The organism is Parapedobacter sp. 2B3, from assembly GCF_041925275.1.
In the GTDB taxonomy this organism is placed as follows: Bacteria; Bacteroidota; Bacteroidia; order Sphingobacteriales; family Sphingobacteriaceae; genus Parapedobacter; species Parapedobacter pyrenivorans_A.
Window position 1 is genome coordinate 1 of record NZ_JBHEUZ010000020.1, and the last position, 57671, is coordinate 57671.

General features: G+C 50.6%; 48 protein-coding genes and 1 riboswitch (1 of these 49 running past the window's edge). Of the genes, 28 read left to right on the forward strand and 20 right to left on the reverse strand.

Annotated elements, in window-relative coordinates:
• Positions 1-296: 296 nt before the first annotated feature.
• Positions 297-2288, reverse strand: a complete 1992-nt coding sequence (locus ACEVG1_RS18050; RefSeq protein ID WP_374745127.1) for a putative porin — start codon at positions 2286-2288, stop codon at positions 297-299.
• 78 nt (positions 2289-2366) lie between these two features.
• The gene (gene rsgA, locus ACEVG1_RS18055; RefSeq protein ID WP_374745128.1) at positions 2367-3293 is read right to left on the reverse strand and encodes a ribosome small subunit-dependent GTPase A; all 927 of its coding nucleotides are present in this window, start codon (positions 3291-3293) and stop codon (positions 2367-2369) included.
• A 106-nt stretch (positions 3294-3399) separates the two neighbouring features.
• Here rsgA and polA point away from each other — a divergent pair, with 106 nt between their 5' ends.
• From polA to ACEVG1_RS18135, 16 genes are all read left to right on the forward strand, one after another.
• The gene (gene polA / locus ACEVG1_RS18060) at positions 3400-6201 is read left to right on the forward strand and encodes a DNA polymerase I (RefSeq protein ID WP_374745129.1); all 2802 of its coding nucleotides are present in this window, start codon (positions 3400-3402) and stop codon (positions 6199-6201) included.
• 12 nt (positions 6202-6213) lie between these two features.
• Entirely contained in the window at positions 6214-7341 is a 1128-nt protein-coding gene (locus tag ACEVG1_RS18065) for a hypothetical protein (RefSeq protein WP_374745130.1), read from the forward strand.
• Between the two features lie 87 nt (positions 7342-7428).
• Positions 7429-8088, forward strand: a complete 660-nt coding sequence (locus ACEVG1_RS18070) for a phosphatidylserine decarboxylase family protein (RefSeq protein WP_374745131.1) — start codon at positions 7429-7431, stop codon at positions 8086-8088.
• Between the two features lie 9 nt (positions 8089-8097).
• On the forward strand, positions 8098-9135 hold the full coding sequence (locus ACEVG1_RS18075; protein ID WP_374745132.1) for a sensor histidine kinase: 1038 nt from the start codon (positions 8098-8100) through the stop codon (positions 9133-9135).
• Between the two features lie 91 nt (positions 9136-9226).
• Positions 9227-9874, forward strand: a complete 648-nt coding sequence (locus ACEVG1_RS18080; protein ID WP_374745133.1) for a DUF47 domain-containing protein — start codon at positions 9227-9229, stop codon at positions 9872-9874.
• 20 nt (positions 9875-9894) lie between these two features.
• Positions 9895-10905 (forward strand): anion permease, encoded by a 1011-nt coding sequence (locus ACEVG1_RS18085; protein ID WP_374745134.1) that lies wholly within the window; start codon positions 9895-9897, stop codon positions 10903-10905.
• A 444-nt stretch (positions 10906-11349) separates the two neighbouring features.
• Positions 11350-12744 carry an OmpA family protein gene (locus ACEVG1_RS18090; RefSeq protein WP_374745135.1) on the forward strand — a complete coding sequence of 465 codons (1395 nt, stop codon included), beginning with the start codon at positions 11350-11352 and terminating at the stop codon, positions 12742-12744.
• Positions 12745-12889: 145 nt separating this feature from the next.
• Complete coding sequence (locus tag ACEVG1_RS18095; RefSeq protein ID WP_374745136.1) at positions 12890-13075, forward strand: CsbD family protein; 186 nt, start codon at positions 12890-12892, stop codon at positions 13073-13075.
• A 95-nt stretch (positions 13076-13170) separates the two neighbouring features.
• Positions 13171-13947, forward strand: a complete 777-nt coding sequence (surE, locus tag ACEVG1_RS18100) for a 5'/3'-nucleotidase SurE (protein ID WP_374745137.1) — start codon at positions 13171-13173, stop codon at positions 13945-13947.
• Positions 13948-14205, forward strand: a complete 258-nt coding sequence (locus ACEVG1_RS18105; RefSeq protein WP_374745138.1) for a hypothetical protein — start codon at positions 13948-13950, stop codon at positions 14203-14205. It abuts the gene before it with no gap.
• Positions 14202-15071 carry a 1,4-dihydroxy-6-naphthoate synthase gene (locus ACEVG1_RS18110; protein WP_374745139.1) on the forward strand — a complete coding sequence of 290 codons (870 nt, stop codon included), beginning with the start codon at positions 14202-14204 and terminating at the stop codon, positions 15069-15071. The genes ACEVG1_RS18105 and ACEVG1_RS18110 overlap by 4 nt, the downstream gene beginning before the upstream one ends.
• A gap of 113 nt (positions 15072-15184) precedes the next feature.
• Positions 15185-18475, forward strand: coding sequence for a preprotein translocase subunit SecA (gene secA / locus ACEVG1_RS18115; RefSeq protein ID WP_374745140.1), 3291 nt, complete (start codon positions 15185-15187; stop codon positions 18473-18475).
• A gap of 11 nt (positions 18476-18486) precedes the next feature.
• Positions 18487-18933, forward strand: a complete 447-nt coding sequence (locus ACEVG1_RS18120) for an SPOR domain-containing protein (protein WP_374745141.1) — start codon at positions 18487-18489, stop codon at positions 18931-18933.
• A 13-nt stretch (positions 18934-18946) separates the two neighbouring features.
• Entirely contained in the window at positions 18947-20131 is a 1185-nt protein-coding gene (locus ACEVG1_RS18125; protein WP_374745142.1) for a M20 family metallopeptidase, read from the forward strand.
• Positions 20132-20141: 10 nt separating this feature from the next.
• On the forward strand, positions 20142-20660 hold the full coding sequence (locus tag ACEVG1_RS18130; RefSeq protein WP_374745143.1) for a GNAT family N-acetyltransferase: 519 nt from the start codon (positions 20142-20144) through the stop codon (positions 20658-20660).
• 98 nt (positions 20661-20758) lie between these two features.
• Positions 20759-22546, forward strand: a complete 1788-nt coding sequence (locus ACEVG1_RS18135; RefSeq protein ID WP_374745144.1) for a glycoside hydrolase family 15 protein — start codon at positions 20759-20761, stop codon at positions 22544-22546.
• Here ACEVG1_RS18135 and ACEVG1_RS18140 read toward each other — a convergent pair.
• Positions 22536-24734 (reverse strand): bifunctional alpha,alpha-trehalose-phosphate synthase (UDP-forming)/trehalose-phosphatase, encoded by a 2199-nt coding sequence (locus ACEVG1_RS18140; RefSeq protein ID WP_374745145.1) that lies wholly within the window; start codon positions 24732-24734, stop codon positions 22536-22538. The two genes, ACEVG1_RS18135 and ACEVG1_RS18140, sit on opposite strands and share 11 nt — an antisense overlap.
• 128 nt (positions 24735-24862) lie before the next feature.
• Positions 24863-26173, reverse strand: coding sequence for a M28 family peptidase (locus ACEVG1_RS18145; protein WP_374745146.1), 1311 nt, complete (start codon positions 26171-26173; stop codon positions 24863-24865).
• Between the two features lie 104 nt (positions 26174-26277).
• Between ACEVG1_RS18145 and ACEVG1_RS18150 the strand changes: the two genes are divergently transcribed.
• Both ACEVG1_RS18150 and ACEVG1_RS18155 read left to right on the forward strand, forming a co-directional pair.
• Entirely contained in the window at positions 26278-26592 is a 315-nt protein-coding gene (locus tag ACEVG1_RS18150; RefSeq protein ID WP_374745147.1) for a rhodanese-like domain-containing protein, read from the forward strand.
• 24 nt (positions 26593-26616) lie between these two features.
• The gene (locus ACEVG1_RS18155) at positions 26617-26805 is read left to right on the forward strand and encodes a DUF6358 family protein (RefSeq protein ID WP_374745148.1); all 189 of its coding nucleotides are present in this window, start codon (positions 26617-26619) and stop codon (positions 26803-26805) included.
• A 2-nt stretch (positions 26806-26807) separates the two neighbouring features.
• Here the strand turns inward: ACEVG1_RS18155 and ACEVG1_RS18160 are convergent, their stop codons facing one another.
• The 10 genes from ACEVG1_RS18160 to ACEVG1_RS18205 form a co-directional block, all read right to left on the reverse strand.
• Entirely contained in the window at positions 26808-27542 is a 735-nt protein-coding gene (locus tag ACEVG1_RS18160; RefSeq protein ID WP_374745149.1) for a 2-phosphosulfolactate phosphatase, read from the reverse strand.
• A gap of 9 nt (positions 27543-27551) precedes the next feature.
• Positions 27552-28634 (reverse strand): glycine cleavage system aminomethyltransferase GcvT, encoded by a 1083-nt coding sequence (gcvT, locus tag ACEVG1_RS18165; RefSeq protein WP_374745150.1) that lies wholly within the window; start codon positions 28632-28634, stop codon positions 27552-27554.
• 123 nt (positions 28635-28757) lie between these two features.
• Complete coding sequence (locus ACEVG1_RS18170) at positions 28758-29099, reverse strand: single-stranded DNA-binding protein (protein ID WP_374745151.1); 342 nt, start codon at positions 29097-29099, stop codon at positions 28758-28760.
• Positions 29100-29252: 153 nt separating this feature from the next.
• Positions 29253-30035, reverse strand: a complete 783-nt coding sequence (gene trpC, locus ACEVG1_RS18175; protein WP_374745152.1) for an indole-3-glycerol phosphate synthase TrpC — start codon at positions 30033-30035, stop codon at positions 29253-29255.
• A complete protein-coding gene (locus ACEVG1_RS18180) occupies positions 30032-30676 on the reverse strand; it encodes an aminodeoxychorismate/anthranilate synthase component II (RefSeq protein ID WP_374745153.1) in 645 nt (214 codons plus the stop codon). Before ACEVG1_RS18180 ends, trpC begins: the two co-directional genes overlap by 4 nt.
• A 10-nt stretch (positions 30677-30686) precedes the next feature.
• A complete protein-coding gene (locus tag ACEVG1_RS18185) occupies positions 30687-32096 on the reverse strand; it encodes an anthranilate synthase component I family protein (protein WP_374745154.1) in 1410 nt (469 codons plus the stop codon).
• Between the two features lie 242 nt (positions 32097-32338).
• Complete coding sequence (gene trmD / locus ACEVG1_RS18190) at positions 32339-33016, reverse strand: tRNA (guanosine(37)-N1)-methyltransferase TrmD (RefSeq protein ID WP_374745155.1); 678 nt, start codon at positions 33014-33016, stop codon at positions 32339-32341.
• 331 nt (positions 33017-33347) lie between these two features.
• Complete coding sequence (gene metE, locus ACEVG1_RS18195) at positions 33348-35669, reverse strand: 5-methyltetrahydropteroyltriglutamate--homocysteine S-methyltransferase (protein WP_374745156.1); 2322 nt, start codon at positions 35667-35669, stop codon at positions 33348-33350.
• Positions 35670-35782: 113 nt separating this feature from the next.
• A riboswitch (SAM riboswitch) is annotated at positions 35783-35888 on the reverse strand.
• 125 nt (positions 35889-36013) lie between these two features.
• On the reverse strand, positions 36014-36703 hold the full coding sequence (locus tag ACEVG1_RS18200; protein ID WP_374745157.1) for a response regulator transcription factor: 690 nt from the start codon (positions 36701-36703) through the stop codon (positions 36014-36016).
• 14 nt (positions 36704-36717) lie between these two features.
• Complete coding sequence (locus ACEVG1_RS18205; protein WP_374745158.1) at positions 36718-38499, reverse strand: ATP-binding protein; 1782 nt, start codon at positions 38497-38499, stop codon at positions 36718-36720.
• 158 nt (positions 38500-38657) lie between these two features.
• Here ACEVG1_RS18205 and ACEVG1_RS18210 point away from each other — a divergent pair, with 158 nt between their 5' ends.
• Positions 38658-39062 carry a hypothetical protein gene (locus ACEVG1_RS18210; protein WP_374745159.1) on the forward strand — a complete coding sequence of 135 codons (405 nt, stop codon included), beginning with the start codon at positions 38658-38660 and terminating at the stop codon, positions 39060-39062.
• On the opposite strand, the gene ACEVG1_RS18215 is transcribed toward ACEVG1_RS18210, so the two are convergent.
• The 3 genes from ACEVG1_RS18215 to ACEVG1_RS18225 form a co-directional block, all read right to left on the reverse strand.
• Positions 39059-39790 (reverse strand): TylF/MycF/NovP-related O-methyltransferase, encoded by a 732-nt coding sequence (locus ACEVG1_RS18215; protein WP_374745160.1) that lies wholly within the window; start codon positions 39788-39790, stop codon positions 39059-39061. The genes ACEVG1_RS18210 and ACEVG1_RS18215 overlap by 4 nt on opposite strands.
• A 3-nt stretch (positions 39791-39793) precedes the next feature.
• Positions 39794-41224: a pyruvate kinase gene (gene pyk, locus ACEVG1_RS18220; protein ID WP_374745161.1), complete on the reverse strand. Its 1431-nt coding sequence runs from the start codon at positions 41222-41224 to the stop codon at positions 39794-39796.
• Between the two features lie 240 nt (positions 41225-41464).
• Positions 41465-41887, reverse strand: coding sequence for an IPExxxVDY family protein (locus ACEVG1_RS18225; protein WP_374745162.1), 423 nt, complete (start codon positions 41885-41887; stop codon positions 41465-41467).
• 388 nt (positions 41888-42275) lie between these two features.
• Here ACEVG1_RS18225 and ACEVG1_RS18230 point away from each other — a divergent pair, with 388 nt between their 5' ends.
• The 6 genes from ACEVG1_RS18230 to ACEVG1_RS18255 all read left to right on the forward strand — a co-directional run bounded on the left by ACEVG1_RS18230 (position 42276) and on the right by ACEVG1_RS18255 (position 48714).
• Entirely contained in the window at positions 42276-42512 is a 237-nt protein-coding gene (locus ACEVG1_RS18230; protein ID WP_079717265.1) for an acyl carrier protein, read from the forward strand.
• Positions 42513-42539: 27 nt separating this feature from the next.
• Entirely contained in the window at positions 42540-43793 is a 1254-nt protein-coding gene (gene fabF / locus ACEVG1_RS18235; protein ID WP_374745163.1) for a beta-ketoacyl-ACP synthase II, read from the forward strand.
• Between the two features lie 62 nt (positions 43794-43855).
• Positions 43856-44587, forward strand: a complete 732-nt coding sequence (rnc, locus tag ACEVG1_RS18240) for a ribonuclease III (RefSeq protein ID WP_374745164.1) — start codon at positions 43856-43858, stop codon at positions 44585-44587.
• A gap of 183 nt (positions 44588-44770) precedes the next feature.
• Complete coding sequence (gene hisS, locus ACEVG1_RS18245; protein WP_374745165.1) at positions 44771-46156, forward strand: histidine--tRNA ligase; 1386 nt, start codon at positions 44771-44773, stop codon at positions 46154-46156.
• Between the two features lie 3 nt (positions 46157-46159).
• Positions 46160-46528: a YccF domain-containing protein gene (locus tag ACEVG1_RS18250; protein WP_374745166.1), complete on the forward strand. Its 369-nt coding sequence runs from the start codon at positions 46160-46162 to the stop codon at positions 46526-46528.
• A gap of 74 nt (positions 46529-46602) precedes the next feature.
• Positions 46603-48714 (forward strand): M3 family metallopeptidase, encoded by a 2112-nt coding sequence (locus ACEVG1_RS18255; RefSeq protein WP_374745167.1) that lies wholly within the window; start codon positions 46603-46605, stop codon positions 48712-48714.
• Between the two features lie 83 nt (positions 48715-48797).
• On the opposite strand, the gene ACEVG1_RS18260 is transcribed toward ACEVG1_RS18255, so the two are convergent.
• Both ACEVG1_RS18260 and truA read right to left on the reverse strand, forming a co-directional pair.
• Entirely contained in the window at positions 48798-50561 is a 1764-nt protein-coding gene (locus ACEVG1_RS18260; RefSeq protein ID WP_374745168.1) for an ABC transporter ATP-binding protein, read from the reverse strand.
• Positions 50562-50612: 51 nt separating this feature from the next.
• On the reverse strand, positions 50613-51437 hold the full coding sequence (gene truA / locus ACEVG1_RS18265) for a tRNA pseudouridine(38-40) synthase TruA (RefSeq protein ID WP_374745169.1): 825 nt from the start codon (positions 51435-51437) through the stop codon (positions 50613-50615).
• Between the two features lie 116 nt (positions 51438-51553).
• Here truA and ACEVG1_RS18270 point away from each other — a divergent pair, with 116 nt between their 5' ends.
• On the forward strand, positions 51554-51970 hold the full coding sequence (locus ACEVG1_RS18270; protein ID WP_374745170.1) for a 6-pyruvoyl tetrahydropterin synthase family protein: 417 nt from the start codon (positions 51554-51556) through the stop codon (positions 51968-51970).
• Between the two features lie 23 nt (positions 51971-51993).
• Positions 51994-52626, forward strand: a complete 633-nt coding sequence (gene folE, locus ACEVG1_RS18275) for a GTP cyclohydrolase I FolE (protein WP_374745171.1) — start codon at positions 51994-51996, stop codon at positions 52624-52626.
• A 6-nt stretch (positions 52627-52632) separates the two neighbouring features.
• On the opposite strand, the gene ACEVG1_RS18280 is transcribed toward folE, so the two are convergent.
• Positions 52633-55098 (reverse strand): DUF5686 and carboxypeptidase regulatory-like domain-containing protein, encoded by a 2466-nt coding sequence (locus ACEVG1_RS18280; protein WP_374745172.1) that lies wholly within the window; start codon positions 55096-55098, stop codon positions 52633-52635.
• An 85-nt stretch (positions 55099-55183) separates the two neighbouring features.
• On the opposite strand from ACEVG1_RS18280, the gene ACEVG1_RS18285 reads away from it, so the two are divergent.
• Positions 55184-57671, forward strand: the 5' portion of a protein-coding gene (locus tag ACEVG1_RS18285; protein WP_374745173.1) for an LpqB family beta-propeller domain-containing protein. It continues 701 nt past the right edge of the window; only the first 2488 of its 3189 coding nucleotides appear in the window; its start codon is at positions 55184-55186; its stop codon lies beyond the right edge, outside the window.

Consider the following 57671-nt stretch of genomic DNA (forward strand, 5'->3'; position numbering starts at 1 on the left):
CCGAGCCGATGGTATTGCCGTAAAAGGCGTGAGAGTAGGTCGGCGCCAAAATCTACAACGCCCCGCTGCATAACGCAACGGGGCGTTTCTTGTTTAAGCGAGGGTCCCTCCTATTTACTCTCTTGTCTTGACCGAAAGGGTTAGGGTTTCTAGGTTGTTTTCCACTTCCAATAGCATTGCCAGAAGCGATTGGGGGCCTATTTCCCGTATCCGCCTGGCTGAGCGCGAGATTTGATGAGCCTACGCTCCTAATGAGCGGCGAATCAATCCTGCATCCGTCTCATGGAAAAGCAAGCCTAATCGTAGAATTTCCAAGCAATCCCTACCCGAAGGTTTGTACTGCTCATCGGGTAACGGCGCACCGTATAGTAGCCAGATGGCCATACAAGCTGGTTGGCGGAATTATAGCTCAAAAATAAATTTGCCCGCTTAAGGGTCGCCGTGGCCCATAGGTCAACAATTGGATAGGTAGAAAATTCGATGCCCGTGTTATCATTGTAAAATTGCCCAATATTAATGGCGTAAGAGGGTGTACGGAAGGGCGTATTGAAACGAACGTCGAATCCGAGATTGAAATCCACGATCTTATAAAGCAGACCGTGGTAATAGAAGCTGTGCCAGGTGTATAATTCGGGCACGGCCAGCACCGCGTTATAGTCTGACTTCTGGTACACCGCGTAGTTATCCAAATGGAACCGCCCTAAGCGGAAATTCTGACCGACCGACACTTTAAGGAGGTTGATGCTATTATCCAATTGGGCGGGCTCGATCGTTCGGAACAGCCGTGGGTTATTACCGGGATTATCCACTTCCCGATAATAAAGGTGATCGTTGATCAGAAAATACGCTACTTGCCCCGAAAATCCAACGTGGGCATTTTCATAGGAAAACGAGAAGTTGGTGGTTTTTGTCTTCGCAAATTCAGTGTCCCATTGATGGTAAGTATAGTTGACACGTTGAAACAGCTGTTCGGGGGACTTGTTTTGCGTATAAGCGCCCAATATGATGCGCCCGACAGTGTTGCTCAACAGGATGTCTGCTTTGGCCTCGTAAAGATAGTCCCCGAAATTTGCCCCTTGCACAATCTGGTTTAAGTCGCCCGTTACCGTGATGCGGTCACTGAACCGGTAGCCCACACCCGCTTTGAGCATGCTGTTTTGCAGAAACGCATTCATCCCGCGGTCGTTGTACCAATGCATATCGTGTTGGTAACCCAAGTCCAGCTTCACCTCGTTTTTGATGAAAGCCAGCGATTTTCCGCGGAGGTAGAAGCTATAGCCGAAGTCGTTGGTGATGGTTGTTAGACGCGTGGTATCGGCCGAAAGGATGCTTTCGCCGAAAGGGAAGGCGTCGTTGACATCTTCTTCATTCTTGTAGAATTGAAAACTCCGCGAGCGATATTGTATGCTGTGCGACACGCGATTGGTAGGGAGTATCTGTTGTTCCGGCAGCCCGGCGTTGATGGTATCCAAGCGTCCCATAAACATACTTTGCCGGAGGAAGAGGCTGTTGTCCCGCCAAGTGTGTCTCGGCCGCTCATCACGGGTACCCCGCAAGCGGGTAGATTCGGCGTCGCTCGGGCCACGGTCGGGGTCCCGGAAGAGGGTATCGTTGAGGATAGACCCATTCTCGGTCGACGTCAACTTGTTGAATACGGCGTTGGTAAGCAGGTTGTAACGGCGGCTTTCCGATTCATACCAAGCAAATACCGCTGACTTCAAGTCGTTATACCGCTGGTTGATGTAGTACCCGTCAGCCCGGGCTGCGTGAAATTCGCCGCCGACGTTTAGCCGGGGGGTGACATTTTGTGTCACCTTGGCCCGGATAATCTGGTCGTCGAAGAAAAACCCCACGTTGTATAGTTCCGAAAACGGCGCGCGAGCGCGGTAGTATTTTATGGAATCGGGCTGGTAGAGATAGCGCTCCAAGCTATGGAACCCGGTCTGGAAACCGATGGTCTTGTTGGGAACGAACAGCATGTCGCGCGTGGCCAACCCATAACTCCCTAAGTGGATAGCGGGGTTCCTTGGCTGATTTTGCGGGTTGTAATACTGGAAATTCTTGTGGAGGGTGTCAATCTGGTAGGTAAAAGTACCCTGTTTCATCATGGCCAAGGTGGTGTAGCGAACATACCTCGCCGTATAAATCACGGTATCTTCCTTATTGTCTTCGGCGGCCCTTGCAGAGTCCAACGCACTGCTGAAATCTTCGTCCACCTGGGCATAAAGCCCCTGCAGGAACGAAAAGCAACAGAGCGAGATCAGCAAAACGCGCAGCCGGACATTCATCGTTGCAAAGCTACCAATTCTTTCAATATTAATGTCATTTTCGGCTCGGCAGTAACGGGCTCCGCTACGAAATCCACTTTATAGACGGGTATCATTGCCATGGTACATGCTCAAATAGCTGTCATATCGGCTCGGTGCGATGGTGCCGTTTTCAACGGCAGCTAACACGGCGCACCCCGGCTCGTTGACATGTCGGCAGTCGTTGAAACGGCAGTCATTCATCCGTTCGCGCATCTCGGGGAAAAAATGCCCCAATTCCTGCGGCTCGATATCGATGATACCCAGCTCCCGTATGCCCGGCGTGTCAATCAGCCGTCCGTTATCGGGAAGTAGGATCATTTCAGCAAAGGTGGTGGTGTGCCGCCCCTTGTCTGACCAATCAGAGATGGCGGCGGTACGCATTTTCGCCGGCGGATGGATGGCGTTGATCAACGTGGATTTCCCTACGCCCGAGTGGCCCAGTACTAACGTGGTCCGCCCGCGGAGGAGCGCGCCGATCACCTCAATGTTTGTCCCCTGCAATGCCGATACCTCATAGCAGGGGTAGCCTAAACTGACATAAATCGCTTTATAGTCACTCAGAATTTCCACTCCTGCCTCTGAAAACAGGTCCAGTTTGTTGAAAACCAGCTTCGCAGGGATGTCATATGCCTCGGCTGTGACGAGGAAACGGTCGATGAACCCCAGCGACGTAAACGGAGATGCCAATGTTACGACCAATAACGCCTGGTCGAGATTGGCAGCTATGATTTGCGCTTGTTTGGATAAGTTTATCGATTTACGGATGATGTAGTTCTGCCGTTCGTGTAGGTGCACAATGATGGCGGTGTGTGGAATGGTATCCGTTTCTACGATGATGTCTACCCAATCACCAACCGCTACGGGATTCGTTGTTTTGATGTCTTTGGTGCGGAACTTGCCTTTGATACGGCAACTGTACGTCTCGCCGTCATCTGTAAGAACCTCGTACCAACTGCCGGTAGACTTGGTGACGAGGGCTTTCATTCGAATACCACATTATGTGCCGAAGCGGTTCTTGCCATATCGGCAAAAGTCGGAAAAAAACGCCACAATATCCCTATATTTGTGACGACACCAATATACTTGCTACGTGAAGAAGTTGTTTCTTTTAGATGGGATGGCCTTGATTTACAGGGCCTATTTTGCACTAAGTAAAACCCCGAGGATTACATCCACTGGATTTAATACTTCGGCGATATTTGGGTTTGCCAATACCTTGCTGGAGTTGCTGAGAACGCAGCAGCCCTCGCATATCGCTGTGGTGTTCGATACCATGGCGCCGACCAACCGCCATATCGAGTTCGAATCATACAAGGCCAACCGGCAAGCCATCCCCGAAGACCTGGCGGCGGCTATTCCCTACGTCTATAAACTGGTTGAGGGCTTCAATATCCCCCTCCTCACGTTGGATGGCTATGAGGCCGACGACATCATTGGCACCTTGGCCAAGCAGGCGGAAGCGAGGGGATACACGGTGTTTTGCATGACGCCCGATAAGGACTTCGGCCAGTTGGTGACAGAGAATATCTTCATTTATAAACCCGCGCGGTTGGGCAACGGGGCAGAGACGCTCGGCGTAAAGGAAATTCTGGAGAAATGGGAAATTTCGGATGTGAAGCAGGTCATCGACATCCTTGGCCTTTGGGGCGACTCGGTCGATAACATTCCGGGCATCCCGGGTATCGGCGAAAAGACGGCAAAGAGCTTGATCAAGCAGTTTGGTTCCATGGAAGGCATTTTGGCCAATACGGATCAGCTTAAGGGGAAACAGCGGGAAAACGTAGAGACTTTTGCCGAGCAGGGGTTGATTTCCAAGAAACTGGCCACCATCCAATTGGATGTGCCCATCCAATTGGACGAAGAGCGGCTCTTGCTCGGTGAGCCGAATAAGGAAGCACTGGAACCGCTGTTTGCCGAATTGGAATTCCGCACATTGGGCAAGCGCGTTTTCGGCGAGGAGTTTAATGTGTCTGGACCCCAAGGTGCATCCGGCATGCAGATGGATTTGTTTGGCAACATGGCCGCGCCCAATACCCATATTGCGAGTGTCGGCGAGGAATACGTGCCGCCGGCTGCGGGCAAGAACGTGCATAACACGCCGCATACCTACATTTTGGCCGATACACCGGCTTCGCAGCAGGAGCTGGCGGCGTTATTGTCTACACAGCATAGTTTCTGTTTTGATACCGAAACTACGGGCACCGATGCGAATACGGCTGATTTGGTCGGACTTTCTTTTGCTATCGAAGCCGGCAAAGCTTGGTATGTGCCCGCGCCGCCCAATCACGAAGGCAGAATCGGAGTGCTGGCTCCGTTCAAGTCTGTTCTTGAAAACGAATCGATCGAGAAGATAGGACAGAACATCAAATATGATATCTTGCTGCTAGCCCGCTATGGGGTGGCAGTGAAGGGGTCGCTGTTCGATACCATGCTGGCGCATTACCTTATCGATCCTGACACCCGGCACGGCATGGATATGCTGGCCGAAAGTTACCTTGGCTACACTCCTGTTCCGATTACCGAGCTGATTGGCCCGAAGGGTAAGAAGCAGGGAAACATGCAGGACGTGGATATGGCGGCCATTACGGAATATGCCGCTGAAGATGCGGATATCACGCTCCAATTAAAAACGGTCTTTGAGCCGTTGTTGGCAAAGGCGGAGGCGACCGAACTCGCGCGTGAAGTAGAATTTCCCTTGGTCCACGTATTAGCGAGCATGGAGCGTTGCGGGGTCAAGGTGGATGTCCCCGTGCTCCGGCAGTTATCCGAATCAATGGCGGCTGACACTGCGGTGCTGGAAAAGACAATCTACGAAAAGGCAGGTGTCCGGTTCAACATCGCCTCGCCGAAGCAACTGGGCGAGGTCCTTTTCGAAAAGCTTCAATTGGATCCGAAGGCTAAAAAGACAAAGACGGGGCAATACAAAACAGGCGAGGATGTTTTACTTGCACTGGCACCGAAAAGTGACATTGTCAAAGACATCCTTGAATTCCGGCAGCTGCAGAAACTTAAATCGACCTACGTGGATGCGCTGCCAACGATGATCAATCCGTTGACCGGCCGGGTGCACACCTCGTACAACCAGGCCGTAGCTGCAACGGGGCGGTTGAGCTCTACCAACCCCAACCTGCAGAATATCCCCATCCGTACAGAGCGCGGGCGCGAAGTGCGCAAAGCATTCATTCCTACCGACGAAGACCATGTGATTTTATCTGCCGACTACTCCCAGATTGAACTTCGGCTGGTTGCACATATGAGTGGCGACAGCGGGATGTTGGAGGCGTTTGAAAAGGGCTTGGATGTACACCGGGCTACCGCCGCGAAGGTGTATGGTCTGCCGCTTGAAGAGGTGACCTCGGCCCAGCGGAGAAACGCCAAGGCGGTAAACTTCGGCATCATCTACGGGCAATCCGCTTTCGGCCTTTCGCAAAACCTGGGGATTCCCCGTAGCGAGGCCGCACAGATCATTGAGCAATATTTTGCCCAGTACCCCGGTATCAAGCAATACATGAGCAACACCATAAATTTCGCGAAAGAGCACGGCTATGTAGAAACGCTGTTGAAACGCCGCCGCTATCTACGGGATATCAATTCGGCCAACCAGACCGTGCGCGGTTTTGCCGAGCGGAACGCAATCAACGCACCGATCCAGGGATCTGCGGCGGATATGATCAAGGTGGCGATGATTGCTATCCACGACGAGATAAAAAGGCGAGGTTTGCAGGGCAAGATGACCATGCAGGTGCATGACGAGCTGGTGTTTGACGTGCCAAAAGCAGAGGTACCCCTTTTCAGGGAGTTTGTCGAGCAACACATGAAAAATGCCCTCGCCATGTCTGTGCCCATTGTCGTGGAACTTGGCGAAGGCAGGAATTGGCTCCAAGCACACTAAACCAACGTGGTTATGAGACAGTGGCTGGTTATAGTGTTCGTTATTATGGTTGCGCCATGGAGCGCGCTTTATGGCAGCGTAGATACGACCACGAACGCCCCTGTTTTTTACGAGCGAGGGCCTGAAGACATCATTCGGTTTTTCTATGACGATCATTATTTTTTGGTGGACAAGCATTGCGAGTTCAAGGCGATCGAACGTGTGGGGCGGTATGATTTCCAGCTACAGGTATTTAACGGCGAGTTTACCGATTTTGATAATCAAGGCCGGGTAGCCCTGGAAGGGGCCTATTCAGATGGGAGAAAGCATGGGGATTTTACAGCGTATCACCCCAATGGCCAAGTGAAGTGGCAGGGATCGTTTGCGGAAGGCTCGCGGGTAGGCTCCTTTAATTTCTTTTATCCCGACGGGAAGCGGTTGCTGGAAGTAGCCTACACCAACGAGGGAATACGTATCGTCAATTTTTGGGACCGGCGCGGGCGCCAACGCGTTACCGACGGAAAAGGAAAGTACGACTTTTCTGTGGTAGCCGATGGCTATAACGAGTTTGGCTATATCCGGTATAACCGGAGAGGGAGGGTACTAGACGGATACCCGCATGGCAGTTGGTCTATCGAGTACTTGTTTGACGATGGGAAAGGAAGGAATGCTGGATATGAATATTATAACAAAGGACGTTTTGTGCAGGGGTATGAAGCTTATACCGAGGAGGAATTTTTCGGCGCACCCCGATACGGCCTGTTACCGCTCGATTTTTCCAACCGCGCCGAAGCGATGATCATAAAGAGCTGTACCATCGATGACTATACCGGATTTACCGGATTTCTCGCCGAGCACTTGTCAGCGTGGTTTGACGGTGCTTTGGATGACATGCCGGATCCTACGAAAATTGAATTTACCGTAACGGTGCAGCCAAGCGGCGTACCCAGCGGAATCGCTATGAAAGCGACATTCGATAACAAGCGGTATGCCGATTTGCTGCTCGAGGCCCTGAATGGACTGGGCTATTGGCTCCCTTCATACGCTGAGGGCCAATACATACAAGACACGCTTACCGTAACCATGGAGGCCTTTCCGGACCTTCGCGACCAGAAGATACGGTTTTACGATGTAACGATCCGACGGGAGAAGGGTATATAACCTATTACGTCGATTTTTTTATTTCACGCAAATTATAGGTTGTATTTCGAAGCAAGTTTATCTAAGTTTGCTCATTAATTTTTATAGATGACAATTCATAAAGAGGGATATACCAGCATTGCCATTGTTGTGTTGGTGATTTTTGTTGCCAATGCGCTGGTTCACTACTTTATAGCGGATAGCACATTCGTAGTATGGGTGACTTATGTGCTTTCGTTCCTGTTGTTTGTCACTGTCTTGCAGTTTTTCCGGAATCCGCGTAGACGTATCACCATGGATGACAATACAATCCTTTGTCCAGCCGACGGGAAAGTGGTCGTGATCGAGGAAGTTGAAGAAACGGAATACTTCCGTGATAAGCGGATACAGGTGTCTATTTTCATGTCACCCATCAATGTACACATCAATCGCAATCCGGTAAGCGGGAGGGTCAGCTTCTTCCGCTACCATGCTGGGAAATACCTAGTGGCATGGCATCCGAAGTCTTCCACGCTCAACGAGCGGACCAGCATTGCCGTACAAACAGCAACGGGGAAGGAAGTCCTGTTCCGCCAGATAGCCGGTGCAATGGCCCGGCGCATCGTTTGGTATGTAGGGGAAGGCGCTGAGGTGACCCAGGGCGAAGAGTTCGGATTTATCAAATTCGGCTCGCGTGTAGACGTTTTCCTCCCGTTGGGGACAAGAGTGGACGTCAGTATCGGGGATAAGGTTTCTGGTGGCCTTACGGTTTTGGGCCGTTTCGATTAGGGATTTCTTATGAGGTTTATCCTGCTTGTTTTCATCAATGCTTGTGCGGTGGGGCTATCTATCGCTTGTGTGAATTTTTATTTCCAACACAGCTGGCAGCACTTTCTCGTTACGTTTGCCATTTCATTCGCCATCAGCTTTCTAACGTTCTATTATTTATTCCAACGTTATATCTACAGTAAAATAAGACTTATCTATAAGTTGGTCCACAACCTGAAGCTCGGCAAAGACCTCAAGGACGCATTGGGCGAAAAGATGAGTGATGATCCGATTAACGACGTCGAGCAACAAGTGAGGGATTGGGCAAAGGAGAAAAAGAAGGAAATAGACCGGTTGAAAGAGCAGGAACGTTTTCGCCGGGAGTTTCTTTCCAATGTAGCCCATGAATTCAAGACACCGCTGTTCGCCCTGCAAGGGTATATCGATGCGTTGCAGGATGGCATGATGCAGGAAGACATCGAGCTGGCAACCCAATTTTTAAGAAAAGCATCATCAAACCTCGACCGCCTTTCGTTTTTGATAAAGGATTTGGATGAGATATCGAGGCTCGAAAGTGGACAGATACCCATCAATTTCCAGAAATTCGACCTAGTTGTTTTGGTTAAAGAAATACTGGAGTCGATGGAGGACAAGGCATCAACGCACGATGTCCGGCTGGTATTTAAAGAAAAATACCAATACCCTACCCTGGTAAGGGCGGATCGAGAAAAGGTACGCCAGGTTTTTGTCAACCTTATCAGCAATTCCATCAAATACGGTAAACGCGGGGGGCAAACCGATATACGGATTTACGAACTATTTGAGACCGTGTTGGTGGAGGTGACCGACGATGGTATCGGGATAGAAGAGCGGAACCTGCCGCGCATCTTCGAGCGGTTTTTCCGGACGGACAGGAGCCGGTCGCGGAAAATCGGCGGTTCCGGCCTTGGGTTGTCTATCGTGAAACATATCATTGAAGCACACGAGCAGACAATCAATGTGCGTAGCACGGAAGGGGTGGGAACTACTTTCGCATTTACCCTGGAGAAGGTAACGCCTTCGATGTAACCTTTTTGACGGAAGCCAAATAGGAAAAAGAATTGTTAATTAACATTAAGTTAACATTGGCGTTATATTTTTGCATGAAATATTATGCCCTATGTCGCTAAATAGCATATTCCAATATTTTGTTCCCAAAGACAAAAAGTTTTTCCCGTTGTTTGAACAGGCAAGCAGCAACCTCATTGATATGGCGAAACTGCTGAAGGAGTTGGTAAACCTTACCGATGCCGAGAAACGCAAGGAAATATGCCGGAAAATCGAAGACCTGGAGCACCGTGGTGACGACATTTCACACCAGATCCATTTGGAATTGGGAAAGAACTTCATCACACCGTTTGACCGTGAGGATATCCATACGTTGACGAGTTCGTTGGATGACGTGGCCGATTTCATACATGGGGCGTCAAACCGGATCGACCTGTATAAGGTGGAAAGGATTACCGAACCCATTATCGAAATGGCCGATTTGATCCTGGAGGCGACGGAAGACGTGGCGCGGGCCGTCCACGAATTGCGCAACTTGAAGAATATCCGAAATATAACGGACTCATGTGTGCGTATCAACAGCATCGAGAACAAGGCAGACTATATTTTTGATAAGGCGGTAGGTGAGTTGTTCGAGTTTGAAAAAGATGCCATCGTATTGATCAAGTATAAGGAAGTACTATCGGCCATGGAAACGGCAACCGACAAGTGCGAGGACGTTGCCAACGTATTGGAAAGTATTTTAGTGAAAAACGCCTAATCTCATATTCTTCAGCACCTATGGTCACCACGTTACTGGTCGTTGTTATTATTCTAGCTATTGCATTTGATTACATCAATGGCTTTCACGATGCGGCTAATTCGATTGCCACCATCGTATCAACGAAGGTCCTGTCGCCTTTTCAGGCGGTATTGTGGGCAGCAGCATTTAATTTTGCAGCTTATTTTTATTTTACGGACCACAAAGTTGCCAATACGATCGCGAAGACGGTGCTTGAAGAATACATCACCCTGGAAGTGATTTTTGCAGGATTGGTGGCTGCAATCGGCTGGAACCTGTTTACATGGTATTATGGAGTACCTTCAAGCTCGTCGCACACGTTGATAGGCGGGTTTGCAGGGGCCGGTATGACACACGCGTTTATTTTGGGCGACAGCGTCATCGGAGCAATCAATCTTAACGCTACATTGAAAATCATCTCATTTATTGTGCTGGCTCCGGCAGTGGGGATGGTTATCGCGGTTATCATTACGCTGGTCATCATCAATATATCCAAACGGGCCAAGCCGTCCGTCGCGGAGTGGTGGTTTAAGAAACTGCAATTGGTGTCTTCGGCCGCGCTCAGTTTTGCACATGGGGGTAATGACGCACAGAAGGTGATGGGCATCATCTTCGTGGCCATGGTTGCCGGTGGATACCTGCAATCGGGGGATCACATGCCCGAATGGATACCGTTGGTCTGTTATTCTGCGATTGCGTTGGGGACGATGAGCGGTGGATGGAAAATCGTGAAGACGATGGGGACGAAAATCACGAAAGTGAATGCACTGGAGGGCGTGGGTGCGGAAACGGCGGGCGCGATTACCCTGGGTATAACCGAGCATTTCGGCATCCCGGTATCTACCACACATACCATTACTGGCTCCATCATAGGGGTAGGTGTGGTTAAACGGGTATCGGCCGTGAGGTGGGGCGTTACGATCAGTCTGCTTTGGGCTTGGGTACTCACCATCCCGGTGTCAGCAATATTGGCGGGTATCACCTATACCGTTATCCATTACCTTTTTTAAAATAACAAACGCCGCCCCTCGCATTATACCGTGTGAGCGGCTGTTTCCAAAGATAAAATCGTGAAAGTGTTAGGAACAGAACCAATTAATCTGTAGATTTACAACGCTTTTGCTAGACTGACTTAAAAAATAGACATTTGGGGTTTGGTATCGTGGATGAACTGGTTGTGTTGTTTTAGGGTCCGTTGAGCAGTAAATGCAACTCGTCTGCCGGATGTTGAAGTTTAGTCAGAAAGCCCGATAGGACTTTATCTTGCTGACAATCAGCAAGATGTTTTCGGCTTAGATGGAAATAGCAGCTGATATTGGGTGTTTTTTTTTAGAAAATCACAAAAAGGAAAAAAACTGGAATAGTATTTGCAAATATTGCGGGAATCAAACTATTGGTTATTTTTGCGAGAAATTAGACAATTAAAAATTTTTAACCTTAAAAAAAACAAGAGTATGAATTATTCTACAATCAAAACGGCAGTTGCTTGCTCGCTGGTTGCGGCCTTAGGGCTCACAGATACAGTGCAGGCACAAGAGCCGACTGTATTTGGAGGAAGATCCCAATACAGGACGTGGTCTATCGGTGTGAACGGTGGTTTTACTACACCCTCTGTAATCATCGGCGGATCGAATGCGTTTAACCAAAAAGTAGGTTTCGGCGAGTACAAATTGCGCGAATACTACGGCATTACTGTTCGCAAGCAACTATCAAGCTGGTTTGGCTTGGAAGCTGCTGGTAACCGTGGTCGTATTTTTACGTACAATAACAATGGTGTAGGACACAACATGTTGTTCAACGCTGCAAACGGTGGTGCCGCTGGTGCTTCTTACCAATCTGCAGAAACTTCGGTGCAATACGCGGCTAGCTTGAACGGTGTGTTCCAATTGGCTACGATCGATTTCCTGCGTCGCGAAAATGTTGTTAATTTCTATGCAAGCATTGGTTATGGTCTGATTGCGTTCAATCCCGTAGCGTATACCGATGCTGACGGCTCTGCCGGTGCATGGGATAATTCAGGTGCTTGGGGTGAAGAATACCCTGGTGAGCGTAACCTGACGACTGACCGTGATTTCAAACGCGAGACTTACATCCCCGTAGGTGTTGGTGTGAAATTTAAATTGTCTGACCGTGTAGCGTTGAACTTGGGTTATACCATGAACTTCGTTGATGACAAGGCGTTGTTTGGCCCGGTTGCTAACCGTGCTGCCAATGACAAATTCTCTTATACTTATGCTGGCTTAGAGTTCTCTTTGGGTTCTTCTTCAAAACCAGATTTGACTTGGCACAACCCTGTGTCTACCTTGTATGATGAGCTGAAAGATCCTTCATTGCGTAATGAGCTTGAAGCATTGAAACAACGTGTATCTACCTTGGAAGGCATTGTTGACGAGTTGAACAACGACGAAGACGGTGACGGTGTTTCTGATCGCTTTGACAAATGCCCAGGTACGCCTGCCGGTACTCAGGTTGACGGTGCTGGTTGCCCGATTAAATTCCCTGAGCCTGAGGTTAAACAAGTTTCTGGCACTTATCCGAACATCCAGTTTGAGTTCGATAGCTCTGTATTGAAAACGGAATCTTACGCTACTCTTGATCGGTTGTCTTCTGAATTGCGCGAAAGCGGTGCAACCGTTACATTGGATGGCCACGCTTCTGCGGAAGGTTCTGAGGCCTACAACTTGACGTTGTCAAAAGACCGTGCTAACTCGGTAAAACAATACTTGGTTAACTCTGGTGTAGACGCTGCTAAAGTTAATGTTCAGGCTTTCGGCGAATCTGCTCCGGTAGCCTCAAACGCTACTGAAGAAGGCCGCGTTATTAACCGTCGTGTTGAAATCAAGAAATAAGCATATTCACAAGTAAGAAATTGCTTAAGGAGCGGCCAACCCAAAGAGGGTTGGCCGCTTTTTCATTCTCCATTTTTAGCCCTATGCAAACAAATAGACCAAAAGCTTGTTTTAATCTCAGTTGAATGATTAAGCATATATAACGATGAGTAATTTAAAATTGAAAGGGACTTGGAACGAGTTGAAAGGAAAGGTGAAGCAACATTATGCGGAGCTGACGGATGACGATTTACTGTACGAGGAGGGAAAAGAGGATGAACTGATAGGCCGTATCCAGAAGAAGACCGGCAAGGCAAGGGATGAGGTGGTCGATTGGCTCAATAAATTGTAGTCCTGTAGTTGTAAGTGTTGGGATTTAATGCAAAAGTAAGCGAAAGCGTTGCCGGTGATGTTACCGGTGACGCTTTTTCTTGTTAACTTAGCCCCGTGGCAAAGAAAAAACCGTCTATACTCGTGGTGAATGACGATGGCGTCACCGCCCCAGGCATCAAGGTGCTGATCGAAGAAATGCAGCAACTCGGGGATGTCACCGTGGTGGCGCCCGAAGGTCCCCAATCTGGTACCGGGCATGCGATCACGATCGGCAAGCCCCTGCGGATTGACCGCATTTATATTTACCCCGGCGTAGAAATGTATAAATGCTCGGGCACACCGGTCGATTGTGTTAAGCTGGCAGTAAATAAGGTTTTTAAAGGGAGAAAGCCCGATATCTGCGTTTCCGGCATCAACCACGGCCTCAATAATTCGATTAATGTGTTATACTCGGGCACTATGTCGGCTGCCGTGGAGGGTGCGATTGAAGATATCCCGTCTATCGGGTTTTCTTACGACGACCTGGAGTATGATGCCGACTTTTCGAATTGCCGACCGTATGTGCGGAGCATTACCCAGCAGGTCCTCTCCAATGGATTGGCCAAAGGCACACTGCTAAACGTGAACTTTCCAAAAGCCGACCAATTAAAGGGTATCAAGATTTGCCGGCAGGCCGACGCAAAATGGGCAGAAGAGTTTGACGAACGGAAGGATCCGAGTAATCGCAGCTACTATTGGCTTACCGGTGTGTTCCAATTGCGCGATCGCGGCGAGGACACCGATGTATGGGCGCTGCAAAATGGATATGTTTCTATTGTGCCGGTTCAATTCGACATGACGGCCCACCACGCGATACCTGAACTCAACTCATGGAGTTTCGATAGCAAATAGATGAAGAGCAATTCATTTTTCATGGGTTGCCTCGTGGGCGTCATAGCTCCGGCGATTGCGTATTTGCTTAGGACGTTTTCTTCGGTGGGTACCACCATGCATCCGCTGAGCCTATATGTTCTTGCTGCGGCTATCAACCTGCTGCTTCTCCGCTTTTTATACCGGGGAGGACTTGACCGAATTGCCCAAGGCGTTTTATTGGTTACTTTTTTGGCGGTATTGTTTTTAATATTCATCGACAAATTGTCGTTAGCATGAAGCTCTCGCTTGGTTTTTCTCCCTGCCCCAATGACACGTTTATTTTCGACGCGCTCATCCATCATAAGATTGATACGGAAGGGCTCGATTTTGATGTCCACTACGACGATGTGGAGACGCTGAATCAAAAGGCATTCCATGCTGAATTAGATATTACCAAATTGAGTTATCATGCCTATGCATATGCTGCAGATAAGTACGTTTTGCTCGATGCGGGCAGCGCGCTGGGATTTGGCGTGGGGCCGTTGCTGATTAGCAAGGATCCCGGCCTTGCCGAGCAGCTGCGGGTTGTGGGTGATGGGGCGGTGTCCGGTGGGCGCGTAACGGTGGGTATCCCGGGAAAACACACGACGGCAAACTTCTTGTTGGGGTTGGCATTCCCGGCACTGGCCAATAAGCAGGAAATGGTATTTTCCACGATCGAGCAAGCCTTGCTTGATGGTCACATCGATTTGGGGCTTATCATCCACGAAAACCGCTTTACCTACCGGCAGAAAGGGTTGCACAAGGTTATGGACCTAGGCGACTACTGGGAAAGGACAACGGGGTCGCCTATCCCGTTGGGGGGCATCTCGGTCCGCCGAAGATTGCCCGACGATATAAAGCATAAAATAAACAGGGTTATACGTAGAAGCGTCGAGTTTGCGTTTGCCAACCCGCGGTCCGGCATCGACTTTATCCGTTTGCATGCACAGGAAATGAGTGAGGAAGTGATGTATAAGCATATTGACCTGTATGTCAACCGGTTTTCCATTGCACTCGGCGACGAAGGGCGTGCAGCCATCCATACACTTTTTCGCAAAGCCTGGGAACTGAAATTGGTGCCTCAAACACCAAAGGAACTGTTCCTAGAATCTACAATCTAACGCCTGCAATCTAAAATCTAATGACTAACTTTGCCCAGTATGTCATATTGGCGGTGATTGGTTTTTGGTGTCATTATTGACGATGAGGTGTGTCAGATAATAAACAATAGCACATGTTAACATTCTTAAGTAAAATATTCGGTAGTAAATCAGACCGGGATATCAAGCATATTCAACCATTGGTGAGCAAAATCAAGGAAGAATACCCTAAACTCGAATCCCTTACCCACGATGAGCTGCGGGAAAAAACAGTTAATTTCAGACAGCGCATTCAAGATTTCCTGGCCGATATCGATAAAGAAATCGCGGACTTGAAGGTCCAGGCCGAGCAAGACGGCATTGAGATGAGCGAAAAAACGGCTATCTACGACAAGGTCGATAAACTGGGTAAGGATCGCGACCGTCAGTTGGAAGAAGTATTGATGCAATTGCTTCCGGAGGCCTTTGCCGTGGTTAAGGAGACCGCGCGCCGCTTTACCGAAAACAGTGAATTGACCGTTACAGCGACTGATTTTGATCGTGAGCTGGCGGCAGCGAAGGCACATATAAAAATTGTGGATGACAAGGCTGTATGGCAAAACAGCTGGGTAGCCGCCGGAACGGAAGTAACGTGGAACATGGTCCATTACGATGTCCAGTTAATCGGCGGTATCGTACTCCATGAAGGCAAGATTGCCGAAATGGCCACGGGAGAGGGCAAAACGCTGGTAGGGACATTGCCGGCATACCTGAATGCGTTGTCGGGGCAGGGTGTACACATCGTAACGGTGAACGACTACCTGGCACGGCGCGACTCCGAATGGAATGGGCCGTTGTTTGAATTTCATGGGTTGCGGGTGGATTGCATTGATAAGCACCAGCCCAATTCGCCGGCTAGGCGCAACGCTTACATGGCAGATATCGTATTCGGCACAAACAATGAGTTCGGGTTTGATTACCTACGCGACAACATGGCGCAATCGCCCGAAGCGTTGGTGCAACGGAAACTGCATTTCGCCATGGTCGATGAGGTTGACTCCGTATTGATCGATGACGCACGGACACCGCTGATCATATCCGGCCCGATACCGCGGGGTGACCAACACGAATTTTACGAACTTAAACCCCGTATCGAGCGGCTGGTCAACACCCAGAAGGCGTTTATCAACGGTGTACTTAATGAAGCAAAAAAATCCCTGGCGGCGGGCGACACGGATGTCGAGAGCGGGGGGCTTGCTTTATTGCGTGCCCATCGGGGGTTGCCAAAAAACAAGGCACTGATTAAGTTCCTTAGCGATGGTAGCAACAGGCAGGTGCTTCAGAAGACGGAAAACTATTACTTGCAAGAGCAAAGCAAGAACATGCCCAAAGTAGATGCCGAGCTGTATTTCGTCATCGATGAAAAAAACAATCAGGTAGAGCTCACGGAAAAGGGAATAGAGCTCATTACCGCATCGGGCGAAGATCCCAACTTCTTCATCATGCCTGATGTCGGTACGGATGTGGCCGAGATTGAGAAATCAAACCTTAGCGCGGAGGAGAAGCTTTCTAAGAAGGAGGAGCTGATGCGTGACTTCTCCATCAAGTCAGAGCGCATACACTCGGTAAACCAACTCCTCAAAGCCTATACCCTGTTTGAGCGGGACGATGAGTATATCATCGACGAAGGGAAGGTGAAGATCGTAGACGAGCAGACGGGCCGTATCATGGAAGGCCGCCGCTATTCCGACGGACTTCACCAAGCCATCGAGGCGAAGGAAAATGTGAAGGTCGAAGATGCCACGCAGACTTATGCCACCATTACGCTGCAGAACTATTTCCGGATGTACCACAAGCTTGCCGGTATGACCGGTACCGCTGTGACGGAAGCAGGGGAGCTTTGGCAGATATATAAGTTGGATGTCGTTGAAATACCGACCAACGTAGTTATCCAACGTGCAGACAGACACGATTTGATTTATCGGACAGCCCGCGAAAAATACAATGCGGTAGCGGAAGAAATCCATCAGCTTACGCAGCAGGGACGGCCTGTATTGGTGGGTACCACTTCCGTGGAAATCTCTGAGTTGCTAAGTCGGATGCTCAAACTGCGTGGTGTAAAACACAATGTGCTGAATGCCAAACTCCACCAGCGGGAAGCGGATATCGTTGCGGAGGCCGGCCAGCCGGGCATGGTAACAATCGCTACCAATATGGCGGGCCGTGGTACGGATATCAAACTCGGACCCGGCGTAAAGGATGCGGGAGGGTTGGCAATTATCGGTACAGAGCGCCATGAATCGAGGCGTGTGGACCGCCAGTTGCGCGGTCGCGCCGGGCGGCAAGGCGATCCGGGATCATCGCAGTTCTTTGTCTCACTTGAAGACCCGCTGATGCGGTTGTTTGCCTCTGAGCGTATTTCCAACATCATGGTACGGATGGGTGTGGAGGAAGGTGAAGTCATGCAACATAGCATGCTTACCAAGTCTATCGAGCGCGCGCAGAAGAAGGTGGAAGAAAACAATTTCGGTATACGCAAGCGCCTGCTGGAGTACGATGACGTGATGAACTCGCAGCGGAGCGTTATCTATGCAAAGCGTAAGAACGCATTGTTTGGCGAGCGTTTGGATGTGGATTTGAATAACACCATCTTCGACGTGGTGGAAGATACCGTGACAACATCCAAGGAAACGGGTACGTATGACGATTTCCAGTTGGAGGTAATCCGTATCTTCTCGCTGGATCCCGGTATCGATGCGGCCGAGTTTGCGGATAGTGGCATTGTGTCGCTCACAGAGAAACTTTTTGAACGGATTATTGCCTATTATCGGGAAAAGGCGGATAAAATAGCGAAGCAAACACTCCCTGTGCTTACGGACGTGTTCGCCACGCGTGGCGAGCAGATTGAGAACATTGTCGTTCCGTTTTCGGATGGCCTTCGCGGCATACAGGTGGCAACCAATTTAAAGAAGGCGGTTGAGTCAGGCGGCAGGGAGGTGTTCAAGTCGTTTGAAAAAGGAGTTGTCCTCGCGCTGATCGATGAAGCGTGGAAAGAGCACCTACGCGACATGGACGAATTGAAGCAGTCTGTCCAGAATGCCGTCTACGAGCAAAAAGACCCCATTATTATCTATAAGATGGAGGCCTTCAACCTGTTCCGGGATATGCTGATCGAGATGAACAAGGACATCGTTGGTTTTCTGTTCAAGGGAGAAATCCCCCAGCAACAGCCCCAGGACGTGCGGGAGGCAAGACCGGTACCCCGGCAGGAGACACGGGTAAAAACATCCAAACCCGAACTGGTGGGAGCAAGCGGCGGTGCTCCGGTGGAAGACACCCGCGACGTACAGCGCACCCAGCCCGTTCGGAACGAGCAGAAGGTAGGTCGGAATGATCCTTGCCCCTGCGGTAGCGGCAAGAAGTATAAAAACTGCCACGGAGCATAATACGTAAGGTTATGGCAAAAAGAGGTTGTGTTGCATTCATCATTCTATTCCTTGGCTTTTCCTGCATGGATAGCTTCTCCCAGCAACGGGGTACGGTGGAAGTTGTCGCTGATCCACTGATCAGCCTGATGCAACGGAGCCGCAAGGGTACCAATATTACGGCAACCTCTCCGACCAAGCCGCCCGTAGATAAAGAAACCGCTACGCGTACCACAGCCATGGGGTTCCGTGTCCAGATTTACTCGGGATCGGACCGCTCGGAGGCCTATGCCGAACAGGCCCGGTTCAAACGGATGTACAAAGGTATAGACACCTATTTGAGCTATGAGGAACCTAACTATCGGGTAAAGGTTGGTGATTTCAGGAGCAGAAACGAGGCACAAGACCTGATGCAGGGCCTCCGGAAGCAATTCAACAATGTGTTTGTGTTCACCGAAGAAGTTTACGTGTACCAATAAGGGAAGGTGAGCGATGAGAGAAAAAATCCATGCCCTTGCTTCCCAAATCCATGAAGAAACCGTTGGGTGGCGGCGGCATCTGCACCAAAATCCAGAGCTATCCTTCCAGGAATATGAGACGTCCGCTTTTGTGAAAGCTCAGTTGGACCGGTTCGGTATTCCATACACACCCATGGCAGATACGGGCTTGGTTGCGCACATTCAAGGCGAGCAGCTTTCCGATAAAGTCGTTGCACTACGCGCAGATATGGACGCACTCCCCATTACGGAGGTCGCAGGGCGTGAATATGGGTCTACGAAGGCAGGGGTAATGCATGCGTGCGGGCACGATGTGCATACCGCATCGCTATTGGGCACTGCCCATATCCTCCAATCGTTGAAAGCGGATTTCGGAGGGACGGTTAAACTCATATTCCAGCCGGGCGAGGAACGCTTACCCGGAGGTGCCAGTCTCATGATCAAAGCGGGGGCGCTACAGAATCCGGTACCGCAGGCGGTTATTGGCCAACACGTGATGCCACTGATCCCTGCAGGAAAGGTAGGTTTCCGGGCCGGCAAGTACATGGCTTCTACCGATGAGTTATACGTAACGGTGAAAGGCCGGGGAGGCCATGGCGCCCAGCCCCAACAAAACATCGACCCCGTGGTTATCACGGCACATATCATCACCGCTTTGCAACAGGTTGTCAGCCGCGTCGCGGATCCTAAAATGCCCAGTGTACTTTCGTTTGGCAAGGTCATCGCCGATGGTGCCACCAATGTAATCCCCGATTCGGTATATCTCGAAGGGACATTCCGTACTTTTGATGAGAAATGGCGGAAGGAAGCCCATGCACGGATGGTGAAAATGGCTACGGGTATTGCCGATAGTATGGGGGGATCATGTGATTTCGAGGTACGGAGCGGCTACCCATTTTTGGTAAACGACGAAAAGCTGACTGCCGAAATCAGGGGGTACGCGGAAGATTTCCTTGGCAGAGAGAATGTTGTCGATTTGGACCTTTGGCTTGCGGCCGAAGATTTCGCTTACTATTCGCAGGTGGCCGATGCCTGCTTTTACCGCCTAGGCACCGGCAATGAATCCAAGGGCATCACCTCGGCCGTGCATACGCCCACATTCGATATTGACGAGAGCGCATTGGCCTTGAGCACGGGTTTGATGGCATATGTGACCCTACGCCGTTTGGGTGTTTCGTGAGCTTGGTTCCATGGCGCTCAACAATAATGTAACCTTGCAGGCAGCTACGGCAGCGGATTTATCGTTAATCCGCCAATTGGCGCATGATATCTGGTGGCCTACCTATGGGAGCTACCTCGCCCATGGCCAGATCAGCTTGATGCTGGAATTGATTTATTCGGACGAAGCGTTGCTAAGACAGCTTCACGCAGGGCAGCGCTTCTCATTGGCCCTGCGGGACGACACGGCGGTAGGGTTTGTTGGGTTCCAACCCAAACCCGGCAATCCGGAGACCATGCGGATTGAAAAGCTTTACGTAAGTCCATCCGAACAGGGAAAAGGTACCGGAAAGGTGCTTGTTAACCACGTGGCCGAAAACGCGTTGACGGCGGGATGCGCATACCTGGAGTTAAACGTGAATCGTTATAATTCCGCAGGGGAGTTTTACCGCCGGCAGGGTTTTGTGGTCATCGACAAGGTGGATATACCATACCAAGGCTACGTCCTGAATGACTACGTCATGCGGAAAGAGTTACGGTCGGAGCGCTGAACCATCTTCCAACTCCCTTTGTTGTTGCGTGTTTTTTAAAGTTCGGGAAACATTGCACCCGTATTTCCGTTTTCTTGGAATACGAATAACATGACAATATGGGAAATCGACATGTTTATCATAGTGGAGTTATCGGGAATTGCAGTTACCTCGCCCACATCCAGCAAGACAGCAATGTATCTTGGTTGTGTTGGCCCTCTTTTGACAGCTCGTTTATTTTCGGGGGGTTATTGGACCCCAGGAAAGGGGGGCGGTTTTCCATACAACCGGTAGGCGACTTTACAAGCAAGCAGTATTACGTGGAGAATACCAACGTGCTCCGCACGGAGATAACAACCGCGGATGGCACGTACCGTATTACGGATTTTGCTCCCCGTTTCAGGCAGTACGAGCGTTATTTCAAGCCCTTGATGCTCATCCGGAAAGTGGAGCCGTTATCGGGCCGCCCACGGATCCGTATCGCCTGTGAGCCGGTAGGTTCTTATGGCGGCCAGACATTCGAAAAATTCAGGGGAAGCAACCACGTTGAGTTCAGCAATGGTATTGAGCAGATGCGGTTGACGACGAATGTGCCGATAAGCCACTTTTTCGGCGAGGAAGCCATCGTGTTGGGGGAGACCAAGTACCTGGCCCTCACCTATGGTCAGCCGCTTGAAGCGCCGTTGGAACGTACCGTTGAGCACTTTCTCCGGGAAACCACGAATTACTGGCGCACGTGGATAAAACACGCTACGATTTCTGTTTTTTATCAAGAGGCCGTTATCCGTTCGGCCTTGGCATTAAAAATCCACCAATACGAAGATACGGGTGCTATTGTTGCGGCGGGTACCACCGGTTTGCCGGAATATCCCGGGAGCGGCCGGAATTGGGACTACCGTTTCTGCTGGTTGCGAGATAGCTATTATGTAATCACGGCATTGAATCATATCGGCCAATTTGAAGAGATGGAGCTTTATGCAAATTACATTACAAATATCACCCATGCCGATACCGGTCGCCTCCAGCCGCTTTACGGAATAAACGGACAGGCCGAACTGACCGAGCGGATACTTGACGGTCTGGAAGGGTACCAGGGCAACAAGCCGGTGCGGATTGGCAACCAAGCATATGAACATATCCAGAACGATGTATACGGCCAAGCGATGATTGCGCTACTGCCGCTGTATACAGACTACCGTTTCGTTTTCAAGGAACGCTCCGATGCAGGACGCTGGGTTGACTATATCTTGAAAAAAATAGAGAAAACCATCGATGAAAAAGATGCCGGTATATGGGAATTCCGGAATTTTGCCAACCATCATTGTTATACCAACCTTTTCCAGTGGGCGGGGAGTTCCGCGGCACATAAAATCGGAAAGGTCATTGGCGACTCCCAATTGATGGGCCGGGCGGAGGCCCTGATGAAGCGCGCCGCACACTATATCGAGTCGTGTTACGATGCAGAGCGCCTGGTGTATACCAACGCGGTGGGGAGTCCGCATTTGGATGCAAGTACGCTGCAACTGATCATGATGCATTACCTCGACCCGGCATCTGAGCGGGCACGTAACCACCTTGCGGCGCTCGAAAAGGAGCTTAAAACCCCCGAGGGCCTTTTTTACCGCTACTTGCATTCGGACGACTTCGGCAAACCGAAGTCTACATTCCTTATCTGTGCATTTTGGCACGTTGAGGCGTTGGCATGCGTAGGCCGGGTAGATGAGGCGATTGCGACATTCGAGAAGCTACTTACCTATGCCAACCACCTCATGTTATTCAGTGAGGATGTGGATGAGTCTGACGGAAGCCAATGGGGCAATTTCCCCCAGGCATACAGCCATGTTGGACTTATGAACGCGGCCTATCGCATTTCTATGAAGCTGGACCGCCCGATTTTCATGGGGTAGTGGCCGAGGGTGTTTCAGCGGCAAGCTTTTGAAGCAATACCCGCGCATCGCGCTGGTGTTTCAGGTAAAACCTTGCGGCCGACACTTCCGTCCCCACTTTGATGGTGAATGCCTCCCGGGGTAATACATGGAACGTATCTTCGTCGGTGCGGTCATCTCCGATCGAGAGGATGAAATCATACCGGTTTTCGTGGAGGATATCCAGCGTCGCCCGGCCCTTGTTGACCTCGGCACTCCGTATTTCTACCACTTTGTCGCCATCGAGCAGTTGTAATCCGTAGGATGCCGAGTAGTCGCGTAAGCCTTCAATAAGTTCATGTGCCCGAAGAGCTCCCAAATCACGCTGTACCTTGCGGTAATGCCATGCGAGTGAGAAACTTTTTTCTTCCACGAATGCACCGGGTGTCCGGTCTGCATACGATTCCATGAAAGTACCCACTTCTTCCTTCCACGTGTTGGATAGGCCGCTTTTAAGACGCCATTCCGTGTTCGGCTCTTTGGTCCAAACACCATGCTCGGCTATAAGGCTGTAAGGCTTGTTTTGGAACCATTTTTCCAAGGTGCTGTGCTTTCGGCCGCTAATGATGACCAAATGGTTGTTGATGCCGGCTTCCAGCGTATCGAGTACCCGGTAAAGCTCATCGTCGGGCGATGCCTTGTCTATGTCGGCCTGAAAGCCTACCAGGGTGCCATCGTAGTCTAGCAATAGCAGCCTGCTTGCAGCTTCTTTATAGCGGGCAATGATTTGGTTTTCGATGGCTGTGCCGACTAGTCGGGCCCGGGTGTTGGATTGTACAGCTTTTATTTCTTCCAGTCTATTCATAAATAACGTTGCCCAATGTTGTACAGTAAATTTGAATACGATTTGGCGCATGGCTTTCATGCGTTTATTGACTTCGGTCGACGGCATGTTCAATGCCGCCAGAAGCGCATTTCGGATATCGTGTACGTTGTTTGGATTCACGATCAATGCATCGATAAGCTCATTGGCAGCTCCGGCCATTTCACTGAGAATAAGCACGCCGGTGTGGTCGTTGCGGCTGGCAATATACTCTTTACTTACCAGGTTCATTCCATCCCGCATGGGAGTTACCAGGCAGACGTCTGCCACGTTATACAATGCCGATATCTCTTCCACGGGATAACCGTGATAGAAATAGGCCACGGGATACCAGTCAAAAGAACCATATTGCGCGTTGATATGGCCCACCAGCCGGTCTATCTGGTCTTTAAGTTCGCGGTATTGGGGCACGGTATCCCGCGAGGGTACTACCACCATGTATAGGGTCACCTGCTTATGGAAGACCGGGTTTTCGGCTAGGAACAATTCAAAAGCTTCGAGTCGTTGCAAGATCCCTTTGCTGTAATCCAGTCGGTCGATGGACAAGATGATTTTCTGGGTTTCGAAGTTTGATTTTAGTTCGGCCACGCGCTTCAATACCTTTTCTTCCGATGACAGCGCCGAAAACCGGTGGCTGTCTATACCCATGGGAAAAGGTTCCACTACGATCGTACGCCCATCCTCCTCCAGCCTGTTGGCATTGTTGTTGGTGGCAGTAAGGCGGGTGGCTGAGCTGATAAAATGCCGTACATCATCAAATGTATGGAAGCCCAGTAAATCCGCACCCAGCATCCCTTCCAACAATTCCCGGCGCCACGGAATGAGCCGGAAAAGTTCCTGTGAAGGGAACGGGATATGTTGGAAGAAGCCAATGGAAGCATCGGGCAGTGCTTTCCGGAGCAAACCCGGAAGTAATAGCAACTGGTAGTCATGCACCCAGATGGTGTCGTCTGGTTCGGCGATTTCCAGTACCAAATCGCGGAACTTTTCGTTTACCCGAACGTATATCTGCCAGTTTTCCAAGTCGTACAGGGCGTAATTGGGCATGTAGTGGAAAATGGGCCAGAGCACTTCGTTAGAGAACCCTTCGTAAAACCCCCTGACCTCTTCATCGTCTAGGAAAATGGGGGTCAAGCGTTTCTCTTTCAGCAGGGCGCTGAAATAAGCTTTCTGTTCGGTATCATTGAGGATGATGCCCGGCCAGCCCACCCATGCATTCTCACCCTGTGCATGGATGGAGGTTAAACCCGTTGCCAGCCCACCTTCACTGGGCAGCAATGCATAGCCATCGCCATCCTCGACGATTTTTATAGGTAACCGATTGGAAACGATGATGGTTTTGCGCACGTTACTAGATTTTTATATGCATTGCTTTAGGCCTACCGACCGATGCAACACACAAGCGAGCACTTCAGCTTGGTTTCGACCACCTGCTTTTATTATGATAACGCAGCCAATCGCAAAAAGTTTGGTACCTATCGTTCCAATTTGGGAACCCTGGTCGGTGTGTCATCCCCCGAGACGATACTTGTTGCCCCCAATGCAATCGCTTGGATAGACGACACGATGTTGCCGATTGATAAGGTTTCCACTTCATCCTTCACGGTATGGTAGTAGTGGTCCTGGTCTATCTGCACGGTAGCAAAGGTATGGGCGGGAACGCCCACCGCCGCCAAAGAAGCGTTGTCGCTTCGATAGAATAGGTTTTGGGTTGGGTATGGGTCGGGGTGGAATGTGAAATCGCTGTTTTCTACGTTCTTTTGCATGATTTTTGCCAAATTGGATTGATCATAGCCCGTTACATATAGCGAGTTGGGACCAAAACGGGCATCTTTACCGATCATCTCGATGTTGATCATGGCAACCACGTCGTCGGCATTGACTTGCGTAGAAAAATACTTCGACCCCACGAGGCCGATTTCTTCGGCCGTGAAAGCGACGAACAGTAACGTACGCGCGTTGTCGTTGCGTTTCTGGTAATAGTTGGCCAAGCTGATGACGGCCGATACACCAGAGGCATCATCATCTGCTCCGTTGGCGATTGAATCGCGGTCTACCGGGTCCAGGATACCGATATGGTCGTAATGTGCGGAGAAAATCACATATTCGTTTGGTTTGGATTTTCCCGGAAGCATTCCCACGACGTTGAACAGGGGCTGCTCTTCGATGGTATTGGTAAAGGCCACGCGGAATGATGTAGGGGTATCGTTGGCCAGCACATACACGATTGAAGGCGTCGGGACAGCCGATGGGTTCTGGTTGACCCGCTCGCGCATCAAGAAGCCGCGGTATCGGTTAAATAGGTTGGCAAAACTGGTATCGATCACTACGATCGCGTCTTTGCCACCAGTCGAGGCATCCCGGAAACGTTGTGCAAAATCATCTCCCCGCCGGATCTGGATCAGCGAAACCCCGGGGTCGGTATTCCAATTCACTCCGGGACTATTGCTCGATACAATGATGTGGTCTTTTGGTATTTCCACGCCATCGAACGTTACCTCCCATGTGGCGGGGCGGATCTGGACAACCCCGAATGTCTGCCTGAAGTTGGGCTCATCGGTATAGGGCGCCAGTCCAATCTTGCTAAATTCCGAAGCGATGAAATCGGCGGCAAGCTCCACGCCGGGAGTAAACACGGCCCGCCCGTGCATATCGTCTGCCGCAAGCGTGTGTAGGATCCGTTTCACCTCGTTGGTGTCAACTACTTGTTGCTGTGATTGGCGGGTAGCACATCCCGCCATGAATAAGCAACCTGCCAAAACTCCGTATCCTAACCGTTTAAACATTGTGTCGTCGTTATATTTACAGTCAAATGTAGGCAATTTTCCATATTATCCTACCTCAAGTTGGCGGATAACCGCTATATTTGAGTACAAAAATGGACAAGTTTATGAAAGAGATCACAGTTGAAGAGCTCAAGTCGAAAATTGATAATAACGAAGATTTTCAGTTGATTGACGTACGGGAGGAATTTGAATACGAAACGTCAAATATTAATGGGGAGCATATTCCGTTGGCAGAAGTGGTCCTTGAACAAGATAAAATATCACGGGACAAGCCGGTAATCATCCACTGCCGTAGCGGCAAGCGGAGCGCCCAAGCCATCATGCTACTTGAAAGGGAAGGGTTCGATAACCTGTATAACCTGGAGGGCGGCATATTGGCATGGCGCGATGAGCTGGACCCCGACATGGAAGTATATTGATTTCCGACGCGTATTCACCAGCCGATGACGAAATATTTCCTGTATAACGTCTTTCTCAATATCGCATTGATTTTGATGGGATTAGCGGTTTGGGCAGCTTATAGTTCCGCAGATTACTCCATACTAGCCATCACCGTGGTGATTTTGGCTATACTATGCTGGCTGAAATACCGGCTGTTGAAGCAAGTGCGGCAGTTCACCAAGGATAAGTGACCTTACTGTACCGCAGGCGAGTATTCGTGTAGGCGAACCAGCTCGCCGTTTTTCAACACGGGTATTGTCGCAACAGCGTCTTCCTGCAAGCAGAACGCTATATCCTGTTCAATGTGGAGGTGTTTCATTCGTTTGCCATGGGAGGCTTCTGCCAGGAAGGCCGCGACGTTTTCCCGGGCGTCGAGGTAGAGGCGTTGGGCTGCAAGGGCGGCGTCATCCAACGCTATCCCAGGAGCTGCCAGCCGGTTTGCCACCGCACCTGCAAAAACCGTATCTTCCAAGCTCATGTGGTTTTTCCACCCCGCACAGACCAATAGTACGTGGCCGTCCTGGCCTTTTAGCCAATCTGCAAGTACACTGATATTCAGGAAAGAGCCCATAACCACCGTTTTTGCTTTTTTGCATTGCTGGATGGCTCGGGTTCCATTTGTGGTGGTCAGTACAATTGTTTTCCCAGCCACTTTCTCCGGCGTGTACGAAAAGGGGGAGTTGCCGAAATCAAACCCCTCCACTACCTGTCCATCACGCTCGGCTGCCAATAGGTGTCCATTGCCGCGATAGGCTAAGCATTCGTCGATTTCAGCGACAGGGATAATAGCTTGTGCGCCGTTGGCCAGTCCGTAACAGACGGAAGATGACGCTCTGAAGACATCAATTACGACGGCTGTGGTGTCATCCAGTTCATAGTACGGCAATAAAGCAGGGCTTAGGCAAACATTCACATTTTTGGGAGTCATCCGATGGAATTACTTTACAAATGGGGGTTTTACAACCACAGCTTTCACCAGGTTGTTGCGTATGGCGATGTATAGCTCGGTTCCTTCTTTGGCATGGTCAATGGAGACATATCCCAGGCCGATGGATTTCTTGAGCGTGGGGGACTGCGTGCCCGAAGTGACGCGGCCGATGATATTGTCGCTCCCGTCCACTATGTCGTATCCCTGCCTCGGTATTCCACGGTCAATCACTTCGAACCCCACCAGTTTGTTTTTCAATCCGGCTTCCTTCTGCTTTTTCAACCCATCGGCATTGACGAAGTCCTTTGTGAATTTGGTAACCCATCCCAGTCCAGCCTCCAAGGGCGAGGTCGTATCGTCGATGTCGTTGCCATAGAGGCAAAATCCCATCTCCAGCCGTAGCGTATCACGTGCTCCTAAGCCGATAGGCTTGATACCATAGGGCGCGCCCGCCTCGAAAATGGCATCCCAAACTTTTTTTGCGTCTTTATTGGCTACATATACCTCAAATCCACCTGCCCCGGTATAACCTGTGGCTGACACCAGTACATTGTCTACCCCGGCGAAAGAGCCTTTTGCGAAAGTGTAATAGCTCATGGTTGCCAGGTCTATGTCGGTGAGGCTGCCCAGTACCTCTGCCGATTTCGGCCCCTGTACCGCAAACAACGAGGTTTCATCAGAAATATTTTTCATGGTTACACCAGACGTGTTGTATTTGGAGATCCAATCCCAGTCTTTCTGGATATTTGAAGCGTTTACGACAAGGAAGTAGGTCCTATCGTCAATCCGGTATACGAGGAAGTCATCGATCACTCCACCGGTTTCGTTCGGTATATAGGCATATTGAACCTTTCCATCCGTTAGGCGGGAAGCGTCGTTGGCACTGATTTTTTGTATCAAGTCCAGTGCCCCATCACCTTTCAGGATAAATTCGCCCATGTGGCTCACGTCGAACACCCCGACCCCTTTGCGGACGGTCTCGTGTTCATCATTGATGCCGGAATACTGGACCGGCATATTAAAGCCTGCGAAGGGAACCATTTTGGCCCCCAGGCCTATGTGTACATCAGTAAGGGTGGTGTTTTTTACCATAGTTAAGTGTGTGCAGTTAACGATTGCCGCAAAGCTAAACAAAAAGCAGGCAAAAGTCAATTGCATCACAACGAGCAAAACGGGGTGTGCGAAGCACGGAACGAACACCCCATCAAGCGATATTTACTCCGGTTTGCGGCTGAGTTGCAGCACCTCTTTCACGTTTACTTCGGTCACATGCCGGGTTACGCCATCATTATCGACATATTGGCGGTTTACCAGCTTGCCTTCAATGGCAATTTCCGAACCTTTGGTCAATGCTTTTCCGGCGAACGCCGCCTGGCGCCCCCAGAACACGAGGGTATGCCATTGTGTGTTGGTGGCCCATTCGCCCTGCTCGTTACGGTACCGCTCATTGGTTGCCAGCGATACCCGCGCCAGGCTTGTGTTTTCGTTGAGTGTTTTCAGTTCCGGGTTCTTCCCTAGAAACCCGGTTAGCCTAACGCTGTTTTTTAATGAAGCCATAATGCTTGAAGATAATAAGTGAAACAATCGATTAACGACCGACGGCATTATTGGGCCATCGACACGTCAAAGATGGGGCTTCAAAAAGAGATAGCCGTATAATACACGGATATATCCGGATATATCCGTGTATTATCGGCTCTGGAAGGGAATCTAAATTTCTTTTACAAATTCCTTTATGGCGCTTGCTGGGTCGGCAGTCTTCATAAAATTTTCACCGATGAGAAACCCTTCGAAGCCGACGCCGCGCAGCTGGCGGATCGTGGCTGGGTTACTGATGCCGCTTTCTGAAACCTTGATGAACCTTTCGGGAATCAACCCCACCAATTCCAATGAATGGTCGAGCGAGACGGAGAAGTCATTCAGGTTTCGGTTGTTTACGCCAATGGCATCCACGCTGTCCATCATTGTGCGATCCAACTCCTCGCGGTTGTGCACTTCCAGCAATACATTGAGCCCAAGGGATTTTGCGGATTCCGACAAGGCCTTAACCTGCTCCGCGTCCAGTACAGCCGCAATTAGCAGGATGATATCCGCACCGTGGGCCTTCGCTTCCAATATCTGGTACTCATCGATGATAAACTCCTTACGGAGCAAGGGTATGTTTAACACGGCGCGGGCGGCGTCCAAGTCACCGAGGCTGCCGTTGAAAAAAGGATTGTCGGTTAACACAGATACGGCAGACACACCGGCATCCTGGTAGCCACCTACGACGGTGGCGACCGGCACGCGGTCATTTATGATACCTTTTGAGGGTGATGCCCGCTTGTATTCGGCAATGATACCATTTTTTCTGGAATCGTGCACAGCGTCGGGCAAAGAGAGGCACGAACGTGTAAAGAGTGGCTTTTTTTCCAGTTCGTTAAAGGGAACGTTTGTTTTTGCACGCTCTACCTCCACTTTTTTATGGGCAATTATTTTATCTAAAATGGTCATTGTTCAGTAATCTGTGATGGGTGGTTGGTGGTCATCGATGGATCTTCAATGGTTGGTAGCACCCAGTTGGCTATCATCGCTTTCCCATGCTGTGTAAGTACCGATTCGGGGTGGAACTGCAGCCCTTTTACGTCGAGCGTTTTGTGTGCCAGCGCCATGATTACGCCCCGTTCATCTTCGGCGGTGATGCGCAGTACATCGGGAAACCCCTCGTGGGCCACCGCCCACGAATGGTATCGGCCTACGGGGAAGGACCGCGGGAGGCCGTTGAAAATAGGTTCGTCGTCAACCTTGATGAGCAACGGTGTAGCCGTGCCGTGTACGGGCTTACTTAGGTTGTATAGGGTGCCGCCATATACCTCGGCTATGGCCTGTTGGCCCAAGCAGATGCCAAGTATGCTTTTCGTTGGCCCATATAGGCGGATGACATCCAGCAACAACCCGGCCTCACTGGGGATACCCGGCCCTGGCGACAACAAGATTTTGTCGAATGCGGCCACCTCTTCCAGTGCAAATTTGTCATTCCGCCACACGGTGGCATCGTGCCCGCACTCATGCAGCAGGTGCACCAGGTTGAATGTGAATGAATCATAATTGTCGATCACCAATATCCGCGGTGATTGATTTTGCAAACTGCTCATCGTTTTATTATCAAATTTCCTGTGCCAGCTCCAGTGCTTTACGCAGTGCGGCAATTTTGTTGTTTACTTCCTGAAGTTCTTTTTCGGGGTCGGAATCGGCCACGATACCCGCCCCGGCTTGGTAATGCAGCGTGTTGTTCCGGCTCAGGAACGAGCGGATCATGATGGCGTGGTTGAAGTCGTCATTGAAACCCATATAGCCGATGGCGCCGCTGTAGAAGCTGCGCTGTTGATTTTCGTAACGATCGATGAGTTGCATGGCCATATGTTTGGGCGCACCACTGAGTGTTCCCGCTGGGAAGGTATCGCCCACCACGTCGAACGAGTTCACGCCATCGCGCAACGTTCCGCAAACCTTCGACACCAAGTGGATGATGTGCGAATAATATTGCGCTTCTTTGTAGGTTTTTACGTGTACATCTTCACAGTGCCGGCTCAGGTCGTTTCGCGCCAGATCCACGAGCATCACGTGCTCTGCATTCTCCTTGGGATCTTCCTTTAGTGCTTCTGCTATTTTTTCGTCCTGTTGCTGATTGCCGCTCCGCTTGAAGGTGCCCGCAATGGGATAAATGGTCGCCTCCCGGTTGCGGATGGTCAGCTGGGCCTCGGGCGACGAACCGAAAAGCTTGAAGTCGCCGTAGTCGAAATAAAACAAGTATGGCGAGGGGTTGATGGAACGCAGCGTGCGGTACACGTTGAACTCGTCGCCGAGAAATGGACGGGAGAACCCCCGCGAAGGTACGATCTGGAAAACGTCGCCACGGAAAATATGGGTTTTCATCTTTTCCACCAGGGTCCTGAAGTCTGCATCGTCCATATTGGACGCTTCCTCGCCATTGAGCGAGAAATGATACTCCGGGAAATTTTTGTTTTGGATGAGGTACTGGATTTTTTCAAGTCCCGACGGACTGCCATCATCTTCCAGCTGATGTTCAAAAATATAGAGCTGGTTGCGGAAGTGGTCTATCGCGATCACATAGCGATAGATGTGATATTGCATAAAGGGAATATCGCGTTGGGGGTCTGGAGGGGTTTCCAATTGGATATCTTCGAAGTGGGTCACGGTATCGAACGTGAAGAAACCAAAAAGGCCGTTGGAAATGAAGTTGAATTGGTCTCTCCCACTATCGACGAAAGCACTTCTAAAGGCCGACACCTCTTCCCGGAGGTTGATTTCCGCCGCCGGTTTCCGTGTTGCAGGGAGCCCCGGGTATTGGATTTCGAGCGTATCGCGGTCCAGCTTGATGCCCCCGATCGGTTGGCAGCAGATGTAGCTCATGTTGTTTTCGCGGCTGTGGTAGTCGGAGCTTTCCAGCAGCAGGCTGTTCGGAAACACATCGCGTAGCCGCAGGTACGTACTCACCGGCGTCGTCGTATCCGCCAGCAACTGTTTGTAAACCGTTTTAAATCGGTATGCCATATTTATCCATTAACTTAATCACACAAAAAAACCCGACGGATTCTTCAAAACGTCGGGCCGAATATTCTAAAGCCTTGGCTGATCAGGAATATATTACCGTTCCTTCAGACCCGACGCTATTTTCGCCGTGCCACCACCATAATCCGATGTGGAACTTATTCATAATCATACGGGGCAAAAATATAAAAAAAATTGACGAAACAAATTTTATTTTGAGGGTATTTGCCTTTTAGCTGTTTGCTTCAATCGTCGAGTAAGTCCGGTCGCCGGGCTTCGGTACGGGCGAGTGCCTGTTCGTCGCGCCATCGGTTTATGGCGGCTTCATTGCCACTGAGCAGTACATCGGGTACTTTGTGGCCCCGCCAATCGGCCGGCCGGGTATAAATCGGCGCATCCAGCAGCCCTCCCTGGAACGAATCGGACAGTGCCGATGTCTCGTCAGAAAGCACGCCGGGCAGCAGCCGCGCCACGGCATCCACCAGCACGGCGGCAGGCAACTCCCCGCCTGAAAGCACGTAGTCGCCGATGGAAATCTCACAGGTCACGAAGATATCGCGGATGCGCTGGTCGATCCCCTTGTAGTGTCCGCAAAGGATGATGAGGTTACCTTTGGTGGATAGGTTGTTGGCAAGGGACTGGTTGAGGGTTTTGCCATCCGGCGTCATGAAAATCACCTCGTCGTAGGGTCGCTCCGCTTGCAGCTTTTCGATGCATTTCGCAAATGGTTCCACCTGCATCACCATTCCGCTCCCACCGCCATAGGGGTAGTCGTCCACACTCCGGTGCTTGTTGTCGGCATAGTCGCGCAGGCTATGTACCACTATCTCGCACAGCCCCTTTGTCTGGGCGCGTTGCAGAATGGAGTGCATAAAGGGGCTTTCCAGCAGACCCGGCAATACCGTGATAATATCAAACCGCATGGGGCAAAGGTAGGCTTTTGCCGGTAATCGGTCAACGCCCTGGGTCGCGTACCCGATGCAATTCCAATTCAACTACCACTGTACGGTGGTCTGAAGGCCAATGAAAGACCTTAAAATTGAACCTGGTTTGGAGAAGCGTTTTGCGACCGCTGTGAAAGGAACGATAAGACGTATTGCTAGCTACCCTTTGCACTAAAATATAAAAACATTAGAGCTGCATTGATACCCATATTCCCCAATATCCACAAGATAGTGTGGCAAGCTCCACTGCATCAAAAAGCCCCGCTACCGGAGGGCAACGGGGCTTGAATCGTATGGAATGAGCGGTTGGTTACACCGCTTCGGCTACGCCGCGTAGTGTCTTCGCTGCTTCGACCATGGCTTCCAGCGCAGCCTTTGTTTCCGGCCACGCGCGGGTTTTCAGACCGCAATCGGGATTAACCCAAAGTTGCTCGGCAGGGATAACGGCCTTCGCCTTTTCAAGCAATTTGACCATCTCCTCTTTGCTCGGTACGCGCGGTGAGTGGATGTCGTAAACACCGGGTCCGATATCATTCGGGTAGTTGAAGTCTGCAAAGGCATCGAGTAGCTCCATCTGTGAGCGCGATGTCTCGATGGTGATCACGTCTGCATCCATGGCAGCAATGTGCTCGATGATGTCGTTAAACTCAGAATAGCACATGTGGGTGTGTATCTGCGTATCATCTGCTACGTTTGACGAAGACACACGGAAGGCACGCACGGCCCAGTCGAGGTATGCCTTGTGGTCGGCCTTGCGCAGCGGCAAGCCTTCGCGGATAGCGGGCTCATCGATCTGGATGATTTTGATACCTGCTTTTTCCAATGCTTGCACCTCGTCCAAAATAGCTAAGGCAATTTGGTAGGTGGTTTCCGACCGTGGCTGGTCATTGCGCACAAACGACCATTGCAGAATGGTCACCGGGCCGGTAAGCATCCCTTTTACGGGGCGGTTGGTGAGGGTTTGTGCGTAGGCCGACCAATAGACGGTCATGTCGTTCGGGCGTGAGACATCACCGTAGATGACGGGAGGCTTCACGCAGCGTGAACCGTAGGATTGTACCCAGCCGTTTTTGGTGAAGGCATAGCCTGACAGCTGCTCGCCGAAGTACTCTACCATGTCGTTGCGCTCAAACTCGCCGTGTACCAGCACATCGATGTCCAGGTCTTCTTGTAGGCGGATGGTCCGCTCGGTTTCTTCAGCGATGAGCTTGTCGTACTCTTCTTGTGTAATCGCACCTTTTTTGAGGTCAGCGCGCCATTTGCGCACGTCCCGGGTTTGCGGGAACGAGCCGATGGTCGTGGTGGCAAAGGCGGGTAAGTTGAACTTTGCCTGTTGCGTGGCTTTACGGTCGGCAAACGGGCTGGTACGTGTAGCGTCGTCATCCGTAATGTTCTTCACGCGGGTCTTCACGTCGTCGCGGTGGATGAGTGAAGAGGTACGGCGGCTTTGCTGTGCGGCTTGGTTAGCCTCAAAGCGTGCCGTAATGGCACTATTAGCATCGCCAGTGGCTAACGCAGCCAAATCGGTTACTTCCGTAAGTTTTTGTTTGGCAAAGGCGAGCCAGTTTTTTACTTCCGCAGGAAGCGATTGTTCATTGTCTTCCAAATCAAGATCGAACGGAACGTGCAGCAACGAGCTGGACGGGGCAACCCATACGCGGTCGGCACCCAGCGCGTCAACGGCCCGTCCAATCTTTTTGAGGGAAGTTTCGTAGTCATTTTTCCAGATGTTGCGGCCATCCACTACGCCGAGCGACAGGGTAAGGCCGGAAGGAACGCTGCTCAATAATTCGTCAAGCTGGTTTTCGCCGCGTACGAGGTCGATGTGCAGGGCCTGTACGGGTAAATTCAATGCGGTCTGTGCATTTTCACGCAGCGACTCGAAGTAAGTGGCAACCACGAGTTTGGTGCCTTTTGCAGCAGCGGCGAGGCGGTTGTAAACAGTTTGGTAAAGCGCGCGGGTTTTATCGTCGATGTCCAATGCGAGGAAAGGTTCGTCAAGCTGTATCCACTCAGCTCCGGCTTGCGCCAGTTTGCCCAGGATTTCTTCATAAACGGGCAACAGGCGGTCGATGAGGTCGATCCGGTCGAAACCGGCTTCTTTCTCCTTGCCCAGCAGCAGGTAGGTGATGGGACCGATTAATACGGGCTTGGTGTCGATACCCAATTGCTTGGCTTCGTTGAATTCGTTGACCACCTTCTCGGAAGTGAGGCGGAACTGCTGGTCTTTCACGAACTCGGGCACGATGTAGTGGTAGTTGGTATCGAACCACTTGGTCATTTCCATGGCGGTTACATCGAGTCCGTCTTGCTGGAAGCCACGGGCCATGGCGAAATATAAATCGAGGTTATAAGAAGAAGCACCTTCCACTGCGAAACCCTTGTAGCGGGTTGGGATGGCGCCGACGGTAAGTGTAAGGTCGAGCACCTGGTCATAGAACGAAAAATCGTTGGAAGGGATAAGGGCGATGCCTGCCTCCCGTTGGGTTTTCCAATTTTCTTCGCGAATGGCGCGCGCGGCCCCCAGCAGTTCCTGTTGGCTGATTTTCTTTGCCCAGTAGGCTTCGTTGGCCTTTTTCAGCTCCCGAAGGGCACCGATACGCGGGTAACCCAAGTTGTTGGTTTTTAACATGATATTGTTTGAATAAATTAATGTACAATACAGCGACATCCTTCCATTTGCGGACAAGAGGAGTCTTTTCTTACTGGATGCTTTCGGGAGAGGGCACAAGGGTGAGTTGTGTCTGCTTATTTTTCCCCCACCGAGGCGGGAGTAGAATTTAGCACCTTGTCTGCCGACAGGTTGCTAAGGCTTCACAGGGTCCATTCCCTCTGCCTTTCTCCATAAGCGGCCGCTAATATCGGGATTAAGATTGAAATACGCAAAAATATTAATTGTGGAACGGGGATGACACGGATTGAGCAGATTTAAACGGATCTATGCATTCTTGCGCCGGGGAACTTATAGGGGGAAAATCAACTCACCAACAACTTATATCCCTTGCCATGCACATTCACGATCTCGACCTTTGGGTCATCGCGCAGGTATTTGCGTAGCTTGCTGAGGAACACGTCCATGCTGCGGCCATTGAAGTAGTTGTCGTCGTGCCAGATTTTCAGTAGGGCTTCCTCGCGTGTGAGCACATCGTTTTTCTTGATACAAAGCAGGCGGAGCAGCTCCGCTTCTTTGGTTGATAGTTTTTGCTGTTGCCCGTTGTAGCTGATCTGCTGGGCCACATAGTCAAAGTGGTATTTGCCGATCTCGAATTGGTCGGCGTACGCCTCTTCCTGTTTTTCTCGCGATGCCCGTTTAAGCAACGCATGGATACGTAGTAACAGCTCCTCCACACGGAAAGGCTTGGTGATGTAGTCGTCGCCGCCCAGTCCGAACGCTTCGGTTTTATCTTCCATCATTCCTTTGGCGGTGGCAAAGATGATGGGGATGTCCGCGTTGGTCTTGCGGATTTCCTTGCCCAACGTGAAACCATCCTTGCGGGGCATCATCACATCGAGTATACAGAGGTCAAATGGCTCTTTATTGAACTGGCGCAGTGCTTCGTCACCGTCCTTGCATAGGACAACGTCAAATTTGCCTTTCAGCTCTAAATAGTCTTTCAGAATATCGCCCAGGTTCGGGTCGTCTTCTGCCAATAGAATCTTTTGCATAGTGGTTGGTCTCCCTATCGTTCGAGCGGTAACGTGATTTCAAATGAAGTTCCTTTGTCTTTTTCGCTACGTACATGTACTTTGCCACCCAACCGTTTAACGATATCGTTCACGTAGCTGAGTCCAAGGCCAAAGCCTTTCACGTCATGGCGGTTTCCGGTTGGGATGCGGTAAAATTGATCGAAAATCTTCGAGAGCTGGTCCCGGTTCATCCCAATGCCCTTATCGGCCACGGTGATGTGGATTTGCTTACTGCTGTTTTTTGTTCTGATGGTGATGTCGGGGTTTTCAGCGCTGTATTTTATGGCGTTGTCCAACAAATTGAACAATACGTTAGAAAGGTGCAACTCATCGCCCGATACGACAGCATCGGTGGCATCGAGGTGCATGCTAACCTTGGCTTCGTGTTTAAGCAGTTGCAGCTCCATGCTATCCACCACCGCTTGGGCAAGATCGTTCATGTCTACAGGGCGATGTTCCAGCTTCAGGTTATCTTTCTCGAGGCGAGCGATATTGAGCACGCGTTCAATGTGATTGCCCAACCGGACGTTTTCATCGTAGATAATGTTGGCCAAGCGGGAGGCACGTTGCTGGTCGGCAGCGATGTCGGCATCCTTGAGCGATTCGCTGGCGATCATGATGGTGGCTACCGGCGTTTTAAACTCGTGCGTCATGTTGTTGATGAAATCTGTTTTCATCTCCGATATTTTCTTCTGCCGGAGCATGGTAAAGATGGTATACGTAAAGGATCCGATCAATACCAGCAACAGGGTCGCCGAAGAAAACAGCATCACCGTCATGTTTCCCATCAATACATGGTCCTTGTTGGGAAAATATATGGCCAAGCGGCCAGACGAACGCTCGTTATCTGCCCGGAACAATTCGGTGGTGTATAGGCTTTGTGGGTTGGGTTCTTCTGTTTCTGAGAAGTTGGCGAACGACGCATATAGCGTGGTGCTCCTATCCTTGATGACGAGGTCGAACGGCGAATGGATCGCCCTGTTCTTAAGCTCTTTCTCCAGCTCCGATTTGATATAAGCCACGTTGATCCGCTCGCTCAACGGGCGCTTATATAACTCCATTTCCGCCTCAAAACCCTTTACTATCATCGGGTTTTTGCCACTTAAGATAGCAATGGTATCCATCAACGTGCTCGCTTGCAACAGCTGTAGCTCCTGCTCCTTGCGGGCAATCTCGCGACTCATCTTGAGGTCCTGTCGGGGGGCGAACGCTTTTATCGCATATTTTATGCTCGTTGTGTTGAACGCGTCGGGCCCTATCGGGATAAAGTACCGCACGCTGTCATCCTTGGCTTTGACCGTCGGCACTTGACGGGCAGCGGAAAGCCCTATGGAATTATCATTCCGTTGGAAGCCATTGTCAATCACAATGTTTGATTGATAGCTGACCGACACGAGGTGTTGATATTGCGGATTATTGATATACGTTTCATAGAAATCGTTATTTTCAATAGGGATAACGATCGGGAATTGTTTGTTAAGTTCCTCTTCCTGCTGAAGAAATGCCAGATGTAGTTCTGCCTGCTTTTGGTGCAATCTTTCGATCTCCGTTTTTAAGCGGAGCTGTTCTTCGAGTTTGCGTTGTTCGCGCTCCAGCTTTTCTTTGTTCTTACGTTGGGCGGCAGCAAGCTGCATCACTTCCCGCTTTTCGGCTTTGGAGGCAACCGCATTGAGCGCCGCTTTCACAGACTCGTCAAAAAGCTGGGCCTTCAATGCATACGACTGGCGGATAAAAAAGTACTGCATAGACACCACCCCCAAAAGGGCGACTGTCATCAGACCGATGATTAATCCAATACTCTTTTTGTGCTTCATTCCCTACAAAAATACATAAGCTGTAAGGCAAACAGTAGCTTTTAACAAATTTTAACACCGTGTGTCAGTTGGCGTTCTGTTATTTTCGCTACTTTTGGGTGTACCAATCTGCTTGGGTTATGAATAGGTGCTATAATTTTTTAGTTGCTTTTTTTTGTTTGCCCGTAGTGGGGTTTGCCCAGCATGACGGGGGTACCGGAGCCTTGCGTATGATGAAGCCTGAAAGGCGGACCGTTATCGATTCTGTTCTGTCGGACTCCAAACCAAAACGCGGCGATCGGGTATTTGACACCTATCCGATGCCCAACGGGTACCGCAGGGATTACGCCGTAGCCATGCCGAATGCTTACCGGGGGGACAATTGCGTGCCCATACCGAATGCTTACCAAGTGGGTCCCGGCAGTTTTATTGTCCAAACAGACCGCATAACAGGTGAGCATGTGGTGGATAGTGCCCTTATGAACCAGTTGAATAAACTGCTGGACAAACAAAAAGAGCAATCTCCAAAGGCAGGGAGACCCTAGCCCGCTGTTTTGGTTACGTGGAGCTTCCGGCCCACCTTGTTAAAGGTGTACCCTTTTTTATCATTGAAATACTCGTCTACCGCATTGCGGCAGCCCGACCAATCGTAATAATCGTCGAATATAAGTTTACCACCCGGAGAAAGGTGGGGTTCGATCTGGAGCAGGCAGCTCATTACCGAGGCGTACCAATCGCAATCGATGTGAGCCAACGCCACCGGCTGGGTAATGTATAGGGTATCTTCGAAATAGCCTTTGATGAGCTTGATGTTGTTTTTTTTGGGAGGCAAGCCGTGTTTTGTTAGATTGGTTGCCACCACTTCCTGTAGGTTTTCGGTATATCCATAATACGTGTTGCGGCCGATTCCCTTTGATTTGCCGCTTTTGATTTCTTCATACCGGGCATGGACATCGGCATCATCCTTGTCTGACGGTGGCGGGATCATCCCGAAAGCATCGTATAGGCGGAACTCGCGTTGAGGGGCCTTTGCTTTGCCCAAAGCGATGGCCGATCCACCAAGGGCGCAGCCTGCTTCGATAAATAGGCCGGTTACCTGCGCCTCTTCCACCTTCCGGGCCACCTCATACAGATTGAGCAGGTCGCGGGTGTTGAGGTAGGTCAACTGCGCAGCCTTGACCTGTAGGATGGCTGCTTTGTTGCCATCCGTAAGGCGGTACCACCAGGCAAGCGCCTTGGCGGTTACCCCATCCGCGACCTCGTGGATACCCATCCGCTACTCCATTTCGGTTACCTTGATTGTATTTGTCTTCCCTTTCTTATGCAAGGGGGTAGACGCGGTGTTGATGACGATTTGCCCCGGCTGCACGAGTTTTTTTGACTTTAGCAACGAGTTTACATCATGGATGCTGCCATCGGTGCTTTCAAACTTGTCGTAGTAGAACGTTTTTACGCCCCATAGAAGCGTCAGCGTATTGAGCAGCGCCCGGTTGCCGGTAAAAATATAGATGTCTGCATTGGGGCGATAGCTCGAAATCTCAAAAGCGGTATAACCTGAGTAGGTCATGGCCACGATGGCCGAAGCACTGGTTTTTTCGGCCAGGTACACTGATGAGCCACAGATGGCATCGGGAATCACCGACTCGACGTCTTGATCTGTCTTTGTAGAACTGTAATACGGGTAAGATGTCCGCTCCACATGGACGATGATCTTGCTCATGGTCTCAATCACGATTTCGGGAAATTCGCCCACAGACGTTTCGCCGCTCAGCATGACCGCGTCGGCACCATCGAGCACCGAATTGGCTACGTCGTTTACTTCCGCTCGCGTAGGGCGCGGCGTCGTGATCATGCTTTCCAGCATCTGCGTGGCGATGATGACCGGCTTCGAGGCGTTACGGCATTTCTTGACAATCATTTTCTGCAGTACCGGAACATCTTCCATGGGCATCTCCACGCCAAGGTCTCCCCGGGCTACCATGATACCGTCGGTCACCTCGATGATGGCGTCGATATTGTCAATCGCTTCCGGCTTTTCTATTTTCGCAATGACACGTGATGATTTTCCTGCTTCACGGATAACGTCTTTCAACCGCACAATGTCTTCCGCGTTACGCACGAACGACATGCCGATCCACTCCACATCGTATTGTAATACGAAATGGAGGTTGTCGAGGTCCTCTTCGGTAAGGCTTGGGATGGATACCTTCGTGTTTGGCAGGTTTACTCCTTTGCGCGACGTAAGTACGCCACCATGTACGACCTCGCACCACACCGTGTCTTCCAGGTTGCTGCGCAGCACCCGTAGCTGTATTTTCCCATCGTCGAGCAAGATGATTTCATTTTCATTCACATCTTTGGGAAACTCGGGGTAGGTGATATAAATTTGGTTCTCGTCTCCCACGAGCTTGTGGGTGGTAATTTCGACTTGGCTTCCATTGAGGAGTACCGCCCCGCCTTCTTTCATTTTGCCGATCCGGATTTTAGGGCCTTGGAGGTCGGCCAGAATACCGATATTCGTGTTGTATTCGCTGTTGATTTCCCGTATGGTGTTGATAACCGCTAGGTGATCTTCTTGGCTGCCGTGCGAAAAGTTGAGACGGCATACATCTACACCCTTGGCAATTAGGCTAGTTAGTATTTCTTTCTTTGCCGATGCTGGCCCCAGTGTGGCAACTATTTTAGTTCTCTTTTGAACCTTTTCCATTTATTACTGTCAGTTAATGTGTTTCTATACGTGTGCCCTGCGCGGGCAGCCGTCTGATTTGTTCGTTTTCTAATCTATGGTGTGATTGATACACTTTGATATACTTCGGCAAACTTAGGTAAATTCTTTTATTTATATGTAATGTAACCGAATTGCATTAAAAGAAATTCTTGGTCTCTCCGCCGCCTCTTACGGTACCTTTTTTATAGCGTAAATATGTTTTATAGCGTAAATATGGCACTAAAATATCAGATTTTCTTTGGATTTCAATTTTTGCGGTGAGATTTCGCTGGCGGCCACTACATCTGTTAATGCGACGATGTGATCCAGCAGTACGTTAAGGTCTTCTTCGTCTATAAAGTTTCTGATGAGTAGGAAATAATCGGAGTGGCGCATTTCGGGTACCAAGACGCCGCTATCCATCCCGCGGTTTGCCAATAAGTAATACTCTGTTTCTCCGGTTTCGTCAAAATCGGCATACCGACTAAAAGAGGCTTGCCCCACGGGAGGCGGCATCCCAATTTCATAGTCGGCTATCTTATGCAGTTTTAATCCCGTAACCTTGTTGATAAAGTAACACAGCCGATAGTCCCTAAGCGATGACGTAATGGCAATCAACACGAAGTCGAGATCCAATTCGTATTTTAATGTGACCTTATTCAAAGTATTTTCCTATATTCAACGCAAACTTAGATAAATTTGCTGTATTGTGGATAAAAGCAGCGGATTTATCGGTTTGGCTTCGGTGGGCTGGTGAGTTCGGTTTTTCGCTGAAATGGAAGGAAAACCGGGCGGAGCGGAAAATTACAAAACAAAAGGACGGAATGTGCATTTACCATAAAAGGGATGAAGAGAAACGCATAACAGTTGACCCATATATTACCGGGTTAAAAGAAGCTAACTAATTCTTTTGCTAAATCGTTGATATAAAAACACTAATTCGGCTTGTGGGGAAAACCTGAATAATGCTCCAAAAATCAAATATGTTTTACTATTTGCCGAAATTTATTTTTCTTTGCACAGATTTATTAAACAATTAAACTATAGAATCATGTCTGATATCGCATCAAGAGTTAAAGCAATCATCGTTGAAAAGCTAGGTGTAGACGAAAACGAAGTGACCCCGGAAGCTTCATTCACCAACGATTTGGGCGCCGACTCACTCGACACCGTGGAGTTGATCATGGAATTCGAAAAGGAATTCAACGTTGCAATCCCCGATGACCAGGCTGAGACCATCAGCACGGTAGGACAAGCAATCGCTTATTTAGAAAAAAACGTTAACTAACTAAATTCATTAGGCCAATCGTTATAAATGGAGCTTAAAAGAGTAGTAGTAACAGGGTTAGGTGCGCTTACTCCGATTGGGAATACTGTCCCCGAATTTTGGGACAGCCTGATTAAAGGAGTAAGCGGCGCTGCTCCAATCACCAAGTTTGACGCGTCGAAATTCAAGACGCGTTTTGCTTGTGAAGTGAAAGGATTCAACGCCGAGGACTTCATGGAGCGCAAAGAGGCCCGAAAAGTAGATCCATTTGTACATTACGCGTTGGCTGTGACGGATGAAGCGATTGCGGATGCATCGCTCGTATTCGATAAATTAGATACCAATCGTATCGGAGTGATATGGGGGTCCGGTATCGGTGGGCTTAAGACATTTTTGGATGAGGTGATCAACTTTTCGGGTGGTGATGGAACTCCCCGTTTCAACCCGTTTTTCATTCCGAAGATGATTTTGGACATCGCTCCCGGCCATATTTCCATGCGCCACGGGTTGCGAGGCCCTAATTTTTCAACCGTATCAGCTTGTGCGTCGTCTACGCATGCGCTGATCGATTCCCTGAACTACATCCGCACCGGATATGCCGATATCATCATAAGCGGTGGCTCCGAAGCGATCATCAACGAAGCCGGCATCGGTGGTTTCAACGCCATGCATGCGCTATCCACACGCAACGACAATCCCCAAACCGCGTCGCGGCCATTTGATAAAGACCGGGATGGCTTCGTGGCTGGCGAAGGCGGCGCGGCCATCGTGTTGGAAAGCTTGGAACACGCCCAAGCGCGGGGGGCGAAGATTTATGCGGAACTCGTTGGGGCAGGGATGAGTGCCGATGCTTACCACATCACGGCTTCGCATCCCGAAGGGCTTGGTGCTCGGCTCGCCATGGGCAACGCATTGAAAGACGCCCGGCTCGCCAACGATGCCATCGACTACATCAACGTGCATGGTACGTCTACCCCGGTAGGCGATCCCAGTGAGATTATGGCCATTCTTGAGTTGTTTGGCCAACACGCGTACGAACTGAATATAAGTTCTACCAAATCCATGACAGGCCACCTCTTGGGGGCGGCAGGTGCGGTGGAATCTATCGCATCTATTCTTGCCGTCAAAAACGATATCGTGCCGCCCACAATCAACCATTTCACGGACGACCCGAATCTTGATCCGAAATTAAACTTCACATTCAATAAAGCACAGAAGCGAATAGTGAACGCCGCCATGAGCAATACTTTTGGTTTTGGTGGCCATAACGCCACGGTTGTTTTCAAGAAATTCGAAGGATAATTTAAAGGCATTTCACACCAAGGGGAATATCCCTTTTTTGTGCTTATTCAGTTAGTAATCAGATGCCTGTTTCGAAGATTTACAAACTGCATTTTTCACCCAATCGCCGCTATGTGCGGGCGCTGAAGAACATGCTCGGCTTTGTTCCGGGCAACCTGCATCTTTACCAGCTTGCTTTCCGCCATAAGTCGGTAGCCGTGCCCATAAAGGATGGCACCAAAAACAGCAATGAGCGGCTTGAGTTTTTGGGCGACGCGGTATTGGGCTCGGTGGTGGCCGAATTGCTCTTCAAAAAGTATCCCTACAAAGGCGAAGGATTCCTTACTGAGATGCGCTCCAAGATTGTAAGCCGGGCGCACCTCAACCAGTTATCGAAGAAACTGGGACTGAACGAACTTATCCAATACGATGCTCGCATGGTTCATTATCCCAATAAGCAAGGCTCTTTGTTAGGAGATGCTTTTGAAGCCCTGATAGGTGCTATCTACCTGGATAAAGGGTATGCGTTTGTAAAAAACTTCCTGATTAAACGTATTATCAAACCCCATGTAGATATCCAGCTGTTGGAGCAGACAGAAACCAATTTCAAAAGCCGGCTTATTGAGTGGTGCCAGCAGGCCGGTAAGGACGTTAGTTTTGTCCAGGCTGAGAATGAGGCGGGCGATAGCGTTAAGATTTTTACGATCGATGCGGTGGTAGACGGCGAAGTGTACGGTAGGGGTCGCGACTATAATAAAAAAAGTGCCGAGAAAATCGCCGCCGAGAAGGCTTGCGAAGTGCTTAATGTGCTTTGATCTTTGCCTTTCGCTAGGTGCTTTTTTCCCTTTCCAGGGCAAATCTGCAAATCAGCAAACAAGCAGATGGGCAAATTTACAGGTCAATCCTTACGTTTCCGCTATCGCTTTTGCCTCTCAGTCGCAGCGGGAGATCGATACATTTGCCTTGCCTATACAGGCAAATATATCTAAGTTTGCCGCATGGCAGTAATCAAACCTTCATTGGCCAAGGGCACGCGTGATTTTTCGCCCGCGGAAATGGAAAAGCGCAACTATATCTTCAATACCGTTAAATCGGTATTCATCAAATACGGATACCGGGAAATTCAGACCCCGTCGTTTGAAAACCTCCAGACACTTACTGGCAAATATGGCGACGAAGGGGATCAGCTGATATTCAAGATACTCAACTCGGGCGACTATCTTGCCAAGGCTCCGGCCGGGCTGCTCGAAGCACGCGCTTCCACTCCACTGATTCCGCATATCACGGAGCGTGCCCTGCGTTACGACCTGACAGTTCCATTCGCCCGCTACGTGGTGATGCACCAGCATGAGCTCACCCTACCGTTCAAGCGGTTCCAGATACAACCCGTTTGGCGTGCCGATCGGCCGCAACGCGGCCGCTATCGTGAGTTTTATCAATGCGATGTGGATGTGGTGGGCTCCGATAGCTTACTTAACGAAGCAGAATTTGTACTTATCTACCACGAGGCGTTGACTAGCCTCGGACTGCGTGATTTCTCCATCAAGCTCAACAACCGGAAACTACTTGCGGGTATCGCTGAAATATTGGGCAAGCCTGAGCTGATTGTGGACATGACCGTAGCGATCGATAAGCTGGACAAGATCGGTTTGGAAGGGGTGAACAAGGAATTGTTGGCCCGTGGTTTCAACACCGACGAGCTGCAAAAGCTGCAACCCATTATCCAGTTGCAAGGCACCAACGCCCAAAAGATTGAGCGACTCAAGGAAATATTGAGCTCATCGACCACGGGCCTTGCCGGGATCGATGAGCTGGAAACCATACTGGGCTACGTAGAGAAACTCGCTGGCGATACGGCCCTGCTTAATCGATTCGTGGAACTGGATATCACGCTGGCCCGCGGACTCAACTATTACACGGGGTGTATTTTCGAGGTGAAGACCAATGAGGTAACCATGGGCAGTATTGGCGGTGGCGGACGCTACGACGACCTAACGGGTATGTTCGGTCTGAAAGGGATTACCGGTGTGGGTATTTCGTTCGGGGCCGACCGGATATACGATGTGCTGGAAGAATTGGGGCTTTTTCCAGAGGCCGCGGAACAGTCGACACGGGTGTTGATCAGCAATTTCGACAAACTGTCCGAACTTTATGCGCTGCCCCTGCTTCAGAAATTGCGCAATGCGGGGGTCGCCTCCGAGTTGTACCCCGCTTCTGCTAAATTGAAGAAACAGCTCACCTATGCCGATAATAAGAAGATTCCATATGTGGTCCTAATCGGCGAAGAAGAGATTGCAGGTGGTGTGTTTTCTTTAAAGGACATGCGCTCAGGCGAACAACGCAAATTGAGCCAAACCGAAATTCTCGATTACCTGACCCCCTAAAGCATGAATTTCGTAGGCAATTTAATTTGGATTGTTTTCGGTGGGTTTTTCATCTTTTTGGAATACCTCGTGGGTGGTCTGGTGCTCTGCCTGACCATTGTTGGAATACCATTCGGCGTGCAGTTGTTTAAGCTGGCAATAGCTTCGTTGGTTCCATTCGGCACCAGCGTTACCAATGTGCCGAGTAGTACGGGGTGCCTCTATACATTGATGAACATTCTCTGGGTTGTGTTTGGGGGAATATGGGTGGCACTCACGCACTTTTTCTTCGGCATATTGCTTTGCATTACCATTATTGGCATACCGTTCGGTAGGCAACATTTAAAGTTGATGGGGTTAGCTTTCACGCCGTTCGGAAAGGCTATCGGGTAATGCGGTAGTGTCGTTCCCAGCGGAACGAAAGTTATGATTACCTTTGTTCGCTGCACCAATCCATAAGTACCAACATGAATAACAAACGAATTTTTTACATTTTGACGATTTCCACTGCATTCATTGTGTCGTGTGATGACACGAGGCAAGTAACAGACAATCCGTTGCTGAACGTTTATGACACCCCCAACGGGGTGCCGCCATTTGACCAAATTAAAAGCGAACATTTCAAGCCGGCCTACGAAGAGGCCTTGGGACAACACCGTGCCGAGGTGGATTCGATCGCTGCTATCACCGACGCACCTACGTTCGAAAATACCATCCTTGCGCTTGAGGACGCCGGGCAACTGCTGGCCCGCGTTTCCTACGTATTCTCCAATTTGAGTTCATCCACCACCAATGATACGTTGAAAGCATTGGATACCGAGTTGGCACCCAAGCTTGCTGCCCACCGCGACAACATTTCGTTGAACGATGAGCTATTTGGCCGGGTGAAGGCGGTGTGGGACCAACGCGACAGCCTCGGCCTTGACGGTGAGCAGCTGATGCTGCTGGAACGGAGCTACAAGAATTTTGTGCGCAACGGCGCTAGCCTGGGCGACGCGGACAAAGCGGTGTTGCGCGAAATCAATACACAGCTCGCGGAATTGACCACCCAATTTGGTCAGCATGTACTGGCAGAAACCAATGCTTTTGAGCTGGTGGTGGATAACGAAGAGGCGCTCGCCGGCCTTTCGGACGGGATGAAGGCGGCCGCGGCTGAAACTGCGAATGCAAAGGGACATGACGGTAAATGGGTATTCACACTATCCAACTCCAGTGTGATGCCTTTTCTCCAGTTTGCCGATAACCGCGAGCTACGCCTACAGATCTGGGAAGCCTACAAAAACCGCGGAGCCAATGGCAACGACAACGACAACAGCGATATTTTAGTGGAGATTGCCAACCTTCGCCTCAAGAAAGCCAATCTATTGGGATACCCAACCCATGCCCATTACGTGCTGGAAGAAGCGATGGCCGAGAACCCTACCAACATAAAGAAGCTGCTGGATGGACTATGGAAGCCTGCCATTGCCAAAGCAAAAGCCGAAGCGTATGATATCCAGAAGGAAATAGAATCTGCTGGCCAAAATTTCCAGGCACAACCCTACGACTGGCGGTATTATTCGGAAAAGATCCGCCAGCAACGCTTTTCATTGAGCGAGGAGGAACTGAAGCCTTATTTCAGCCTGGCCGGTGTACGGCAGGGCGCTTTTGACGTGGCCAACAAGCTGTACGGACTTCGGTTCAAGCCGCTGGAAGGTATGCCTACCTACCACCCCGAAGTGGAAGTGTATGAAGTATCGGAAGCCGACGGCACCTTGGTCGGGATTTTCTACGTGGATTATTTCCCCCGCGAGTCAAAACGGCCCGGCGCCTGGATGAGCTCATTCCGTAGACAATACAAAGAAAATGGCCAACGTATGGCACCGGTTATCGTAAACGTATGCAATTTCACCCCGCCGGTAGGTAGCCTGCCCGCGCTACTTACCTTTGATGAGGCCAACACGCTGTTCCACGAGTTTGGCCATGCACTCCACGGCCTGCTGTCTGACGTTTCCTATCGGAGCCTATCGGGTACGTCCGTATCGCGCGACTTCGTGGAACTACCATCGCAGGTGATGGAAAACTGGGCCGAAGACCCGGCCGTGTTGAAGACATACGCAAAACACTACGAAAGCGGCGAGGCTATTCCCGACTCGCTTATCGCCAAGCTGGAAAGTGCGGGCACGTTCGGCCAAGGGTTTGCCACGGTGGAGTACCTGGCTTCGGCCATCCTCGATTTTGACTACCATACGATTACCAGCCCGATCACTGTGAGTGCCCAAGCATTTGAAAAGGCATCGATGCAAAAAGCCGGGCTGATCGATGAGATCATCCCGCGGCACAGGAGCACATACTTTAATCACATCTTCTCCGGTGGCTATTCCGCAGGTTATTATAGCTACATCTGGGCAGAAGTGCTGGATGCCGACGCGTTTGCGGCTTTTAAGGAAACCGACCTGTATGACAAGACCACGGCCAACGCGTTCCGCCAAAATATCCTCGAAAAAGGAGGGACGGAAAAACCCGCAGAACTTTACCGGAAATTCCGGGGGGTCGATCCCGACCCGGTTCATTTGATGAAAAAAAGAGGATTGGATTAAACGAGTTTTTTTCGGAGAGGGCTGCAGATTTGCAGCCTTTTTTGTTGGACGGAGCCGCTTGCCGCGGGTACGGTCGGGTATCACTATATCCCCGCTGAGTGGAATTGCAGATCGTACAACCGCTTGTAGTATCCGTCCATGCGGAGCAATTCCTGATGCGAACCCATTTCTTTCATCTCGCCCTTATCCAGCACGATGATTTTATCTGCCTTTTGGATGGTGGAAAGGCGGTGGGCAATCACAATGGAAGTCCGGCCCGCCATCAGCTTGTCGATGGCCTGTTGGATGAGCTCTTCCGACTCGGTATCTACGGATGAGGTGGCCTCATCAAGCACCAAGATTTTCGGGTCGTGCACCAGTGCACGGATGAATGAGATGAGCTGCGCCTGGCCGGAAGATAAGGTGGCGCCACGCTCCTGCACTTTGTAGTCATAGCCGCCCGGCAACCGCATGATAAATTCGTGGGCACCCACCTGTTTAGCGGCGGCCACTATCTGCTCCCGGCTGATGGCCGGGTCGTTGAGGCTGATGTTGCTGGCCACGGAATCTGAAAACAGGAACACGTCTTGCAATACCGTGGCAATCGTACGGCGGAGGTAGTTTAAGTCATAGTCCCGGATGTCTACGCCATCCAGTCGTATGGAACCCTGATTGATTTCATAGAAACGGCTAAGGATATTGATGGTTGAAGATTTCCCTGCGCCGGTGGCGCCTACCAGTGCCAGCGTTTCGCCCTGCTTTACCTCAAAGCTGATGTCTTTCAGCACCCACTGCTCATCGTTATATGCAAACCACACGTTGTCAAAAGCAATCTCCCCCCGAATGTGATTCGGTTGCTGGATGCCCTCGTTAGGTGTCCGCTCGTCGGTATCGAGGACCGCAAAGATACGTTCGGCACTCACCATACCCATCTGGAGGGTGTTGAACTTATCCACCAATTCGCGGATGGGCCGGAAAATCATGTTGATGTACATGATAAACGCGACGATCACTCCGGGCGACAGCGTATCAGCTAACACCTGTTTGGAGCCATACCATACCAAAAGGCCCAGGGATACGGCCATGATGATCTCCAGTACAGGAAAGAAGATAGAAAAATACCAGTTGGCTCGGATATGGGCATTGCGATGCTCCGCATTGGCCGCTTTAAATTTGCGCATCTCCTGTTCCTCGCGGGCGAAATACTGGATGATGCTGATCCCGGAGATATGTTCCTGCAGGAATGTGTTGAGGTTAGATACCCATTTGCGTACATCCTGGAAGGCGGATTTCATGGCTTCCTTAAAAACGTAAGTCGCTCCGACCATCAGTGGCATGGGAATCAGTACGATGAGTGTCAACCTCCAATCCGTATAGAACATCACGCCCAATATGACGATTAGTTGGAGGACATCACCGATAATCTGGATGAGGCCTTCCGAGAAGATATTGGCAATGGTCTCGAGGTCAGAGATGGTACGGGTAATCAGCCGACCTATCGGTGTGCGATCGAAGTACTTGAGCCGGAGACCGGTAATGTGGTTAAAGACATTGATGCGGAGGTCGCGGATTACCGATTGCCCCAATGTATTGGTCATCAATGTATGGAAATAGCGCACCACAGTTTGCAGGAGTAGCAGTCCCAGCATCAACAAGAGCATCAACTGCAGGCCGCCGATGTCATTCTGGAGGATAAACCGATCGAGCGTATATTCCACAAGCATAGGCAATGCCGGGGCCACACCGGCCATCAAGATGGTGAGCACAACGGAGATGACAAAAATACCTCTGTATGGCCTTACATAGCGTAGCATCCTGCGTAGCAGCTGCGCATCATACGTCTTCCCGGTTACCTTCGGTTCGCTCATGGATAGCTGCAAAAGTACGACTTTGTCCGAATATCTCCGTTCACCGATTTGTCAAATGGGATTTACGTAGGGATATTGCACCTCGGTGAGGTACAGTCCGCATGCCGGCACGGATGAGCCGGCAACAGCGCGGTCTTTGCTTTTGACAACGGTATGCATATGCTCCGGTGGGTGTTCTCCCCGGCCAATTTCCATCAGTGTGCCCACGATGGCCCGCACCATGTTGCGCAGGAAGCGGTTGGCCGAAATATGGAAGACCAACCGGCTATCATTGACCCAAAGCCACTCCGCTCGTGTAACCTGGCAGTTGTTGGTGTGTACTTGCGTATGTGACTTGCTGAAACACGAGAAATCTTCATATTGATGTAAGATAGCGGCAGCTTCGTTCATTGCCAATATATCGGGGGCACCGCGTAGCAACCAGGAGCGGTCGTGTAAGAAAGGGTCTTTATTCAGATGCACATGGTATTCATAGGATCGTTTCACCGCATCGAATCGGGCATGGGCATGGGGTGCCACGGCAATGAGCCGCTTGGCGGCGATGTCGTGTGGGAGCAATGCATTAAGCCGATGGAGGAAATCGCGCTCTTCCAACGGCAATGCGGGGGCTTGCCAGTCGAAATGGGCAAATAGCTGCTTGGCGTGTACACCCGTATCCGTACGGCCGCACCCTACCGTGGCCGTGTTATGGCGTAGCAGGGTAGATAGGGCCTTCTCGAGGAGCTCCTGAACAGTCAAGGCATTCGATTGGATCTGCCACCCGTGGTACGCGCCGCCGTCGAAAGCGATTTCGATGAAATATCGTTGATGGGAAGTTTCCACGGCTATAAAGGTACGGATTTTGTGATTTGCCTTTTGCACTTTGCCATTTGCCATTTGCGCTTTGGTATTTGCACTTTGCTTAATGCAAACAGCACATCAGCAAAAAAGCAAAAAACGCATTAGCAAAAAGCAGACTGCCAAATCAGCAAATTAGCTTATCTTTGCACGCTATGATATATCTTACACGGCGAGAACGGTTTAACGCGGCGCACAAATTATATCGCGAGGAGTGGAGCTTGGAACAAAATGAGGCTGTATTTGGCAAATGTTCCAACCCCAATTGGCATGGACACAATTATGAGCTGTTCGTGACGGTGAAAGGTGAGGTGGATGCGCAAACAGGGTTCGTGATTGATTTGAAGGAGCTGAAGCACATCATCGAAATCCATGTGATTGACAAGCTGGATCACCGCAACGTGAACCTCGATGTAGACTTTATGCAGGGAAAAATGGCATCTACCGAGGTGTTGGCGATTGAGATTTTCAGGCAATTGAAACCGCATATCGAGGCGAATGGGGCCCTGCTTCATTCGGTGAAGCTGGTTGAAACCGAAAATAATTCCGTGGAATATTTTGGTGAAGAATAACGCCAAAGGTTAAAAAAACGACTATGGACAACGATTTCCCAATCAACGAGGAGGAAATAGACGGGTACGTGAAGATAGACCGCTACAACCCCGAAAAGGTGGCGCGAATCGCTTCGCATTATGCAGATATATTGGCTCTTTTGGGTGAGAATCCCTCGCGCCAAGGGTTGTTGAAAACGCCCGAACGGGTGGCTAAAGCGTTGCAATACCTTACCCATGGTTATGACGTCGATCCTGCGGCCGTCCTGCGGGGAGCCATGTTTGAGGAAGAGTATAGCCAAATGGTGGTCGTAAAGGATATCGAGGTGTATTCGATGTGCGAGCATCACATGTTGCCCTTCTTTGGTAAAGCACACGTGGCCTACATCCCAAACGGCCATATTGTAGGCTTAAGCAAGATTCCCCGGGTGATAGACATCTATGCCCGCCGCCTGCAGGTGCAGGAGCGGCTTACCAACGAAATCCGTGATTGCATCCAGGAAACATTAAATCCGGTTGGTGTGGCGGTGGTCATTGAATGCAAGCACCTCTGCATGTGCATGCGTGGTGTACAGAAACAAAACTCGGTAACCACCACCTCGGCATTTACGGGCGAGTTTGCAAAAGAGCGTACGCGCAACGAGTTCCTGCGACTGATTACCGCTTCGCTGGGCTAAGTGTCATTAAAACAACCGCAATCCGATCCGGATGGCTTCTTTTCCGCTTAGCCCCAAGTGGCTCCCAAATGACCGTGCATAGATGACGCGAAGGCGTTGCCACTCGAGACCGGCGTGGAACTCGCCATAGTGCTTGGTATCCAGCGTGTGCAAGTAGTGGAGGCCGATGATTTCCTGCAGTTTGAGTTTTCGGAGTAGGGGCACCTTGCCCGTGAGCATCGTGGAGAGATTGTATTCCCCATGTGCTTCCGCAAAGGTTCCGGAACTGCTGTGCCGATAATAGTCCAACAACAGGAAAGTGGTCAATTGCTGGTCGCTGATCAGTGTCCGCGTACCGTTGAAATGCCGGTAATCCGTATAGTAGAGCGACTTGTCATTCAAAAACGTGCCCGCCCGTAAGTCGAACGACATACGGCCATACAAGCCCAGCCCGATACCCGTTTTATGTAGCCGAGCCACCAATAGATCGTAATCCACATCGCTTCCCAGTACTTGAGGCAGACCTTTCGTATAGGATATGGATAAGATGGGCCAACGCGATGGCAGGTATACCCGCCGGTGCGGATACGTCTCGTATTTCGTGCCGAAGTCGTAACTCAACCCCAAAGAGACTTTAAGGGCCCGGTTTTCGTCGAATAGCGGAACGTCCGATTCAGGCACTAGGGGATTATTGGAAGTGAGGTACTGTTTGTTCCGTTCCCGGAAGGTATAGTCGGTACTGTTGGGTAACCATAGGCGGTTTTCCCAAACGGTGGACGCCGTTACGTGCACGTTTGCCGGCAGTGTATAGCGCCATTCTACCCCGCCGAAGGTACGCTCGTACCATTTGAGGTAATTGCGACCAAACAAGGTGGTGCTGATGGTATTGAAAAGTGGTGGCAACGACCCCCGGTTATTCATATCCTGCACGTTGCTTCCCCCATACACGTGGAGGGAACCCTTGCCGAGCGGAAAGGAGATGCCCGCATAGCCGTTGGGTCGTTTGTTTGCAAAACCGTAGCGGATGTTGCCGTAGAAGGTGAAATTGCGGTTCAGCACAGTATCGACCTGCCGGGAGTACCGCATACCATAGTTGAGCGCCAATCCTTCCACACTGTTGAAGAGCAGCGATTTTGCCAGTCCGTCGAAGGAAAGGAACGACCGGCTTGCGCGGTTGCGGTACGTATAGCCGGTGAGAAGTTGTTGCGGTTTCAGCTGGTTGGAAACGCGGTCGAGCGAATCGAGGTAAGGCTTAGATTTGCGCCGTCGTTGCAGGCTGTCTTTGCGGACGTAGTCCAGCCGCTCTTCGTCGGTGAGTAGCAGAGGACGGCTCGTGGCCCAATAAGCCGAGTCCCGTTCGTTGACACCCTCGGCAATACGCAACACTTCGTTGAATGTGCCCTTCCTGATGCCCGGACGGGTTGCGTAACCACTGTATACAGCGGCGAAGTAGCCGCCCATGCGGAATCCAAGCAGGCCGCCTACAAAATCAAATCGGACATTTGATGGTTGCCATTGGGTGCTGTCTATCGGGATAAACTCCTGCCGGATCGAGAGGGTATCGAGGAGGTTGATACCGGAGGTTTTGGTGAGCTGTAGGTTTACCCCGTAAATGCGCCAAAGGTCTTCCACGATATAGATGTCGCCTTGGTAGAGCGGTTCGCCCTTGCGGCGTGACGATACATCGATTTTATGGATGGTGAGCCCGTTTTCTTCCGTAGTGCCCTGTAGGCGGTATCGGTAGTAACCGAGTGCATTGTCGGCGATGGGCGAAATGAAGGGCCGCGGACTTAGACCATCGATGATGGGCTGGTTATTTTCATAGAAATTGAGTTTTAGGTCGGCCGCCCGGTTAAAGCTGAATGCTTGGTTATTGCCCGAAAACTTCGAGCTGATCATTTCTTCCCGGAAATCATCGGGCGGCTGCACGGTGATGTGCGACTCGGATTCGGAAAGGTATACGATTCCTGCACGGTTGGAATCCAGTCCGATTTCCCGGCCGATCTGGTCGATATCCACACCGAGGAATTTTTTTGGGGCTTGCAGTATCCGTTGCACTCCCTTAATGTATACGTTGGCGGTGTAGGGGGTAGCTTCGTGCAGGTGTTTTTTGCGCTGCCTTATCGCCTGCCGGATAATGGCGTAAGCTGGGTCTTCGCCGTTGCCAATCACCACTTCATCGAGGAGGTAGGCTTCGGCTGGCAGGCTGATCTGTATCTGTTTATCCCCGTCCATAGTAATCGGTTCGGTCGCCTGCCTGTAGCCTACCGAGCGAACTACCAATTCATGTTTACCGGCGGCGAGGCTCAACTTAAATATTCCCTCGCTATTGGCGGAAGTACCCAAGCCAGTTGTACCTTTCGGATAGATGCTGGCAAACGGCACGGGATTGCCTTGTTCATCGGTTACCTGTCCAGTAAGCCGGTATGTCTGGGCCTGGACGAACACAGTCGCCAAGCTGATTAATGCAAGCGTAAGCCACGGTTTCAGCATAAGCATCCCCAAACTTACCAAAACGGTCGCGTATGTTGTTGTTAATTTTCGTTAATATTGCAGTCAGCACAATAGACTTAAAAACATGAATACCATCAACACTTGCCTATTGACGGCAACCCTGGCATTTGCGTCGCTTGCCGCCCCTGCACAGACCTCCCCCACATTCATTTCATACCCTACGTTGAGCCCCGATGGCCAGTTGGTTGTTTTCAGCTATGCCGGTGACCTGTGGAAGGTGGCTGCGGACGGCGGGCAGGCATTTCGTCTCACTGCTATGCGCGGGGAGGAAATAGCCCCTCGGATTTCGCCCGATGGCCAATGGTTAGCGTTTTCGGCCAACCAGTTCGGCAACCACGACGTATATGTGATGCCCCTGGAGGGCGGAGACATCCGCCAACTTACCCATCACGATGCTTCCGATGAGGTAGACAGCTGGAGCTGGGACAGCCAGACCATCTATTTCACCTCGGGGCGCTACAACCGCTTTACCAGCTATTCGGTAGCTGCCCAGGGCGGTACGGCAAAACGCCTTTTCCCACACTATTTCAATACCATACACGGGGTAACCGAAAAGCCGGATGGCGAATTGCTTTTCAACAACACGTGGGAGAGCTATTTTGCCGCCAATCGCAAGCGCTACAAAGGGGAGTTTAATCCCGATATTCTAGGCTATCACCCCGGCACCACTGCGTTTACCCAGTATACCGACTACGATGGCAAGGATTTCTGGGCCTCGGTAGACCGGCAGGGCAACGTGTTCTTCGCCTCCGACGAGGCCAATGGCGAGTATAATCTTTATACGTTTACCGGCGGGGAAAAGACAGCGTTGACCCACTTCGACACCTCCATCAAGCGCCCTTCTGTAGCGACCAACGGCGGGAAAGTGGTGTTCGAAAAGGACTATCAGCTATATGTTTATGATGTGGCCACCAAGAAAACGTCGAAGCCCGATGTTACTATAGGCCGGCATACCTTATTGGATGCGCCACAGGAGTTTGACGTGAAAGAACACATTTCCTATTTCGATGTATCGCCGGATGGCAAGAAGCTCGCCTTTATCTCACGCGGGGAGCTCTTCGTGAGTGATGTAGAGGGCCAATTCATCAAGCAGATGGCCGGCTCGGGCGAGCGGTCCATGGAAGTGAAGTGGCTGGCTGACAATAAAACACTGTTGTTTAACCAGACCCATGCGGGCTACCCCAATTGGTACACGATAGGGGCCGACGGCAAGAGCGAAGCTAGGCAGCTAACGGCCGATCTGCGTAGCAACCGCGATATCACGTTCAATGCGGAACGGACCCAAGCCGTATACCTCAGCGGCCGCGACGAGGTGCGACTGCTCGACCTAAAAACATTGCAGAGTACCACCGTGGTGAAAGATGAGATATGGGCCTTCCAAAACTCGGAGCCCTCGTTCTCGCCCAATGGTGAATACATCCTGTTTACGGCCTATCGCAATTTCGAACAGGATATCTTTGTACACCATATTACGAAGAAACAAACCATCAACCTCACCAACACGGGGGTATCGGAAGCTTCGCCGGCATGGGCGCCCGACGGGAAGTCCATCTACTTTGCCAGCAATCGTACCAAGCCGGCCTACCCCACCGGCATGCGCGATGCCAGCATCTACCGCATGGAGCTGGATGATTTTGACGAACCCTATCGGATCGACAAATTCGATGAACTTTTCCAGGAGAAAAAGAAAGATGAAAAGGAGAAAGACAGCGACGGCAAAAAGAAAGGCAAGGATAAAGACGGCGAAAAAGGCGATGATGCCGATAGCACGGAGGCTGCCGATACGCCTATTGTTATCAATACCCAAGGGTTGCTCGACCGCATTACCCGGATAGGCCCTGCTTTCGGTACCCAAAGCAATCCTAAGGCGTTCAAGAAAGGCGAAAAGACGTATATCTTTTATGCTTCAAACCATGAAAGTGGCCGCAGGGCGCTGTACCGGACGGTACGAGAGGCGTTTGAAGACGACAAGACCGAGAAGGTGGCCGACGGTGGCGTGGGGAACCTCTTGGAGGTGAACGGGAAATTCTACGCCCTTTCCGGCGGCGTCGTGCAGAAATACAACATCGATGGCAATAAGTTCGAGAAGGTAGATATCGCTTTCAAATTCCGCCGGAACCTGGAAGACGAGTTCAACCAGATGTTTTACGAAACGTGGGCAGGTATTGAAGAGAACTTTTACGATGGCGACTTTCACGGGGTGGACTGGGCGGCTGTAAAAACCCGTTATGCAGCTTACCTGCCCTACCTGAACAACCGTGCCGACCTACGGGTGCTGCTCAACGATATGTTGGGCGAGCTCAACTCGTCGCACCTTGGCTTCAACTCAAGCGGCAGCGACGAGCGTAAGGACTTCTCGGTGGTAACCAATGAAACGGGGGTGGTATTCGACAACGAAAACCCCTATCGTGTACAGCGCGTGGTGGACCGCAGCAATGCGGCCCGCAAGGAGATAGATATCCGTCCCGGCGATGTATTGGTAGCGGTTGATGGACAATTGATGGATACCCTAGTTGACCGTGATGCGTATTTCACGCGCCCTTCGTTGGCCG

What these genes read in the sequence shown, in the direction of transcription:
- ACEVG1_RS18050 (WP_374745127.1), bottom strand. Translation starts at nt 2,288, where the DNA reads ATGAATGTCCGGCTGCGCGTTTTGCTGATCTCGCTCTGTTGCTTTTCG.
- rsgA (WP_374745128.1), bottom strand. Translation starts at nt 3,293, where the DNA reads ATGAAAGCCCTCGTCACCAAGTCTACCGGCAGTTGGTACGAGGTTCTT.
- ACEVG1_RS18065 (WP_374745130.1), top strand. Translation starts at nt 6,214, where the DNA reads ATGAGACAGTGGCTGGTTATAGTGTTCGTTATTATGGTTGCGCCATGG.
- ACEVG1_RS18070 (WP_374745131.1), top strand. Translation starts at nt 7,429, where the DNA reads ATGACAATTCATAAAGAGGGATATACCAGCATTGCCATTGTTGTGTTG.
- ACEVG1_RS18075 (WP_374745132.1), top strand. Translation starts at nt 8,098, where the DNA reads ATGAGGTTTATCCTGCTTGTTTTCATCAATGCTTGTGCGGTGGGGCTA.
- ACEVG1_RS18080 (WP_374745133.1), top strand. Translation starts at nt 9,227, where the DNA reads ATGTCGCTAAATAGCATATTCCAATATTTTGTTCCCAAAGACAAAAAG.
- ACEVG1_RS18085 (WP_374745134.1), top strand. Translation starts at nt 9,895, where the DNA reads ATGGTCACCACGTTACTGGTCGTTGTTATTATTCTAGCTATTGCATTT.
- ACEVG1_RS18090 (WP_374745135.1), top strand. Translation starts at nt 11,350, where the DNA reads ATGAATTATTCTACAATCAAAACGGCAGTTGCTTGCTCGCTGGTTGCG.
- ACEVG1_RS18095 (WP_374745136.1), top strand. Translation starts at nt 12,890, where the DNA reads ATGAGTAATTTAAAATTGAAAGGGACTTGGAACGAGTTGAAAGGAAAG.
- ACEVG1_RS18105 (WP_374745138.1), top strand. Translation starts at nt 13,948, where the DNA reads ATGAAGAGCAATTCATTTTTCATGGGTTGCCTCGTGGGCGTCATAGCT.
- ACEVG1_RS18110 (WP_374745139.1), top strand. Translation starts at nt 14,202, where the DNA reads ATGAAGCTCTCGCTTGGTTTTTCTCCCTGCCCCAATGACACGTTTATT.
- secA (WP_374745140.1), top strand. Translation starts at nt 15,185, where the DNA reads ATGTTAACATTCTTAAGTAAAATATTCGGTAGTAAATCAGACCGGGAT.
- ACEVG1_RS18120 (WP_374745141.1), top strand. Translation starts at nt 18,487, where the DNA reads ATGGCAAAAAGAGGTTGTGTTGCATTCATCATTCTATTCCTTGGCTTT.
- ACEVG1_RS18125 (WP_374745142.1), top strand. Translation starts at nt 18,947, where the DNA reads ATGAGAGAAAAAATCCATGCCCTTGCTTCCCAAATCCATGAAGAAACC.
- ACEVG1_RS18130 (WP_374745143.1), top strand. Translation starts at nt 20,142, where the DNA reads ATGGCGCTCAACAATAATGTAACCTTGCAGGCAGCTACGGCAGCGGAT.
- ACEVG1_RS18135 (WP_374745144.1), top strand. Translation starts at nt 20,759, where the DNA reads ATGGGAAATCGACATGTTTATCATAGTGGAGTTATCGGGAATTGCAGT.
- ACEVG1_RS18145 (WP_374745146.1), bottom strand. Translation starts at nt 26,173, where the DNA reads ATGTTTAAACGGTTAGGATACGGAGTTTTGGCAGGTTGCTTATTCATG.
- ACEVG1_RS18150 (WP_374745147.1), top strand. Translation starts at nt 26,278, where the DNA reads ATGAAAGAGATCACAGTTGAAGAGCTCAAGTCGAAAATTGATAATAAC.
- ACEVG1_RS18155 (WP_374745148.1), top strand. Translation starts at nt 26,617, where the DNA reads ATGACGAAATATTTCCTGTATAACGTCTTTCTCAATATCGCATTGATT.
- ACEVG1_RS18160 (WP_374745149.1), bottom strand. Translation starts at nt 27,542, where the DNA reads ATGACTCCCAAAAATGTGAATGTTTGCCTAAGCCCTGCTTTATTGCCG.
- gcvT (WP_374745150.1), bottom strand. Translation starts at nt 28,634, where the DNA reads ATGGTAAAAAACACCACCCTTACTGATGTACACATAGGCCTGGGGGCC.
- ACEVG1_RS18170 (WP_374745151.1), bottom strand. Translation starts at nt 29,099, where the DNA reads ATGGCTTCATTAAAAAACAGCGTTAGGCTAACCGGGTTTCTAGGGAAG.
- trpC (WP_374745152.1), bottom strand. Translation starts at nt 30,035, where the DNA reads ATGACCATTTTAGATAAAATAATTGCCCATAAAAAAGTGGAGGTAGAG.
- ACEVG1_RS18180 (WP_374745153.1), bottom strand. Translation starts at nt 30,676, where the DNA reads ATGAGCAGTTTGCAAAATCAATCACCGCGGATATTGGTGATCGACAAT.
- ACEVG1_RS18185 (WP_374745154.1), bottom strand. Translation starts at nt 32,096, where the DNA reads ATGGCATACCGATTTAAAACGGTTTACAAACAGTTGCTGGCGGATACG.
- trmD (WP_374745155.1), bottom strand. Translation starts at nt 33,016, where the DNA reads ATGCGGTTTGATATTATCACGGTATTGCCGGGTCTGCTGGAAAGCCCC.
- metE (WP_374745156.1), bottom strand. Translation starts at nt 35,669, where the DNA reads ATGTTAAAAACCAACAACTTGGGTTACCCGCGTATCGGTGCCCTTCGG.
- ACEVG1_RS18200 (WP_374745157.1), bottom strand. Translation starts at nt 36,703, where the DNA reads ATGCAAAAGATTCTATTGGCAGAAGACGACCCGAACCTGGGCGATATT.
- ACEVG1_RS18205 (WP_374745158.1), bottom strand. Translation starts at nt 38,499, where the DNA reads ATGACAGTCGCCCTTTTGGGGGTGGTGTCTATGCAGTACTTTTTTATC.
- ACEVG1_RS18210 (WP_374745159.1), top strand. Translation starts at nt 38,658, where the DNA reads ATGAATAGGTGCTATAATTTTTTAGTTGCTTTTTTTTGTTTGCCCGTA.
- ACEVG1_RS18215 (WP_374745160.1), bottom strand. Translation starts at nt 39,790, where the DNA reads ATGGGTATCCACGAGGTCGCGGATGGGGTAACCGCCAAGGCGCTTGCC.
- pyk (WP_374745161.1), bottom strand. Translation starts at nt 41,224, where the DNA reads ATGGAAAAGGTTCAAAAGAGAACTAAAATAGTTGCCACACTGGGGCCA.
- ACEVG1_RS18230 (WP_079717265.1), top strand. Translation starts at nt 42,276, where the DNA reads ATGTCTGATATCGCATCAAGAGTTAAAGCAATCATCGTTGAAAAGCTA.
- fabF (WP_374745163.1), top strand. Translation starts at nt 42,540, where the DNA reads ATGGAGCTTAAAAGAGTAGTAGTAACAGGGTTAGGTGCGCTTACTCCG.
- rnc (WP_374745164.1), top strand. Translation starts at nt 43,856, where the DNA reads ATGCCTGTTTCGAAGATTTACAAACTGCATTTTTCACCCAATCGCCGC.
- hisS (WP_374745165.1), top strand. Translation starts at nt 44,771, where the DNA reads ATGGCAGTAATCAAACCTTCATTGGCCAAGGGCACGCGTGATTTTTCG.
- ACEVG1_RS18250 (WP_374745166.1), top strand. Translation starts at nt 46,160, where the DNA reads ATGAATTTCGTAGGCAATTTAATTTGGATTGTTTTCGGTGGGTTTTTC.
- ACEVG1_RS18255 (WP_374745167.1), top strand. Translation starts at nt 46,603, where the DNA reads ATGAATAACAAACGAATTTTTTACATTTTGACGATTTCCACTGCATTC.
- ACEVG1_RS18260 (WP_374745168.1), bottom strand. Translation starts at nt 50,561, where the DNA reads ATGAGCGAACCGAAGGTAACCGGGAAGACGTATGATGCGCAGCTGCTA.
- truA (WP_374745169.1), bottom strand. Translation starts at nt 51,437, where the DNA reads ATGGCAAATGGCAAAGTGCAAAAGGCAAATCACAAAATCCGTACCTTT.
- ACEVG1_RS18270 (WP_374745170.1), top strand. Translation starts at nt 51,554, where the DNA reads ATGATATATCTTACACGGCGAGAACGGTTTAACGCGGCGCACAAATTA.
- folE (WP_374745171.1), top strand. Translation starts at nt 51,994, where the DNA reads ATGGACAACGATTTCCCAATCAACGAGGAGGAAATAGACGGGTACGTG.
- ACEVG1_RS18280 (WP_374745172.1), bottom strand. Translation starts at nt 55,098, where the DNA reads ATGCTGAAACCGTGGCTTACGCTTGCATTAATCAGCTTGGCGACTGTG.